The organism is Pantoea sp. E956-1, assembly GCF_982223955.1.
In genome coordinates this window covers 1-57671 of record NZ_CEUYZP010000008.1, presented here as the reverse complement: position 1 = coordinate 57671, position 57671 = coordinate 1, and the positions used below count along the sequence as shown (strand labels likewise).

Below are 57671 nucleotides of genomic sequence, written 5' to 3'. Positions count from 1 at the left end.
GAGAGAAGTGCATGGGGATCCTGAGAGAGTAATGGCCAGCTTGCCAGGGCGCGATAGCGGGTGCGGCCCCGGGCATATTCAGAGGCGAACAGAGAAAAGGTGGAGACGCGAAAACGCCAGTGAAAGCCGCGCGGCGGTAACGTCACCGGCTGGGTGGCGTGGCGTAACAGCGTGATGTGCGGATGAAACGGCTGGGGGCTCTGGTAACAGCCATGCCGGGCGGCCTGCGCCCGCAGCAGGCTGGCGAGCTGCAACAGACCGCGTGGCGCGCGCTGGCAGCCGAGCCAGACCACGCCGGGGCGCGGCCAGTGTCCGGCATCATCAAGGTCGAGATCAAAACCGGGTTGCACAATACGCGAGGCCAGCGTCTGCAGGCGCTGTGAGGTTTCCGGCGCAACTTCACCCAGAAACGCCAGCGTCAGGTGCAGATTCGCCGCGACCACCGGCTGGCCCGCCTCCGCAGGAAAGGTATCGGCCCGCCAGCGCACCAGCTCTTGCTGCATCTCGTCAGGCAGGCTGATGGCAAAAAATAAGCGTTGTGTCGCCATGGCGCTCTCCGGCAAATATCACGGATGGATGCTACAATGCGCGCCATCTTAGCACAGGCAGAAGCGGAGTTTGCTGTGAGCGATTTACCGGTCAGCGCGGTGCTGCCTGACATCCTGGCGGCGCTGCGTGACGCCTCTCAAATCCTGCTGGCCGCGCCCACGGGTGCGGGCAAATCGACCTGGCTGCCGCTGCAGTTGTTACAGCAGGCGGCGCTGCCGGGGCGGATCATCATGCTGGAGCCACGTCGGCTGGCGGCACGTAATGTGGCGCAACGGCTGGCTGAGCAACTCGACGAGCAACCGGGTGGCACGGTGGGATTCCGGATGCGTGGCGAAAGCTGCGTCGGGCCACAGACCCGGCTGGAGGTGGTGACCGAAGGGATGCTCACGCGCATGCTTCAGCACGATCCGATGCTGGAGGGCGTGTCGCTGGTGATCCTTGATGAATTTCACGAGCGCAGCCTGCAGGCCGATCTGGCGCTGGCGCTGCTGCTTGATGTGCAGCAGGGGCTGCGCGACGACCTTAAAATCATGCTGATGTCCGCCACGCTGGACAATGCCCGGCTGGCGGCGCTGCTGCCGGATGCGCCACTTATTGTCTCAGAAGGGCGCAGCTATCCGGTTGAGCGGCGTTACGCGTCACTGAATCAGAATGTGCGCTTTGAAGAGGCGGTCGCGCGTGAAGTCGCCCAGCAGCTGCGGGATGAGAGCGGTTCGCTGCTGCTGTTTCTGCCGGGTGTGGCGGAGATCGAACGGGTGAAGCGCGAGCTGGAATCACGCATCAGTGACGACGTTGATCTGACGCCGCTCTATGGCGCACTGCCGTTAGCGGCGCAGCGCCGGGCAATTCTGCCTGCCGCCGCCGGCCGCCGCAAAGTGGTGCTGGCCACCAATATCGCCGAAACCAGCCTGACGATTGAGGGGATTCGGCTGGTGGTCGACAGTGCGCTGGAACGCAGCGCACTGTTTGACGCCCGCAGCGGTGTGACACGCCTGCAGACCCAGCGAATCAGCCAGGCCTCGATGATCCAGCGTGCAGGTCGCGCCGGGCGACTGATGCCGGGGCTCTGCCTGCATCTGGTGCCGCAGGAGCAGGCATCACGAGCGGCGGCGCAGAGCGAACCGGAAATCGTTAACAGCGATCTCTCGTCGCTGTGGCTGGATCTGCTGCAGTGGGGCTGTACCCAGCCGCAACAGCTGCAGTGGCTGGACCAGCCGCCCGCCAGAAATCTGGATGCGGCGCAGCAGCAGCTGACCCGACTGGGGGCACTGGACAACAACGGCCTGCTCAACACGCTGGGACGGCGTATGGCGCAACTGGGCTGTGATCCCCGACTCGCCGCCATGCTGTGTGCCGCAGGCGATGAGCCGGATGCGGTCGCCAGCGCCGCGCTGCTGGTGGCGATTCTGGAAGATCCTCCCCGCAGCGGCAGCGCCGACCTGCGTGATGCGCTGCATCGGCCGCAGGCACAATGGCTGCGGCGGGCGCAGCAGTGGCAGCAGCGGCTTAAAATTCGTGGCGGGCGGGTCGATGAAGATCGTTTCGCCGGATTGCTGGCGGTGGGCTTTGGCGATCGGCTGGCGCGGCGACGCGATCAGAGCGGTCGCTATCAGCTGGCCAACGGGCTGGGGGCCAGACTCGATGAGCAGGATGGCCTGACGCGCAATGAATGGCTGATTGCGCCTGCTCTGTTGCAGGGCAGTGCTGCGCCGGATGCCCGGATGTTGCTGGCACTGCCGGTCGATATTGCAACGCTGTGCCAGCAGCAGCCCGCCCTGATTGAGCGCCGGACCGAAGTAGAATGGGACGAAGAGAAAGGCACGCTGCGCGCATTCAGGCGTGAGCAGATTGGCGCGCTGATACTGAAAATCCAGCCGATGGCGCGTCCGGAACCGGAGGTGCTGCACGCGGCCATGTTGCGCTGGATCGCCGAAAAAGGTCTGTCGGTACTGGGCTGGACGCCGGAGGCCGAACAGCTGCGCCTGCGTATCCAGTGTGCGGCCCAATGGCTGCCGGAAGAGAGCTGGCCCGCGACCGACGATGAAACCCTGCTTGAGAGCCTGTCGCACTGGCTGTTGCCGCAGATGTCAGCAGTGCGCGATCTCCGCAGCCTGCAGGCAGTGAACCTGACTTCGGCACTCTTACATTTACTCACATGGTCACAGCGTCAGCGGCTGGATACTGTGCTGCCAACTCATTACACTGTGCCCACCGGAAGCCGGCTGCCAATCCGCTATGATGCGGAGAAGCCGCCCGCGCTGGCGGTCAGGATTCAGGAGATGTTTGGCGAAGCGCAGAATCCCACCGTAGCGGAAGGACGTATTCCGCTGGTGCTGGAGCTGTTATCGCCCGCCCAGCGACCGTTGCAGATCACCCGCGATCTGGCGGCGTTCTGGCGCGGTGCCTGGCCGGAGGTCAGGAAAGAGATGAAGGGACGTTATCCAAAACATCCCTGGCCAGAAGACCCGGCCACCGCCTTGCCAACAAGGCGAACCAAAAAAATGTCCCCGCAGGGTTGAATCCGCTGGATCGAATTCAGAGGGTTCTGCCATGCGACACGCGAGAAAGCAGTTAGAGTAGCGGCGCTGCCGTAAGCACTGCCTGGAGAAGAAAAGTAATGTCTGGGAACGATCGCGAACCAATAGGGCGCAAAGGTAAACCGTTGCCGCCGCGCAGCAGTGCGGGCCGGGGACGACGCAGGGATATCGAACAGGATATCGGTCAGGACGATTTTAATGATGACGAGGAGGAAGCGCCGGTGCCACGTAAAGGTAAAGGTGGAAAACCGCCGCGCGGCAAACGCCGTTGGCTGGGATGGGTAATCAAACTGTTCCTGGTGTTTGTGGTGGTCATGGCCGCGTGGGGCATCTACCTCGACTCGGAAATTCGCAGCCGGATTGACGGTAAAGTGTGGCAACTGCCCGCCACCGTCTATGGCCGCATGGTCAGCCTGGAACCCGGCATGGCCTACAACAAAAGTGAAATGGTGGCGCTGCTGGAAGGCACGCAGTATCGCGAAGTCTCCCGGATTACCCGCCCTGGCGAGTTTTCGGTGAAGGGCAACACCATCGATCTGCTGCGTCGCCCGTTTGATTTCCCCGACAGTAAAGAGGGGCAGATCCACGCGCGCATGAGCTTCAGTAAAGATGAGCTGAGCGAGATTAAAAACCTCGAAACCGGCCGTGATTTTGGCTTTTTCCGCCTCGATCCGCGCCTGATCACCATGCTGCAGTCACCGAATGGGGAACAGCGTCTCTTTGTGCCACGCGCCGGTTTCCCGGATCTGCTGGTCGATACGCTGATTGCGACCGAAGATCGCCATTTCTATGAGCATGATGGCATCAGCCCTTATTCCATTGGTCGTGCCTTCCTGGCCAACATTACCGCTGGCCGGGCAGTACAGGGCGGCAGTACGCTGACCCAGCAGCTGGTAAAAAACCTGTTCCTCACCAACGAGCGTTCGCTGTGGCGTAAAGCGCGTGAAGCCTATATGGCGGTGATCATGGATGCGCGCTACAGCAAAGATCGCATCCTGGAGCTCTACCTGAACGAGGTCTATCTCGGTCAGGCTGGCAGCGATCAGATCCGTGGTTTCCCGCTGGCCAGCCTCTACTATTTTGGCCGTCCGGTTGATGAGCTGAGTCTGGATCAGCAGGCGATGCTGGTCGGTATGGTGAAAGGTGCGTCGCTCTATAATCCGTGGCGTAACCCGAAACTGGCGCTGGAACGACGCAACCTCGTGCTGCGCCTGTTGCAGCAGCAGAAAGTGATCGACCAGGAGCTGTATGACATGCTGTCGGCCCGTCCGCTGGGCGTGCAGCCGAAAGGCGGCGTGATTACGCCACAGCCTGCCTTTATGCAGATGGTGCGTAACGAGCTTCAGGCGAAACTGGGCGACAAGGTGAAAGATCTCTCCGGGGTGAAAATCTTCACCACGCTGGATCCGGTGTCGCAGGATGCGGCCGAAAAGGCGGTGATTGATGGCATTCCGACGCTGAAAAAACAGCGTGGCCTCAAGGATCTGGAAACCGCAATGGTGGTGGTTGACCGTTTCAGCGGTGAAGTGCGTGCCATGGTTGGCGGTGCCGATCCGCAGTATGCTGGCTACAACCGTGCGCTGCAGGCGCGCCGCTCGATCGGTTCACTGGCCAAACCGGCGACCTATCTGACTGCACTGAGTCAGCCGAACACCTATCGTCTTAACAGCTGGATCGCCGATGAGCCGATCGCGCTGAAACAGCCGAACGGCAGCGTCTGGAAACCGATGAACGACGACCGTCGCTTCAGCGGCAAAGTGATGCTGGTGGATGCGCTGACCAATTCGATGAACGTGCCGACCGTAAACCTCGGCATGACGCTGGGGCTGGATGCGGTGGTGGATACCTGGAGCAAGCTGGGCGTGCCGAAAGATCAGCTGCATCCGGTGCCAGCGATGCTGCTGGGGGCGTTGAACCTGACGCCTGTTGAAGTGGCTCAGGCGTTCCAGTCGATCGCCAGCGGCGGCAACCGCGCATCGCTGTCAGCGGTGCGTTCGGTAATTGCAGAAGATGGCAGCGTGCTCTATCAGAGCTATCCGCAGGCGCAGCGCGTTGAGCCTGCTCAGGCCGCTTATCTGACGCTCTACACCATGCAGCAGGTGGCGGATCACGGTACCGCCCGTGCGCTGGGCGCGCGTTTCCCGAATGCGCATCTGGCGGGCAAAACCGGTACCACCAATGATCTGGTGGACAGCTGGTTTGCCGGTATTGATGGTAAAGAAGTGGCGATCACCTGGGTGGGACGCGATAACAACCAGCCGACCAAACTCTATGGTGCCAGCGGCGCGATGCAGCTCTACCGTCGCTACCTGGACATTCAGGCCCCGATGCCGTTGCAGCTGACGCCGCCGGAAGATGTGTCGCTGATGAATGTGGATTCTGCCGGTAACTTTGTCTGCGGCACGGGCAGCAGCACCTGGCGTTCTCTGCCAGTGTGGGCGCTGGATCCGAATGCGCTGTGTCAGCAACAGCAGCAGCAGGTTCAGCAGCAACAACAGCTCTTCGATCAGCAGCAGCAACAACAGCAACAGCAGCAGCCGCAACAACCGGCCCAGCAACCGCAGGAGCAGAAAGACAGCGACGGCGTAGCAGGGTGGATAAAAGATATGTTTGGCAAATAAATCAGTCAGACAGGTTAAAAAGGGCGCTTCGGCGCCCTTTTTTTGTTCCTGATCAATACGCGTCAATCGGCCTGCAAACGGCGTCACTGCTGGGATTTCTTCTTGCAGTGCCTGCTGAATTTCGCATATTATCTAAGCGTTATAATAATCATTATCGTTTCGATTCGCCTGCCTGAGCCTATTGTTAAGAGACACTTTTATGAATGCGCGAACGACTTTTTCTGACAACACCAAAAAAACATTTTCCCGACCGCTTCTGGGCATCATGATCTCACTGAGCCTGAGCTCCTCTCTTTACGCGGCGCAGGCGGAGACGATGGTCGTCTCGGCTGATGGCGGTAGCGGCGTCGAGGCGGAAAGCGCCTGGGGGCCGGCACCCACTGTGGCAGCGAAACGCAGCGCCACCGGGACCAAAACCGATACCCCCATTGAAAAAAATCCGCAGTCCATCTCCGTGGTCACCCGTGAAGAGATGGAGATGCGTAACGTGACCAGCGTGAAAGGGGCGTTTAACTACACGCCTGGCGTGCTGACCGGTAACCGGGGCAGCTCAGACGTGATTGATGCGTTGTCGATTCGCGGTTTCAGCGAAACCAACACCAATCAGTATCTGGATGGTCTGAAACTGCAGGGTGATAACTACTCTGAGTTTGCCATCGATCCTTACTTCCTGGAACGCGCCGAACTGCTGCGCGGCCCGGTTTCGGTGCTCTATGGTAAGAGCAATCCCGGGGGCGTGGTTTCGCTGGTGAGTAAGCGTCCGACCCAGGAAACCCTGCGTGAAGTGCAGTTCCAGATGGGCAACGACAACCTCTTCTCGACCGGCTTTGACTTTGGCGGCGCGCTGGACGACGACGGCGTCTACAGTTATCGCCTGACCGGCCAGGCGCGCAGTCAGGATGCGCAGCAGGCGATGAACAAAGAGAAGCGCTACACCATCGCACCGGCTTTCAGCTGGCGTCCCGACGATCGCACCCGCATTGACCTGCTGACCTATTTCCAGAACGAGCCTGAAACCGGTTATTACGGCTGGCTGCCGCGTCAGGGCACGGTAGTACCGATCACCCGCGCTGATGGCAGCCAGTACAAACTGCCGACCAACTTCGATGAAGGCGAGCAGAGCAACAAGATTTCACGCAACACCAAAATGGTCGGTTATAACGCCGAGCACAGCTTTAACGACACCTGGACGCTGCGCCAGAACCTGCGTTATGCCGACCTGCGCACCGATTATCGCAGCATTTACGGCAATGGTTTCCTGCCAGCGACTCAGCAAATCACGCGCGGTTCGGCGGTTTCAGAAGAGAAGCTCAACCAGTTGGCGGTCGATACCCAGGCGCAGGCGAAATTCGCCACCGGCCAGGTTGATCATACGCTGCTGCTGGGCGTGGACTTCCAGCGTACCCGCAATGATATCGACGCACAGTTTGGTTCGGCCTCCAGCCTGAATGCGGTTAATCCGCAATATGGTGATAACAGCGTAACGCCATTTGCCGATCCCTATCAGCACCTCAACAAGCAGCGTCAGACCGGCCTCTATGCTCAGGACCAGATGGAATGGAACCGCTGGGTGCTGACGCTGGGTGGCCGCTACGACTATGCCATGAACTCGGTTTACGATCGGGTGGCAGATAGCGTTGATCGCCAGAACGATCAGGCCTTTACCTGGCGCGGCGGCCTGAACTATGTGTTTGATAACGGCATCGCGCCTTACTTCAGCTACAGCGAAGCCTTTATTCCGAATGCGGGTTCGACCTATGAGGGTCAGGCATTTGATCCGTCACGCGCTAAGCAGTATGAAGCGGGCGTGAAGTATGTGCCGAAAGATCGTCCGGTGGTGCTCACCGCAGCGCTTTATCAGCTGACCAAAACCAAAAACCTGACTGCCGATCCCGATACGAAGAATCACCCAAACTCCAGTGTGCAGAGCGGTGAAATCCGCTCGCGCGGCGTAGAGCTGGAAGCTAAAACGGCGCTGAATGCCAACGTTAACCTGACGGCGTCCTACACCTACACCGATGCGGAATATACCGAAGACACCCAACTCAAAGGCAAAACGCCGGTGCAGGTGCCGAAGCATATGGCCTCACTGTGGAGCGACTACACCTTCCACGAGACAGCCCTTTCGGGCGTAACGCTGGGCGCGGGTGTGCGTTATGTCGGTGAGAGCCAGGGCCTTTACAGCACTGGCACTGAGCAGAACCAGAACTTTAAAGTTGCCGGTTACACCACGGTGGATGCGGCGCTGAAATATGATCTGGGTCGTTTCGGTTTGCCGGGTTCGACCGTGGGCGTCAACGTCAACAATCTGTTTGACCGCGACTACGTCGCCAGCTGCTACCGTGAATACGCCTGCTACTGGGGGGCGGAACGCCAGATTGTCGGCACCGCGACCTTCAGATTCTGATTTAACCGGGCGCTTCGGCGCCCATTCACAGGGATAACCATGCCGCATCCGCACGCAGAAGAGGCGACCTTTACGCTGAAAAACGCCCGTTTTGACGTGCCGGGCCGGACTCTCCTTCAGCCACTGTCGTTGACCTTTCCGCCGGGGAAAGTGACCGGGCTAATCGGTCACAACGGCTCGGGTAAATCAACACTGTTAAAAATGCTGGGTCGTCACCACGCGGCCAGCAGCGGAGAGGTGCTGTTGAATCAGCAGCCCGTCGGGCGCTGGAACAGCAAAGCCTTTGCCCGTCAGGTGGCCTATCTGCCGCAGCAGTTACCGGCAGCCGAAGGGATGACGGTGCGTGAACTGGTGGCGATTGGCCGCTATCCCTGGCACGGCGCGCTGGGGCGCTTTGGTCAGGAAGATCGCGACCGGGTAGAGGATGCGATTGCCCAGGTCGGGCTTAACGCCTTTGCCGGACGGCTGGTAGATAGCCTGTCGGGCGGCGAGCGTCAGCGCGCCTGGCTGGCGATGATGGTGGCGCAGAACAGCCGCTGTCTGCTGCTGGATGAACCGACGTCGGCGCTGGATATTGCCCATCAGGTTGAGGTGCTGGCGCTGATAAAAGCGCTGAGCCAGCAGCGCGGCTTAACCGTGATTGCGGTGCTGCACGATATTAATATGGCAGCACGCTACTGCGATCATCTGGTGGCGCTGCGTCAGGGCGCGATGATTGCCGAAGGTGACGCAGAGGCGATTATGCAGGCTGAGGTGCTCGGTGCGATTTATGGCATTCCGATGGGCATTTTACCGCACCCGCAGGGCGGCGCGCCGGTCAGTTTTGTCTGTTAAGGAGAGGATGATGCCCGATCTTAATCGCCGCCGACTGATGCTGGCGCTGGCGGTCTCTCCGCTGTTTTGTGCGCTTCCCCTGCGTGCCGCCACGCCAAATCCGGGTCGGATTATTGCACTGGAGTGGTTACCCACCGAACTGCTGATAGCACTAGGCGTCACGCCCTGGGGCGTGGCCGATCTGCACAACTACAACATCTGGGTAGGGGAGCCGCCGCTTCCTCAGGGTGTGATCGATGTAGGTCTGCGCACCGAACCCAATCTTGAGCTGATGGCGCAAATGCAGCCGTCACTGATCCTCTGCTCCAACGGCTACGGCCCGCCTAAAGAGAAACTGACGCGCATTGCGCCCATTATGGGCTTCGACCTCCACAGCGGCGACGGGAAACCCCTCACTGCCGCGCGTGCATCGCTGCGTATGCTGGCGGCGCGCCTTGGGTTCAGCGAGCGAGCGGAACAGCATCTGCGCGAAGTTGATGATCAGCTGGCGGCGGCGCGCCAGCGGCTGGCGCCCTATGCCGGACGCATTATCCTGCTGATGTCGCTGCTCGACAGTCGTCACGCCATTACTTTCGGCAAAAACAGTCTGTTTCTGGAAGTGATGACTCTGCTGGGCCTGAAAAATGGCTGGCAGGGCGAAACGAATTTCTGGGGCAGCGCGGTGATCGGCATTGAAAAGCTGGCGCAGGTCGGGGATGTGGATGTCATCTGCTTTGATCATGACAACGAGGCGGAGATGCAGCAACTGATGCGCAGCCCGCTGTGGCAGTCGCTGCCGTTTGTTCGCACCGGACGCTTTCAGCGCGTCCCGGCCGTCTGGTATTACGGTGCGACGCTCTCGGCGCTGCACTTTGTTCGCGTGCTGGAACGCGCGCTGGAGACGCACTGATGCGCCATGCTCTGTTTCCCGCCGGCCTCCTCAGCCTGCTGTTTCTGCTGGCGCTCAGCCTGACGCTGGTCAATCTGCATCAGGCGTTGCCACAGGCTGAATGGTGGCAGGCACTCTGGTCACCGGTAGTCGATAGCCTGCCGCAGATGGTGTTTCACTACAGCCTGCTGCCGCGCACGGTACTGGCGCTGCTGGTGGGTGCCGGGCTGGGCTTAGCCGGTCTGCTGTTTCAGCAGATATTGCGGAATCCGCTGGCGGAGCCAACCACGCTGGGCGTCTCTTCCGGCGCACAGCTGGGCATTACCGTGGCAACGCTGTGGCATCTGCCGGGCGGGGCGCTGACACAGCAGTTTGCCGCGCTTAGCGGTGCGCTGCTGGTGGGGGCGCTGGTGTTTGGTGTAGCCTGGGGCAAACGTCTGTCGCCGGTAACGCTGATTCTGGCCGGGCTGGTGCTGAGCCTTTACAGCGGCGCGGTGAATCAAATCTTCGCGATCTTCAATCACGATCAGCTGCAGAACATGTTTTTGTGGAGCACCGGCGCGCTGAATCAGATGAGCTGGGAAAATGTGCAGCAGCTCTGGCCGCGCCTGCTGCTGGCGTTTGTGCTGGCGCTGGCGCTGCTGCGTCCGCTGACGCTGATGGGGCTGGATGATGGCGTAGCGAAAAACCTTGGTCTGGCGCTCTCCGTGGCGCGGATTGGTGGTCTGGGGCTGGCGATCCTGCTCAGCGCACAGCTGGTCAACGTCGCCGGTATCATCGGCTTTATCGGGCTGTTTGCGCCGCTGCTGGCGAAGCTGCTGGGTGGACGACGGCTCATCACCCGGATGCTGTTGGCTCCACTGACTGGTGCGCTGCTGCTGTGGCTGGCGGACAGTTGCGTGTTGTGGCTCAGCACCCACTGGCGCGATATTCCGACCGGCACCGCCACGGCGCTGCTCGGCGTCCCGATTCTGCTGTGGCTGCTGCCGCGACTGCGCACCGGTTCGGTGCCGCCCGCGCTGAATCAGGGTGATAAGGTGCCCGCCGAGCGACAGAACCTGCTGCGCTGGGTACTGACGGGGCTTGCCATCCTGGCGCTGCTGGGGTGGGGTGGTCTGGCGTTTGGGCGAGATGCGCAGGGCTGGGTCTGGTCAGCGGGTGAGATGCTGCAATCGCTGCTGCCGTGGCGCGCACCGCGCGTGCTGGCCGCGCTGGTGACCGGCCTGATGCTGGGCGTGGCGGGGAGTCTGATTCAGCGACTGACCGGCAACCCCATGGCCAGCCCGGAAGTGCTGGGCATCAGTTCGGGTGCCGCTTTTGGCGTGGTGATGATGATGTTCTTTGTGCCGGGCGATGCGCTGGCCTGGCTGCTGCCCGCCGGTGCGCTGGGCGCGGCGCTGACGCTGCTGGTGATCATGGCGGTAGCCAGTCGGGGCGGCTTCTCGCCGGAACGAATGCTGCTGGCGGGCATGGCGCTGAACAGCGCCTTCGTCACCCTGTTGATGCTACTGCTGGCGAGTGGCGATCCGCGTATGGGCGGGCTGCTAAGCTGGATCTCCGGCTCGACTTATAACATCAGCGGCACTCAGGCGATTCAGAGTGCAGTCTGTGCGCTGGTGCTGGTGTCGCTGGCACCGCTGGCCAGTCGCTGGCTGACGCTGCTGCCGCTGGGAAGCGCGACCGCACGCTCGGCCGGTATGGCGTTGACGCCTGCGCGGCTGAGTCTGCTGCTGCTGGCGGCCGCGCTGACCGCCAGTGCGACACTGACTATTGGTCCGCTGAGTTTTGTCGGATTAATGGCGCCCCATATGGCGCGCATGCTGGGATTCCGGCGGGCGTTGCCGCAACTGCTGCTGTCAGGATTACTGGGGGCGGGATTGATGGTGCTGGCTGACTGGTGCGGACGGATGCTGGCATTCCCGGATCAGATCCCAGCCGGGCTGATGGCGACCTTTTTAGGCGCGCCTTACTTTATCTGGCTGCTGCGGCGTTCAGGTTAAAAAAAGACCGGCGCAAACCGGTCTGAGATTATTAACAAAGTCTGGCCCGATTGGCTGTGAGACTGAGCCTGCGAAGGGAACACGGTCAGATCGGAAAGACGCAAAAGCCGTCATCCCTGACACGCTCGGCCCGCGCCGTCCCTGGCGCGGGACGCTTTCCTCCTCTGCCCGTGTTCCCTGCGCGTTGAGTTATATGTTGCTGTGAGATCCCGGACCGGTTGCTGCTGCCGGTCTTCATCTTTAACGCTGCCGAAATTACAGCTTCGCGAAACAACGACGCGCGGCGTCCACAGTGCGCTGAATATCCTCTTCGCTGTGCGCCAGCGACATAAAGCCCGCTTCATAGGCTGAAGGCGCAAAGTAAACGCCCTCCTCAAGCATCAGGTGGAAGAAGGTTTTAAAGCGTTCCACATCGCAGCGGGTCACATCGGCGTAACAGGTCACACTGTCAGCATCGGTGAAGAAGAGGCCGAACATCCCGCCAACATGGTTAATCACCAGCGGGATATTTTGCTGTTGTGCTGCTTCGCGCAGACCCTCTGCCAGCTTGCGGGTCAGGGCATCCAGCTTCTCATGGGTGCCCGGCTGTGCGATCTGCGTCAGGCAGGCGAAACCCGCCGCCATGGCGATTGGGTTGCCGGAGAGTGTACCTGCCTGATAAACCGGACCGGTCGGAGCCAGCGCCGCCATCACTTCGCGACGGCCACCGAACGCACCGACCGGCATCCCGCCACCAATAATTTTCCCAAGACAGGTCAAATCAGGGCGCACATTGTAATGAGCCTGCGCGCCACCCAGCGCGACACGGAAACCGGTCATCACTTCATCGATAATCAGCAGTGCGCCGAACTCGTCACACAGTGAACGCAGGCCCGGCAGGAACTCCGGCTGCGGTGGGATGCAGTTCATGTTGCCAGCGACCGGCTCAACAATGATGGCAGCAATCGACTCAGGATATTGCTCAAAAGCGCTGCGCACTGAATCGAGATCGTTAAAGGTGCAGGTCAGGGTATGTTTAGCAAAATCGGCCGGTACGCCCGGTGAGTTTGGCTGACCCAGTGTTAACGCACCTGAGCCGGCTTTAACCAGCAGATGGTCGGCGTGGCCGTGGTAGCAGCCTTCAAATTTGATGATTTTATCGCGGCCGGTAAAGCCACGCGCCAGACGGATAGCGCTCATGGTCGCTTCGGTGCCGGAGTTGACCATCCGCACCATCTCCATGCTCGGCACCAGCTCACACACCAGCTGCGCCATGGTCACTTCCATTTCGGTCGGGGCACCAAAACTTAAGCCGCGCTGTGCCGCTTCAATCACGGCATTACGGATCCCCGCGTTGTTATGACCCAGCACCATCGGACCCCATGAGCCGACATAGTCGATATAGGCTTTGCCGTCAGCGTCATAGAGATAAGCGCCATCAGCATGTTCAATAAACAGCGGAACGCCGCCCACACCGGTAAATGCGCGTACTGGCGAGTTTACCCCACCCGGGATCAGGCGTTGTGCCTCGGCAAACAGTTGTTCGGACTTACTCATTTTCGGCTCCAGCGGTTCAGAAAAATATTGCGCCATTCTACGGAAGAGGGGCAGCAGACGAAAGGTGGATTCGCCCACTGTGCCCTTAACAGGCGTGAAAGCGGCACAGAGTGCGAAGGGCAGAGCTTGATTGCGCTGAGGTGCTGGCTGATAATAGCGTAATTAAGGTCGTTTTCTGACCTGGGCGTTAACCGGAGTAAAACATGAGTGATGAAGTAGTAGCACTGCCGTTGCAGTTTACCGACGCCGCAGCCACCAAGGTGAAGAACCTGATTGCCGACGAAGAAAACCCGGCGCTGAAACTTCGCGTCTATATCACCGGTGGCGGTTGCAGTGGTTTCCAGTACGGCTTCACCTTTGACGATCAGATGAATGATGGCGACATGACGATTGAAAAGCAGGGCGTCTCACTGGTGGTTGATCCGATGAGCCTGCAATATCTGGTGGGCGGTTCAGTGGATTACACGGAAGGTCTGGAAGGCTCACGCTTTATCGTGACCAACCCGAATGCCAAAACCACCTGTGGCTGTGGCTCTTCCTTCAGTATCTGATGATGCAGGCCGTCATACAGACGGCCTCGTTTACCATTCTATTGTGACCAGCCGGTTACTTTGCTTCACACTTCCCTGCGATTGAATCTGGCCGTTTGTTACGCGCGGCTGCGCGCTTGCCTGTCTGCCGCAGTTGATCTGCGGTGCGGGCTGACCGTTAGCCGTGTTGATTTCACAGCGTGAATAGATGACAAGCCTGGCGCCAATAGAGCCATTTATCGATCCTGCAAAAGCAGAACCGGCGATCGACAGCCCTATGGCCAGCAGCAGTGCTCTGGTCATATAAGGTTCCTGGTGTTTTAAAAAAGCGCCGGGGCGCTAAAAGGACGGCGAGCATACGTGGCGCGTTCGTCTCTGGTATTGATCAACGGCAAAAATCGCAGCGACTTTAATCAATTCGCCGATTTATTCATCGGGATGCAGGGCCGCACAGAGTTGCTGCGCGGCTAGCAGCAGTCGCGGGCCTGGCCGGCTAAGCCAGTCCTCGTTGATGGCGATCACCGGTACATCCAGCTGCGGTCGCCAGAACACCCGGATGTTTTCCGCCTGCTGCGCACTGCCACCCGTCACAACGGCCTGAGGATGGCGCATCAGCACCTGCTCACGGCTGACCTGCGGCCAGCTGACGCGGCTGTCAGCAAAGATATTCCTGCCACCACATAACGTAATAATGTCATTCTGCAGCGTGGCTCTGGCGGCGGTAAACAGGGGCTGCTGACCAAACTGCAAAAAAAGCGGAACCGCAGTCAGATGAGCATAGCGCTGACGCAGCGCGGCTTCCTGCTGACGTAACTGGTGGGCAGCGCGAGTTGCCTGCTCCGGTCTGGGGCTCCAGTGGCCCAGATCGGCCAGCGCCGTGAACATCTCATCCAGCGTCAGCGGATCAATCCATTTCACCGGCACGCCGAACTGCTGTAGCTGGTCAATCTGCCGCTGCGGATTACCGCCTCGCCAGGCTAATACCAGATCCGGCTTGAGCTGCAGAATACGTTCAGCCTTGATGCCCTGCCAGTTTGCGACCTGCTCAATCTGTTTCGCCTGCGGCGGATAGTCGGACCAGGCGCTGACCGCAATCGGGGTAATCCCGGCAGCAAAGGCGAGTTCGGTAAGGTGAGGGGAGAGGGTAATTACGCGTGGCGGGGAAGCCAGCAGGCTGCCGCTCAACAGCAGCAGCCAGCAGAGGAGTCGCGTTTTAGCCACGCGCCAGATGCGCCAGCAGGTTCTCCACCATCAGCGATGATTGCTTCGCCGCCACGCTTAAGAACTCATCAAAGCTGAGGTGAGATTGCTTATCGGCCACGTCGGAGATGGCGCGGACCACCACAAAAGGCACCTGGAACTGATGACAGACATGGCCGATAGCGGTGGCTTCCATCTCAACGGCAATCGCCTGCGGGAACAGATTACGAATGCGCGCCAGCGGTTCGGCACCATTGATAAAGGCATCACCGCTGACCACCAGACCGCGTACGGCATTCAGATCCAGCTGCTTAATGCAGGCTTCTGCAGCGGCAATAAGTTTGCTGTCTGCCACAAATGCGGCCGGACAACCCGCCATCTGACCCGGCTCATAACCAAAAGCGGTGACGTCAGCATCGTGATAGCGCACTTCATCTGACACCACGATATCGCCGACGCTGAGCGACGGCGCTAAACCGCCAGCCGAACCGGTGTTGATCACCACATCCGGCTTGCAGAGTTGCAGCAGCAGCGTGGTACCCAGCGCGGCAGAAGTTTTACCAATGCCCGATTTCAGCAGAGCCACTTCAACGCCCTGCAGGGTGCCGGTATAAATTTCACAACCCGCCAGTGTCAGCGTTTGACGGTTTTCAATTTTGTCGCGCAGCAGTGTGACTTCCTGCTCCATGGCGCCAATAATGCCTGCTTTCATAGTGAGTTCCGCTAATGTAAAGAATCAAAATTTAGGGCATAGTCTACCATGGCATTCAGGGGATTAATTCACGAAAAAATAAGGGGTAATCCATGTCAGCGATCAATTTCAGGAAGAAGATCAGCTTCTCGCGCCCTTATAACAGCCGCAAGGATCCGGAAGGCGAATATTACATTACGCGCCATTTTGAGAGCGATCGTGGTCGGATTATAAACTCCGCCGCCATCCGGCGTTTGCAGCAAAAAACACAGGTGTTTCCGCTGGAGCGCAACGCTGCTGTTCGTTCCCGCCTGACGCATTCGCTGGAGGTGCAGCAGACCGGGCGTTACATTACCAAAGAGATCCTGCAAACCCTGAAGATGCAGGGCGGGCTGGCGCAGTATGGTCTTGATGAACTGGAAGGCGCGTTTGAAAGTCTGATTGAGATGGCCTGCCTGATGCATGACGTCGGCAATCCACCCTTTGGCCATTTTGGCGAGGCGGCGATTAATGACTGGTTTGAAGAGAACCTCTCAGCCGAGCTGGTAGATCCGCTGGTGGCCGGCGTGGAAGGAGAAGCACAGCGTAAAGCCTTTGATCAACTCAACGCCATGATCCGTCAGGATCTCTGTCACTTTGAGGGCAACGCGCAGGCAATCCGGATGGTGCATACGCTGCTGCAACTGAATCTCAGTTATTCTCAGGTCGCCTGCATCCTGAAATATACCGCGCCTGCCTGGTGGCAGGGGGAAAAGCCCGCCGAATTTAGCGTACTCATGAAGAAGCCTGGGTTTTATCTCTCTGAGCAGGATTATATTGCCGACCTGCGTGCTGCCACCAATATGGAAGAACATCACCGCTTTCCGCTGACTTATATAATGGAAGCTGCGGATGATATCTCCTATTGTATTGCCGATTTGGACGACGCTGTAGAAAAAGATATCTTTAATGTTGAAAGCTTGTATGAGTTCCTGAATAAAGCCTGGGGGCCGGTTAAAAATAATGACGCTTTCAGCCGGACTATTGGCGAAGCCTGGCGTGAAGCCTGCAGTAAAAAACGCCGAAGCCGCAGCGATCAATTTTTTATGTCATTGCGCGTAAATGTTCAGAGCGTACTGGTAAGCTATGCGGTGAAACGTTTTGTTGATAATCTGCCTGCTATATTCGATGGAAGTTTTAACCATGCGCTACTGGAAGATGAGGGTGAAGAGGGGCGCTTACTGCTATTGTTTAAAACCGTTGCGCGCCAGCAGGTCTTTAATCATTCTGAAGTCGAGCAGCTGGAGTTACAGGGTTATCGGGTCATTAAAGGGCTGCTGGAGATCTATCAGCCGCTGATGCGACTTAATTACGAAGCCTTTACCACGCTCATAAATGAAGATTTCCTGCGTCAGCATCCGATTGAAACCCGGCTTTTTCATAAGCTCTCCGGTAAACACCGTAAAGCCTATTTGCATAAGATGCGTAATCTGGTTGTCGAACATAAATATCAGCGTCTGTTGTGGGAGCGTTATTATCGCTGCCGGCTTATTCAGGACTATATCAGTGGCATGACCGATCTCTATGCCTGGGATGAGTACCGGCGACTGATGGCGGTAGAATAAGCCGCCAATTGTAAAGGGCGCGAATAAATTTTTACCTTTGCCTTAAACTTTTAAAGGAACTTCGCGCTAAAACATTTATCTCACCTTTCGACCACAGCAATGGTCTGAACAGTAATCTTATAGAGAAACGAAAAATGAAAAAAAAGACCTTAATGTTAAGTGCGCTGGCGTTGAGCCTGAGCATGGCGCTCGCCCCTGTTACTGTTTCTGCTGCGCAAACGGCCTCTTCCGATAGCCAGCAACAGCCAAGTCTGGCCCCCATGCTGGAGAAGGTGATGCCGTCTGTGGTCAGTATCAGCGTTGAGGGAACCACCACGGTGAAAACCCCGCGTATGCCACAGCAGTTTCAGCAGTTCTTTGGCAACAATTCACCATTCTGCCAGGACGGTTCCCCCTTCCAGGGTTCACCAATGTGCCAGAGCGGCGACGGTTCAGGTGGTAACGGCGGCGCGCCAGCCCCTGATACCCAGCAGGAAAAATTCCGTGCTCTGGGATCGGGCGTTATCATTAACGCTGAAAAAGGCTACGTGGTGACCAATAACCACGTTGTGAATAATGCGACCAAAATTCAGGTACAGCTCAGCGACGGTCGGCGCTATGACGCAAAAGTGATCGGTAAAGATCCCAGCTCTGACATTGCATTGATTCAGCTGCAGGAAGCCAAAAATCTGACCGCAGTGAAAATTGCTGACTCTGACAACCTGCGCGTCGGCGATTATACCGTGGCGATCGGCAACCCTTATGGCCTGGGTGAAACGGTGACCTCAGGTATCGTCTCGGCGCTGGGACGCAGTGGTCTGAACGTGGAAAACTACGAAAACTTTATCCAGACGGATGCGGCGATTAACCGGGGCAACTCCGGTGGTGCGCTGGTTAACCTCAACGGTGAACTCATCGGGATTAACACCGCCATTCTGGCGCCGGACGGCGGCAATATTGGTATCGGCTTTGCTATCCCCAGCAACATGGTGAAAAATCTGACGGCTCAGATGGTCGAGTTTGGTCAGGTAAAACGCGGCGAGCTGGGCGTGCAGGGGACGGAGCTGAACTCAGAACTGGCTAAAGCGATGAAAGTCGACGCACAGCGTGGTGCCTTTGTGAGCCAGGTGTTGCCAGACTCGGCTGCCGCAAAAGCGGGTATTAAAGCGGGTGACGTGATTGTCTCGATGAATGGCAAACCGCTGAGCAGCTTTGCTTCGCTGCGTGCGGAAGTGGGCTCACTGCCGGTTGGCACCACCCTGAAACTGGGACTGCTGCGTGACGGCAAACCGGTCGATGTCTCTGTTCAGTTGCAGCAGAGCAGCCAGTCAAAAGTGCAGTCCGCGACCATCTACACCGGCATCGAAGGCGCCGATCTCAGTAATATCGAAGCAGGTGCTAAAGGTGTTCGGGTTGATAACGTGAAACCGGGCAGTGCCGCGGCGCGTATCGGTCTGAAAAAGGGCGATGTTATCCAGGGCGTTAATCAGCAGGTAGTCACCAACCTGGGTGAACTGCGCAAAGTTCTCGACAGCAAGCCGTCCGTTCTGGCGCTTAATGTGAAACGCGGCGACAGCAACATCTATCTGCTGATGCAGTAAGCGAACAACAATGGATTAAAAGGCGGACTGTGGTCCGCCTTTTTTATGTCCGCTCTGTGCCTCGTCAGAGTGTGATGCTCACCGCAAATTCGGCAAATGACAGCCTGGCTCTGTGCAATTGCACAATGTTCTGCATGCTGTGCATGCGTATTCTGTTTCTCCCCCTCTTTTTCAGGAGTAATGGATGGCTACCTATCACCTTGATGCCCGGCTGGCACAGGATATCGTGGCGCGCACCATGAAAATTATTGACAGCAATGTCAACGTGATGGATGCGCGGGGCCGGATTATCGGCAGCGGTGACCGGGAACGTATTGGGGAGTTGCACGAAGGTGCACTGCTGGTGCTCTCTCAGGGACGCGTTGTCGACATCGATGAAGCCGTGGCTAAACATCTCCATGGCGTGCGGCCTGGCATTAACCTGCCGCTGCGCATTGATGGTGACATCGTCGGGGTGATCGGCCTGACCGGTGAGCCGCTGGCGCTACGGCATTATGGCGAGCTGGTCTGCATGACCGCGGAAATGATGCTGGAGCAGGCCCGGCTGCTGCATATGCTGGCGCAGGACAGCCGTCTGCGTGAAGAGCTGGTGCTGAACCTGATCCGCAGCGATACTCTCTCGCCACAGCTGACCGAATGGGCGCAGCGGCTCGGCATCGATCTCAATCAGCCGCGTGTGGTCGCCGTGGTGGAAGTGGACAGTGGTCAGCTCGGGGTCGACAGCGCGATGTCAGAGTTACAGCAGCTGCAAACGCTGCTGACCACGCCGGAGCGGGACAATCTGATCGCGATTGTGTCACTGACCGAAATGGTGGTGCTGAAACCGGCCCTGAATGGGCATGGGCGTTACGATCAGGAAGATCATCGCCGCCGCGTAGAGCAGTTACTACAGCGGATGAAAGAGAGCGGTCATCTTCGGATGCGTATCGCGCTGGGCAACTTCTTTACCGGACCCGGCAGCATCGCACGCTCCTACCGGACGGCGCGTACCACCATGATGGTGGGTAAACAACGTATGCCTGAGGTGCGCAGCTATTTTTATCAGGATCTGGTGCTCCCGGTGCTGCTCGACAGCCTGCGGGGTGGCTGGCAGGCCAATGAGCTCGCCCGGCCACTGGCGAAGCTTAAGAGCATGGATAACAACGGCTTACTGCGCCGTACGCTGATCGCCTGGTTCACCCACAATGTCCAGCCGAGCGCCACCGCGCGTGCGCTGTTCATTCATCGTAATACGCTGGAATACCGGCTGAACCGGATTTCTGAACTGACCGGGCTGAATCTTGGCCATTTTGATGACAGGCTGTTGCTCTATGTGGCTTTGCAACTGGATGAGCAGGGCTGATGTGCAGATTTGCGGCATAAAAAAGGCCAGCAATGCTGGCCTCTCTCGGCGGGCAGGAAATTAACGACCGTTACGGGTTAATTTTTCCAGATCCGATTCAATTTCAGTAATCTTGTGGGAAACCACGCTTTCCAGGTGACGCAGGTCATCCAGAATTTTGCGTTTAAGATCCACTTCAACCTGATCGCGCTGGCAAATCTGGTCCAGCTCATCGATGACATAACGCAGATTCGGGCTGATTTCCTGAACTTCTTTGTAGCCCTGAGTTGCGTGATCGGCAACAACCGTTTTGCGCTGGCGCGGATATTTGAATTTGACGCTCTTCGCGAAAAACTCACCTTTATCTTTGCGGAAGTAGATTTTCAGAATGTCGTTATTGGCTTCCTGACGCAGGCTGTAGCGGTCAATGTCGTCCGGGTTACTGATACCTAAGCTTTTCAGATTGTCATACATAGCGTTGTTTCCATCAAAAGTGAGAAGCGCGCAGACTTGTTCATGACGTCCGTCAACTGTAGACATAAATAAGCGGGATGAACATTGCGCGACAGGATTTAACTGGCGCGGATTATGACCTGGATAAAAACTAAACGCACCAGTTAATTCGCGACGCGAAGCATGTTATTTGGGAATCACTGTAAAGAAAAGATGACGGGCTGGAAACCAGCCCGTCACTTAAATCAGTCGATGGTGCGCAGCAGTTCGTTGATACCTGTTTTACCCAGCGTTTTCGCATCCACTTTCTTCACGATCACGGCGCAGTAGAGGCTGTAGCTGCCATCTTTAGAGGGCAGGTTACCTGAGACCACCACGGAACCCGCAGGAACACGGCCGTAATGCACTTCGCCAGTCTCACGGTCATAGATTTTGGTGCTCTGACCAATATAAACGCCCATTGAGATCACTGAACCTTCTTCAACAATTACGCCTTCGACGATTTCAGAGCGCGCGCCAATGAAGCAGTTATCCTCGATGATGGTCGGGTTCGCCTGCAGCGGCTCCAGCACGCCACCGATACCCACGCCGCCAGAAAGGTGTACGTTTTTACCAATTTGCGCACAGGAGCCAACGGTTGCCCAGGTGTCCACCATGGTGCCTTCATCCACAAAAGCACCAATGTTGACGTAAGAAGGCATCAGCACTGTGTTGCGGGCGATATAGGCACCCTGACGCACAGCCGCAGGCGGCACGACGCGGAAACCGGCTTCTTTGAAACGCGCGTCATCCCAGCCTGCAAACTTCATCGGCACTTTGTCGTAAAAGCGGGTTTCTGCACCTTCCATCACCTGATTGTCATTGATGCGGAAAGAGAGCAGTACGGCTTTCTTCAGCCACTGATGCGTTACCCACTCGCCGTCGATCTTTTCAGAAACGCGCAGTGCACCGCTATCCAGCTGGGCGATCACCTGGTTGATAGCATCACGGGTTTCATTGTCGACGCTGGCGGGGGTGATGTCAGCGCGACGTTCAAAGGCGGATTCAATAACGCTCTGTAACTGTTGCATATTTTTTTCCTGATCTGTCATGTGCGATGCCGGGCAATACCCCGACACAAGTAAAGAGATGAATGTTTACAAATCGAGTCTGGTCACACTTTATCGTTTGGATTAAGGGCCTCTGTCAACCGTTGTCGCAACGCTTTTCGCATTTCTTCGTCCAGTGCCTGACGTTCACTGTTGGCCAGAATAAACAAATCTTCGACCCGCTCGCCGATGGTGCTGATGCGTGCGCCATGCAGTGAGACACCAAGATCCGCAAAGACTTCACCGACCCGCGCCAGCAGGCCTGGCTGATCCAGCGCCACCAGTTCCAGATAGCTGCGACGATCGGTATGCGTCGGCAGGAAATTGACCTCGGTATCGACGCTGAAATGCCTGAGTTTGGCCGACGGACGGCGGGTACGCGGCGGCGCCCATTCTGACTGGGTTATCGCCTGATCCAGTGCCTGAATGATCATCGGATGACGATCCGGAGAGAGCGGGCTGCCATCCGGCTCCAGCACAATAAAGGTATCCATCGCCATACCATCGCGGCTGGTAAAGATTTGCGCATCGTGCACGCTGAGATTACGGCGATCGAGTTCACCCGCTACGGCGGCAAACAGGTGCGGGCGATCCGGACTCCAGATGAAAATTTCGGTGCCGCCGCGCGTGGCCTGCGGGCTGACCAGCACCAGCGGTTTTTTCAGGTCGTGAACCAGTAAGTGGCGGGCATGCCAGGCGATCTGATTCGGCGTATGGCGCAGGAAGTAGTCAGCGCGGCAGCGATTCCAGATCTGGTGCAGACGCTCTTCATTGATGTTGTCCATCCGCAGCAGCGCCAGCGCCTGCAGACGATGATGACGCACCCGCTCACGCAGATCCGGACTGTTTTCCATGCCGCGTCGCAACTGCTTCTCGGTGGCGAAAAAGAGCTCACGTAACAGGCTCTGCTTCCAGCTGTTCCACAGACTTTCATTGGTGGCGCAGATATCGGCTACGGTCAGGCAAACCAGATAGCGCAGACGGTTCTCATTCTGCATCACTTCGGCGAACTGCTGTATCACCGTCGGATCCTGAATATCGCGCCGCTGGGCTGTCACCGACATCAGCAGATGATGACGCACCAGCCAGGCCACCAGTTGGGTTTCACGCGAGTTAAGGCCATGCATTTCAGCGAAATCGAGCGCATCCTGCGCGCCGAGAATAGAGTGATCGCCGCCGCGCCCTTTGGCAATGTCATGCAGCAGCGCGGCCATCAATAACAGCTCCTGCTGCGGCAGACGCGGCCATAACTCGACGCACAGCGGATGCTGCGGACGGGTGTTTTCATTGGCAAAGCTTTCCAGCTTCTGCAACACCCGAATGGTGTGCTCATCCACGGTGTAGGCGTGAAACAGATCGAACTGCATCTGTCCGACGATATGGCCCCACAGCGGCGTATAAGCCCACAACACGCTGTAGCGATGCATAGGCACCAGCGCCCGGCTGACCGCGCCGGGATGGCGCAGAATCGACATAAAGGTGCGGCGCGCTTCCGGGATCTGACACAGCGGCTGTTTAAGATGACGACGCGCATGGCGCAGGTGACGCAGGGTGGTGGAGTAGATCCCTTTGATGCTGTCGTTACGCACCATGACGTAGAACATGCGCAGAATCGCCTGCGGCTCTCGTCGGAACAGCGTTTCGTCGCGCAGGTCGATCAAATCGCCACGCAGCTGGAAATCGTCATCAATAGGCCTGGGCTTTTCGCTGGTGGAGAGCGCCAGAATCGCCTCATCAAACAGCTGCAGCAGCATCTGATTCAGTTCGCCGATACGCCGCGTGACCCGATAGAAATCTTTCATCATCCGCTCGACCGGCTCATTGCCCTCGCCCTGGTAATTCAGGCGTTGTGCCACGCTGAGCTGGCGATCAAACAGCAGGCGATTATCGTAGCGGGGCAGGGAAAGGTGCAGGGCAAAGCGGATGCGCCAGAGAAACGCCTGACATTCGTTGAGTTCGCTGCGCTCGGCGTCGGTGAGGAAACCAAAGCCGACCATCTCATCCAGCGTGGTGGCGCCAAAATGGCGTCGGGCGACCCACTGCAGCGTATGAATGTCCCGCAGGCCACCGGGGCTGCTTTTAATGTCCGGTTCGAGGTTATAGCTGGTGCCGTGGTAACGCTTGTGGCGCTCCTGCTGCTCTTCAATTTTGGCGGCGAAAAAGCAGGATGAGGGCCAGAAACCGTCGCTGAAGATGTTTTTCTGTAATTCCAGAAACAGCGCCACATCGCCGGTCAGCATCCGTGACTCAATCAGATTGGTGGCAACGGTCAGGTCAGACAACCCTTCCAGCAGGCACTCTTCCAGCGTGCGCACGCTGTGGCCCACTTCCAGCTTAAGATCCCACATCAGCGTCAACAGGTCGCTGGTGCGCTGCGCAGCCTGTTCATCCAGCGGCTGGCGGCTCAGGATCAGGACATCAATATCAGAGAGCGGATGCAGTTCGGCACGGCCATAGCCACCAACGGCGACCAGGGCGATAGCCGGCATCTCATCAAAGCCAAAGAAGCGCCACAGGCGACGCAGCAGCCGATCGATAAACAGCGTGCGGGCATCAATCAGCGGCTCAACGGGTTCACCGGCATCAAACGCGGCGGCCAGATGTTGCTGAAACAGTTCCAGCCGCGGCTTCAGAATGTCACGCGTCAGCTGGTCGTCACCCCATTCGGCTGGCGAATCGACCAGACCGTTTTTCACCTCTTCTGACAGACTCACGCTCATGCAGCTTTTCTCTTTTTTAGCCAAAAAAAAGCCGGCTCAGCGCCGGCTTGATCTGTAATGGGGGAATTACCCTTCGGCGACAAGCACAGCGGGCAGCGTGTCGTCTTTGCGCAGGGTTAAAATCTCACAGCCGTTCTCCGTCACCACAATAGTATGCTCATACTGCGCGGACAAGCTGCGATCTTTGGTTTTTACCGTCCAGCCATCTTTCATAGTGCGGATGCGGTAATCCCCGGCATTGACCATCGGTTCTACCGTAAAGGTCATGCCTGCCTGGAGTACCACGCCGCCATCATCGGCATCGTAATGCAGCACCTGAGGCTCTTCATGGAAACCCTTGCCGATACCGTGGCCACAATATTCGCGCACCACAGAGAAGTCGTTGGCTTCGACATATTTCTGGATGGCGCGGCCCAGTTCGCGCAGGCGGATGCCGGGCTTGATCAGACGCAGTGAGAGGTAGAGGCTCTCCTGCGTGACACGGCACAGGCGTTCGCCCTGAATAGTCTGCTTACCCACGATAAACATCTTTGAGGTATCGCCGTGGTATTCATCTTTAATCACGGTGACATCGATATTCACCACATCGCCATCTTTTAACGGACGATCATCGCTGGGGATCCCGTGGCACACCACTTCATTCACCGAGATGCAGACCGACTTCGGAAAGCCGTGATAGCCGAGGCAGGCGGAAACAGCCTGCTGCTTTTGAGTAATGTGATCGTGGCAGATGCGGTCCAGTTCACCGGTGGTCACACCCGGTTTTACGTAAGGCTCGATCATCTCCAGCACTTCGGCGGCCAGTCGGCCCGCGACGCGCATTTTTTCGATTTCTTCAGGGGTTTTAATTGAAATTGCCATTAAATTAATCCGCAGTTGTCGAAATTTTCGACAATAATAAGTTCTGTGCTGTCATGTTAGCAGCCAGCAAATGGGCTGCCAAATAGAGAACGCGCTGAGCTCCGTCAGCGATCATTTATTGGCGTCCCTGGGCTGGTTGTGGTATAAAGCGCGCCGACGATTCTCTGTATGGCCGTTTCGGTCAGCAGGAAACGCATAACTCTCATTATGTGTAATAAAACACACATGTATCGACACATACGCCGGGGTGCCTTGAAAGAGGTCGGTCGTATGGGATACATGGAGGCCCAACCCCAATCAAACTTTAGAGGTTTTATCATGGCAACTGTTTCCATGCGCGACATGCTCCAGGCTGGTGTTCACTTTGGTCACCAGACCCGTTACTGGAACCCAAAAATGAAGCCATTCATCTTTGGTGCTCGTAACAAGGTTCACATCATCAACCTGGAAAAAACTGTACCTATGTTCAACGAAGCTCTGGCTGAACTGAACAAGATCTCTTCCCGTAAAGGTAAGATCCTGATCGTAGGTACTAAGCGTGCTGCTGCTCAGGCGGTAAAAGAGTCTGCACTGAGCTGCGACCAGTTCTTCGTAAACCACCGCTGGTTGGGTGGCATGCTGACTAACTGGAAAACCGTGCGTCAGTCAATCAAGCGTCTGAAAGATCTGGAGATTCAGTCTCAGGATGGTACTTTCGACAAACTGACCAAAAAAGAAGCGCTGATGCGTGCGCGTGAGCTGGCCAAGCTGGAAAACAGCCTGGGCGGTATCAAAGATATGGGCGGTCTGCCAGACGCGCTGTTTGTTGTCGATGCTGACCACGAACACATCGCAATCAAAGAAGCAAACAACCTGGGTATCCCGGTATTTGCTATCGTTGATACCAACTCAGATCCAGATGGCGTTGATTTCGTTATCCCAGGTAACGACGATGCGATCCGTGCTGTAAACCTGTACCTGACTGCCGTTGCGACCACCGTTCGCGAAGGCCGCTCTCAGGACCTGGCTGAGCAAGCTGAAGAAGCGTCTTTAGAAAACGCTTAATAAGGTTTGCTCTGCATAAGAGCCCTTAGCATTCAGATGTGATCTGTAAGGGGCCTATACTGGCCCCTTTATTTTATCTAAGTCTGTCACGCCCCCAACCGGACGGCGGGACAGAGTAAATTTTCCGCAAATAAGTGTCTGCTGGTGCAAACGTACACAGGCACGAACCGAGGATTCTGGAATGGCTGACATTACCGCTGCATTGGTAAAAGAACTGCGTGAGCGTACTGGCGCTGGCATGATGGATTGCAAAAAAGCGCTGACTGAAGCGAACGGCGACATTGAGCTGGCGATTGAGAACATGCGTAAGTCTGGCGCAATCAAAGCAGCGAAAAAAGCAGGCAACGTTGCTGCTGATGGCGTAATCAAAACCAAGATCGTTGGCGACTACGGCGTGATTCTGGAAGTAAACTGCCAGACTGACTTCGTTGCAAAAGATGGCGGTTTCCAGGCGTTCGCAGACAAAGTTCTGGATGCGGCTGCAGCTGATCGCGTTACCGACGTTGAAGTTCTGAAAGCGCAGTTCGAAGAAGAGCGCGTTGCACTGGTTGCTAAAATCGGTGAGAACATCAACATCCGTCGCGTTGCTATCCTGGAAGGCGCAGAGCTGGGCAGCTACCTGCACGGCGCACGTATCGGCGTTCTGGTTTCAACCAAAGGCGCTAACGAAGATCTGATCAAACAGGTCGCGATGCACGTTGCGGCAAGCAAGCCTGAATTCGTTAAGCCAGAAGACGTTTCTGCTGACGTGGTTGATAAAGAGTACCAGGTTCAGCTGGACATCGCGATGCAGTCTGGCAAGCCAAAAGAGATCGCAGAGAAGATGGTTGAAGGCCGTATGAAGAAATTCACCGGCGAAGTCTCTCTGACGGGGCAGGCTTTCGTTATCGACCCAAGCAAAACTGTTGGCCAGGCTCTGAAAGAGCAGGGCGCTGACGTTATCAACTTCATCCGCTTCGAAGTAGGTGAAGGCATCGAGAAAGTTGAGTCTGACTTCGCTGCAGAAGTTGCAGCAATGTCCAAACAGTCTTAATGCTCTGAAAGAACCGCCAGATGGCGGTTCTTTTTTGTCTGTGAATCGCAACAGATACGTTTTCAGTTTCATCCCAATAGCAATTTCATTGCGGTAAGCGGATGATCGATCAGAATTTACTTCTCCTTTACACCCAATCTTCCAGGAAGAACTGACCATGGCGACCAACGCAAAACCTGTTTATCAACGTATCCTGCTTAAACTCAGCGGCGAAGCCCTGCAAGGCGCTGAAGGTTTTGGTATCGACGCGAGTGTGCTTGACCGTATGGCACAAGAGGTAAAAGAGCTGGTTGAACTGGGCATTCAGGTTGGCGTGGTGATTGGCGGAGGGAACCTGTTCCGTGGAGCGAGCCTGCAGCAGGCCGGCATGAACCGCGTTGTGGGTGACCACATGGGTATGCTGGCAACCGTGATGAACGGCCTGGCGATGCGTGATGCACTGCACCGCGCCTATGTGAATGCACGCCTGATGTCCGCGATTCCACTGAATGGCGTCTGTGACAACTACAGCTGGGCAGAAGCGATCAGCCTGCTGCGTAACAACCGCGTGGTGATCTTCTCCGCCGGTACCGGTAACCCGTTCTTCACCACCGACTCTGCAGCGTGCCTGCGCGGCATTGAGATTGAAGCGGACGTGGTGCTGAAAGCGACCAAAGTTGACGGCGTCTACTCTGCCGATCCGGTGAAAAGCCCGGACGCGACGCTGTATGAGCAACTGACCTATGCTGAAGTGCTGGATCAGGAGCTGAAAGTGATGGATCTGGCGGCCTTTACTCTGGCGCGTGACCACAAATTACCTATCCGTGTTTTCAACATGAATAAGCCTGGCGCACTGCGTCGCGTAGTGATGGGTGAAAAAGAAGGCACCCTGATTACGCATTAATACCCGAGGCGAGATAAAATAAGGTATATTCTGTCAGCGCGATGATAATGCATCGCGCACCAGTCAGGATTATCGATGATTATCGATCCCGCTTCCGGTTACGCCGGAACTGGCCAGGTCAAACCGAATCCAAGGGTTTCAACGTGATTAACGACATCAAAAAAGATGCTGACACGCGCATGGAAAAATGCGTTGAAGCATTTAAAACTACCATCAGCAAAGTGCGCACCGGTCGTGCTTCACCTTCGCTGCTCGACGGCATCGTCGTCGAATATTACGGCACGCCGACGCCACTGCGTCAGCTGGCTTCTGTCACTGTGGAAGATTCACGCACGCTGAAAATTAACGTGTTTGATCGTTCACTGAGTCCGGCAGTCGAAAAGGCGATCATGAAGTCCGATCTCGGTCTGAACCCAAGTTCAGCCGGTACCGACATCCGTGTTCCGCTGCCTGCGCTGACAGAAGAGCGTCGTAAAGATCTGATTAAAATCGTGCGCGGCGAAGCCGAGCAGGGCCGTGTGTCGGTACGTAACGTCCGTCGCGATGCCAACGATAAAATCAAAGCGCTGCTGAAAGATAAAGAGATCAGCGAAGACGATGAACGTCGTGCGCAGGATGAAGTGCAAAAAATGACCGATGCGTACATCAAGAAAGTTGATGCTGCACTGTCAGAAAAAGAGACGGAGCTGATGGATTTCTAATCCCATCACTGCCGGACAAAACGCCGTACAGAGAGGTATTCGTATGAATGCGACATCTGGCGGCGTTTTACATTGTGCCTGTGGGCACGCTGACTTCACACGGATAGCTCATGAAGCGATTAACTCTGCTGGGATCCACCGGCTCGATCGGCACCAGTACGCTGGCGGTAGTGCGCGCCAATCCGGCGCTTTATCAGATTACGGCGCTGGTTGCCGGCTATAACGTGGCGCTGATGGCCGAGCAGTGTGCGGCCTTTACACCGCGCTACGCCTGCATGGCAGACGAGGCATCCGCCGCTGCGTTGCGTGAGCGACTGAGAGCAATCAGGGTCAATACTGAAGTGCTCTCCGGCGTTCAGGCTGCGTGCGAGCTGGCCGCGCTGGATGAAGTGGATCAGGTGATGGCGGCGATCGTTGGCGCATCGGGTTTGCTGCCGACGCTGGCGGCCATTCGCGCCGGAAAAACGGTGCTGCTGGCCAACAAAGAATCGCTTGTCACCTGCGGCCGTTTGTTTATGGAGGCCGTGCGTCATCATAACGCACAGTTACTACCGGTCGACAGCGAGCATAACGCCATTTTTCAGAGTTTACCGGCTACCATCCAGCATCAGTTAGGTTACGCTGACCTGCGGGATAATGGCATTGAGTCGATTATCCTTACGGGATCGGGTGGTCCTTTTCGTGACACAGATTTAGCGGATCTGAGCGCCATGTCGCCAGATCAGGCCTGTGCACATCCGAACTGGTCGATGGGGAGAAAAATCTCTGTCGATTCGGCCACCATGATGAATAAAGGTCTTGAGTACATTGAAGCCCGTTGGTTGTTTAATGCCAGCGCAGCGCAGATGGAAGTGATACTCCACCCACAGTCGGTGATTCACTCCATGGTGCGATACTGCGATGGCAGCGTGCTGGCTCAATTAGGTTCTCCTGATATGCGTACGCCGATTGCCCACAGCATGGCCTGGCCTTCGCGCATTAATGCAGGCGTGACGCCGCTGGATTTTACCCGCATGTCGGCGCTGACCTTTGCAGAACCTGATTTTAGCCGCTACCCCTGTCTGAAACTGGCCATTGATGCCTGTGATGCAGGGCAGGCGGCGACCACCACGCTGAATGCAGCCAACGAGGTTGCCGTCGCGGCTTTCCTGAATAACCAGATCCGCTTCACCGACATTGCCGCGCTTAATAGTGAGGTGATGGCGGCACAAGTGTGTCCGGAGCCGGATTCGGTGGACGCTGTCCTTGAAATCGATCGCACTGCGCGCGCGCTGGTGACAGAAATGTTGCCGCGTTTCACGTCGTGATGCCGATCGTTATGAGGCCATTTGTTCGCTTCAGGTGAAAATGATATAGTCGCTGGCTCGCGTTTCACGGTCTGTCACCGAATTCGGTGTGGCCCGGCACTGAGAGTGTGTCGGGATTTGAATCGGGCGCAATGTATTCAGAAACCACAGCATTTCTGATGAAAGGAATTGGTTAAGCGTTATGTCGTCTAACAATCACAACAACACTGATGACCAGCAGGGAAACGGTCCGCGTCACGTCGCTATCATCATGGATGGCAATGGTCGCTGGGCCAAAAATCAGGGAAAATTGCGTATTTCAGGCCATAAAGCTGGCGTTAAATCGGTACGCCGTGCCGTCAGCTTTGCGGTCAGTAACAATCTTGAAGCCCTGACGCTTTACGCCTTCAGCAGTGAAAACTGGAGTCGTCCGCCGCAGGAAGTCACCGCGTTAATGGAACTCTTTGTCTGGGCGCTTGATAGTGAAGTGAAGAGCCTGCACAAACACAATGTTCGCTTACGCGTCATTGGCGATACCAGCCGTTTCAGCCCGCGTATTCAGGAACGTATTCGCCGTTCTGAGACGCTGACCGCAAATAATAGTGGCCTGACGCTCAACATTGCTGCCAACTATGGCGGCCGTTGGGATATTATCGAAGGCGTGAAAAAACTGGCTGAACAGGTTCAGGAAGGATTACTGCGACCTGACCAGATTACCGAAGAGAGCCTGACGTCGCAGCTTTGTATGCAGGAGCTGGCGCCAGTGGATTTAGTGATAAGGACCGGGGGAGAGCATCGGATTAGCAACTTCCTGCTGTGGCAGATTGCCTATGCTGAATTCTATTTTACCGATGTGCTCTGGCCGGATTTCGATGAACACGTTTTTGAAGGTGCACTGAATGCATTCTCTCTGCGGGAGCGTCGTTTTGGCGGCGCTGCACCAGGCGGCGCCTGAGCAATCTGGGGGTAACCTTTGCTGAAGTCTCGTCTGATTACCGCGTTGATATTAATTCCGCTGGTAATAGCTGCACTGTTCTGGTTACCGCCTGTTGGCTTCGCCCTGACAACCATCGTTATCTGCATGCTGGCAGCCTGGGAATGGGGTCAGTTTGCAGGGATGGCATCACGGCAACAGCGCGTCTGGCTGGCTGTACTTTGTGGTCTGCTGCTGGCGCTGATGCAGTTTACGCTGCCACCCTATCAACACACGGTGCATCTGCCACAGATCGCGACCTCGCTTTGGGCGTCGCTGGTGTGGTGGGTCGTTGCACTGCTGCTGGTGCTCTCTTATCCCGCTTCTGCGGCCTTCTGGCGCCATTCGCGTCCACTTCGCTTAGTGTTTGGCGTATTAACGCTGGTGCCCTTTTTCTGGGGCATGGTGGCGCTGCGCCAGTATCACTATGACACCGACCACTTCGCCGGTGCCTGGTGGCTGCTGTTTGTGTTGCTGCTGGTGTGGGGAGCGGATTCAGGTGCCTATATGTTTGGCAAGATGTTCGGCAAGCACAAGCTAGCGCCAAAGGTCTCACCAGGCAAAACCTGGGAAGGCTTCCTGGGCGGTCTGGTCACCTCGGCGCTGATTGCAGTGCTGTTTGCGACGCTGGCGCCACTGACGGTTTCCACCGGTACGCTGGTGATTTGCGCGATTATCGCGACGCTGGCCTCCGTGCTGGGCGACCTCACTGAGAGCATGTTCAAACGTGAAGCGGGCATCAAAGACAGTGGTAATCTGATTCCTGGTCACGGCGGCATTCTTGATCGTATTGATAGTCTGACTGCGGCGGTGCCGGTGTTTGCCTGTTTATTGCTGCTGGTGTTTCGCACCCTTTAAGGACAGGCAAAGATGTTGAGCATACTCTGGAGTTTCGTCGCCTTTATCGTTGCGCTGGGCGTATTAATTACCGTTCATGAGTTTGGCCATTTCTGGGTCGCTCGTCGCTGTGGCGTCAAAGTTGAGCGCTTTTCCATTGGTTTTGGTAAGTCGCTCTGGCAGCGCCGCGATCGCCACGGCACCGAATTTGTCATCGCGCTGATTCCCCTCGGCGGCTACGTTAAAATGCTCGACGAGCGTGTTGAAAGCGTGCCAGCCGAATTCCGTCATCAGGCTTTTAACAACAAAGCCGTCTGGCAACGCGCCTCCATCATTGCGGCAGGTCCTGTCGCTAATTTCATCTTTGCCATCTTTGCCTACTGGGTTGTGTTTATCCACGGCGTACCGGGTGTGCGCCCGGTAATCGGTGAAATTTTAAACGGTTCGGTGGCTGCGGAAGCGCAAATTACGCCCGGCATGGAACTTAAGGCTGTTGACGGTATCGAAACGCCTGACTGGGATGCTGTGCGTATGGCGCTGGTGGGTAAAATCGGCGACAGCAGCACCACCTTAACAGTGGCTCGATTTGGCGAGGACGCGACCCAGCAGAAACAGCTGGATTTGCGTAACTGGCAGTTTGAGCCTGATAAGCAGGATCCGGTCGTCGCGTTAGGGATTCAGCCACGTGGTCCGCAGATTGAGACCACGCTGGCAGAAGTGCAGGCGAACTCGCCAGCCAGTGAAGCCGGTTTGCAAGCAGGCGACAGGATCGTTAAAGTCGATGGTCAGCCATTATCGCAGTGGCAGACTTTTGTCACGCAGGTCCGGGATAATCCCGGCAAAAGCATGGCGCTTGAGGTGGATCGCGGCGGTGAGTCTATTGCGCTGACGATGACGCCAGAAGCGAAATCTGGCAGTAAAGCGGGATTTGCGGGTGTCATTCCGCGCATTGTTCCTCTGCCAGAAGAGTACAAGACGGTAAGACAGTATGGCGCGTTTGCGGCTATCGGTGAGGCCAGTGTAAAAACCTGGCAACTGATGAAGCTCACCGTCTCCATGCTGGGCAAGTTAATAACCGGTGATGTGAAGCTGAACAACCTGAGCGGGCCAATTTCCATTGCGCAGGGTGCAGGGTTGTCAGCAGAGTATGGGTTGATTTACTACCTGATGTTCCTGGCGTTGATTAGCGTCAACCTGGGCATCATCAACCTGTTCCCTCTGCCGGTTTTAGATGGTGGGCACTTGCTCTTCCTGGCGATCGAAAAGATCAAGGGTGGACCGGTGTCCGAGCGAGTTCAGGACTTTAGTTATCGCATCGGTTCAATTTTACTGGTGCTGTTAATGGGGCTTGCACTTTTCAATGATTTCTCACGTTTGTAACCGCTGGAACGCGAACATTCGAGGGATGTGTTAGGAAAACGCATAACAACGATGGCGATGAAAAAGTTGCTCATAGCGTCGCTGCTGTTTAGCAGCGCCACCGTTTACGGTGCAGACGATTTCGTAGTGAAGGATATTCATTTCGAAGGGCTGCAGCGAGTCGCCGTCGGCGCGGCTCTGCTGAGCATGCCAGTACGGGTTGGCGATACGGTGAATGACGATGATGTCAGAAATACCATTCGCTCGCTGTTCGCTACTGGCAACTTTGAGGATGTTCAGGTCCTGCGAGACGGTACAACGCTGATTGTCCAGGTCAAAGAACGTCCTACCATTGCCAGCATTACCTTCACCGGTAACAAAGCGGTGAAAGAGGATCAGCTCAAACAAAATCTGGAAGCCTCAGGTGTTCGTGTCGGCGAAGCGCTGGACCGGACTACCATCTCCTCTATCGAGAAGGGGCTTGAGGATTTCTACTACAGCGTAGGTAAATATACCGCCAACGTAAAAGCCGTGGTCACGCCACTGCCGCGTAACCGTGTAGATCTGAAGCTGGTCTTTACTGAAGGTGTCTCTGCAAAAATTCAGCAGATCAACATCGTCGGTAATAAAGCCTTTAGCTCCGATGAGCTGATTTCCCGCTTCCAGCTGCGCGATGAAGTGCCATGGTGGAACGTGGTCGGCGATCGTAAATATCAGAAGCAGAAACTGGCGGGTGACCTTGAAACCCTGCGCAGCTTCTATCTGGATCGTGGCTATGCACGCTTTAACATCGATTCGACGCAGGTCAGCCTGACGCCTGATAAAAAAGGCATCTACATCACGGTGAACATCACCGAAGGTGACCAGTACAAAATCGCAGGCGTGATCGTCAATGGCAGCATGGCGGGCCATTCAGCAGAAATTGAACATCTGACCAAGATTCCGGCAGGCGAGCTTTATAACGGCGCCAAAGTCACGAAAATGGAAGATGACATCAAGAAACTGCTGGGCCGCTACGGCTATGCCTATCCGCGCGTGGCAACACAGCCAGAAATCAACGACGCCGACAAAACCGTAAAACTGCATATCAATGTGGATGCCGGTAACCGTTACTATGTCCGTAACGTCCGTTTCGAAGGCAATGACACGTCGAAAGACTCCGTGTTACGTCGCGAAATGCGTCAGATGGAAGGCGCGTGGCTGGGCAGCGATCTGGTTGAACAGGGTAAAGAGCGTCTGAACCGTACCGGTTACTTTGAAACCGTTGATGTGGATACTCAGCGTGTGCCAGGTTCGCCGGACCAGGTCGACGTGGTCTACAAGGTTAAAGAGCGTAACACCGGTACCTTTAACTTCGGCGTCGGCTACGGCACCGAAAGTGGTGTGAGCTTCCAGGTCGGCGTAACGCAGGATAACTGGCTGGGCACCGGTAACACCGTGGGCATCAGCGGGACCAAGAACGATTACCAGACCTATGCTGAATTCTCGCTGACTGACCCTTACTTTACCGTTGATGGTGTCAGTCTGGGTGGTCGTCTGTTCTACAACGACTTTAAAGCAGATAATGCGGACCTTTCTGACTATACCAACAAAAGTTATGGTCTGGATGGCACGCTTGGCTTCCCGATTAACGAAAACAACACCCTGCGTGTCGGTCTGGGCTATGTCCACAATGACTTGTCAAACATGCAGCCGCAGGTGGCGATGTGGCGTTATCTTGACTCGGTCGGCAAGCCGCAGCAGCTCAATGATGAAGGTGATTTCTCAGCAGATGACTTCACCTTTAACTACGGCTGGACTTATAACACCCTGGACCGCGGTTTCTTCCCGACGTCCGGTAACCGTACCAACCTGAACGGTAAGGTGACGATTCCAGGCTCGGATAACAGCTTCTATAAGGCCACGCTGGATACTCAGCAGTATGTGCCGATTAACCAGGATCGTACCTGGGTGCTGTTAGGCCGTGGTCGCGTAGGTTATGGCGATGGTCTCGACGGCAAAGAGATGCCGTTCTATGAGAACTTCTACGCCGGTGGTTCAAGCACCGTGCGCGGCTTCCAGTCCAACACCATTGGACCGAAAGCAGCCTACTTAAATAACAACTCGTCGAACTGCCGAATCGCCGATCCAAATGGCGTCTGTAAGTCTGACGATGCGGTGGGCGGTAACGCCATGGCGATTGCCAGCCTTGAGCTGATTACGCCAACGCCGTTCCTGAGCGAGAAGTATGCTAACTCGGTTCGTACCTCGGTGTTTGTCGATGCCGGTACAGCGTGGGACACCCATTGGGAAAATACCGCAGAAACGCGTGCGGCCGGCATTCCTGACTACAGCGATCCAAACAATATCCGTGTATCCAGCGGTGTTGCGCTGCAGTGGATGTCACCGCTCGGCCCGCTGGTGTTCTCTTACGCCCAGCCGATGAAGAAAGTCGATGGAGACAAGTCAGAGCAGTTCCAGTTTAACATTGGTAAAACCTGGTAATGATCTGAGCATGGATGCATAGCTGAAGTATTGCTGCCGGACAGCACCTGTTGCTGTTCCGGGGCAAACACTGTGTCGCTGACACAAACGTTGATGGTAAGGAGTTTATAGTGAAAAAGTTGTTGTGTGCCGCAGGTCTGGGTCTTGCTTTAGCGGTCTCCGCTGGTGTTCAGGCTGCCGACAAAATTGCAGTGGTAAACGTGTCCAGCATTTTCCAACAGTTACCGCAACGTGCGACTGTTGCTAAACAGCTGGAAAACGAGTTCAAAGGCCGTGCAACTGAGTTGCAGAGCCAGGAGCGCGATCTGCAAACCAAAATGCAGCGTCTGCAGCGTGACGGTTCTACCATGAAGGCGAGCGAACGCAGCCGTATGGAAAAAGATGTCATGTCTCAGCGTGAAGCTTTCTCTACAAAAGCTCAGTCTTTTGAACAGGATAATCGCCGTCGTCAGATGGAAGAGCGTAACAAGCTGCTGAGCCGTATTCAGGATGCCGTGAAGAAAGTCGCTGACAGCGATGGTTACGACGTCGTGATCGACGCTAACGCGGTGGCTTATGCGTCAAACGCAAAAGACATCACTGCTGACGTGCTGAAACAGGTTAAATAATTCATGTCATCTATTCGACTGGCTGATTTAGCCCAGCAGTTGGATGCAGAATTGCACGGAGATGGCGATATCGTCATCTCCGGCATTGCTTCTATGCAATCCGCCACAACTGGCCAAATCACTTTTCTTGCAAACAGCCGTTACCGCGAGCAACTCGCCCTGATTAAGGCCTCAGCCGTGGTGCTGACGGAAGCGGATCTGGAGTGGTGCAATACCGCAGCGCTGGTGGTGAAAGATCCCTACCTGACCTATGCGCGTATGGCACAAATACTCGATACCACGCCACAGCCAGCGCAAAATATCGCTCCCAGTGCAGTGATCGATCCCTCAGCCCGACTCGGTAGCAACGTCGCTATTGGCGCCAATGCGGTGATCGAAGCGGATGTTGAGCTGGGCGATAACGTGGTCATTGGTGCAGGATGTTTTGTTGGCAAAAAAACCCGTATCGGCAGCGGTACCCGTCTCTGGGCCAACGTCTCTGTTTATCACGAAATTGAAATCGGTCAGGATTGCCTGATTCAGTCAGGTACCGTCATCGGTTCTGATGGTTTCGGTTATGCCAACGATCGCGGTAACTGGGTGAAAATCCCGCAGTTAGGCGCGGTGATAATCGGCGATCGCGTAGAAATAGGTGCCTGCACCACTATCGATCGCGGTGCGCTGGATAACACTCTGATCGGCAATGGTGTTATCATAGACAACCAGTGCCAGATCGCTCACAACGTAGTTATTGGCGACAATACTGCGGTTGCAGGCGGTGTGATCATGGCGGGTAGTTTGAAAATTGGGCGTTACTGTATGATTGGCGGTGCCAGCGTCATTAACGGCCATATGGAAATCTGTGACAAAGTAACGGTGACCGGTATGGGTATGGTCATGCGTCCTATCACAGAGCCTGGTGTCTATTCATCAGGCATTCCGCTGCAACCCAACAAAACCTGGCGCAAAACTGCAGCGCTGGTGATGAACATCGATGACATGAGCAAACGCTTAAAAGCCATCGAGCGCAAGGTCGGCAAAGACGACTAACCGCCATCCCAAAACTGACCGGCTTTCATAATAAAAATGTTAAGCAGGGAAGCCCGGCGCCACAGAACCTATTTGCGGCCTGCGGAAGATCATTTTGATCTGTGCAGGCCGTGTTATTGATGTCATCAGATTTTTAGGACAGGAAGAGTATTTTGACTACTGAAACTCATACTCTGAAAATTGAAGAGATTTTAGAGCTGCTGCCGCACCGCTATCCGTTTCTGCTGGTAGACCGCGTGCTGGAATTTGAAGAGCACAAATACCTGCGTGCAGTGAAGAACGTTTCTGTTAATGAACCGTTTTTCCAGGGGCATTTCCCTGGTAAACCGATTTTTCCTGGCGTTCTGATCCTGGAAGCGATGGCGCAGGCTACCGGTATTCTGGCGTTTAAAAGCGTAGGTAAACTGGAGCCAGGCGAACTCTACTACTTTGCCGGTATCGACAGTGCCCGTTTCAAGCGCCCTGTGGTACCTGGCGACCAAATGATCATGGAAGTCACTTTCGAGAAAACCCGCCGTGGTCTGACCCGCTTTAAAGGCGTGGCGACTGTCGACGGTAAAATCGTTTGTGAAGCGACCATGATGTGTGCCCGCAGCCGGGAGGCATAATTCGTGATTGATCCAACAGCCACTATCCATCCCAGTTCAGTCATCGAAGAGGGCGCTATTATTGGCGCCCGCGTTCACATTGGCCCGTTTTGCTTTATTGGTGCGAATGTTGAGATCGGTGAAGGAACGGTACTGAAGTCACATGTTGTGGTGAACGGCCACACGCGCATTGGCAAAGATAATCAGATTTATCAGTTCGCCTCAATTGGCGAAGTGAATCAGGATCTGAAATATGCCGGTGAGCCAACACGGGTTGAGATCGGTGATCGTAACCGCATCCGTGAAAGTGTGACGATTCATCGCGGCACCACGCAGGGTGGCCAGGTCACCACGGTGGGCAGCGATAATCTGCTGATGGTGAATGCTCACATCGCGCATGACTGCGTGATTGGCAACCGCTGTATCTTCGCCAACAACGCCACCCTGGGTGGTCACGTGACGGTCGATGATTTCGCCATTATTGGCGGCATGACAGCGGTACATCAGTGGTGCATCATCGGTGCTCACGTGATGGTTGGCGGCTGTTCCGGCGTGGCGCAGGATGTGCCGCCTTACGTTATTGCGCAGGGCAACCACGCTACGCCGTTCGGGATTAATATCGAAGGTCTCAAGCGTCGTGGCTTCAGCAAAGAGTCGTTGCACGCTATCCGCAACGCCTACAAGTTGCTCTATCGCAGCGGCAGAACGCTGGAGGAAGTGAAGCCGGAGATCGAAGCCATCGCACAGCAGCACAGCGAAGTGCAGCCTTTCTACGATTTCTTCACCCGTTCAACCCGTGGATTAATTCGTTAATCCATGTCAGCGCGTCCCTTAACGATTGCCCTGGTCGCCGGAGAAACCTCCGGCGATATTCTTGGTGCAGGTCTGATCCGTGCCCTTAAAGCCCGTCATCCGGATGCACGCTTTGTCGGCGTAGCGGGTCCCCTGATGCAGGCAGAAGGGTGTGAGGCCTGGTATGAGATGGAAGAGCTGGCGGTGATGGGCATTGTCGAAGTGCTCGGTCGCCTGCGACGCCTGCTGACAATCCGTCGCGATCTCACCCGGCGTTTTACCGGACTCCGACCCGATGTCTTTGTCGGGATTGATGCGCCCGATTTCAATATCACGCTGGAAGGCAATCTTAAACGCACTGGCATTCGCACTATCCACTATGTCAGCCCCTCGGTGTGGGCATGGCGGCAAAAGCGTGTCTTTAAGATTGGTCGTAACACCAATCTGGTGCTGGCGTTCCTGCCGTTTGAAAAAGCTTTCTACGATCGCTATAACGTTCCCTGTCGTTTTATCGGGCACACCATGGCGGATGCCATGCCGCTGCAACCCGATAAGCTGGCTGCACGCCGTCATCTGGGCATTGCCGATGATGCGCTCTGTCTGGCCTTGCTGCCCGGCAGCCGGGGTGCGGAAGTGGAAATGCTCAGCGCCGATTTTCTGAAAACCGCTCAGTTGTTGCGTCGTCACTATCCGGCGCTGGAAATCGTGGTGCCGCTGGTCAACGCCCGTCGCCGCGAACAGTTTGAGAAGATTAAAGCCGAAACCGCCCCCGAACTGCCGATGCATCTGCTTGATGGTCAGGGACGTGAGGCGATGATTGCGAGCGATGCCGCACTCCTGGCGTCAGGCACTGCCGCACTGGAGTGCATGCTGGCAAAATGCCCAATGGTCGTCGGTTATCGCATGAAGCCGGCTACCTTCTGGCTGGCGAAACGGCTGGTCAAGACCCCTTACGTCTCGCTGCCAAACCTGCTGGCAGGACGTGAGCTGGTCAAAGAGTTACTGCAGGATGAGTGTCAGCCTGAAGCCCTGGCCGCAGCGTTAGATCCGCTACTGCATGCCGGACCTGAGCGTGAAACACTCCTGCAGACGTTCCATGAATTACATCAACAGATCCGCTGGAACGCCGATGAGCAGGCAGCGGATGCGGTACTGGAGCTGGTGAATGCCTGATTTTATCTATCCTGTCGCCAGACTGATTGCCGGTGTGGACGAAGTGGGGCGCGGTCCGCTGGTTGGCGCGGTCGTTACTGCTGCGGTGATCCTCGATCCGGCAAACCCGATTACCGGTCTGGCTGACTCTAAGAAACTGTCTGAAAAGCGCCGCCTGGCGTTGTACGACGAAATTAAAGAGAAGGCGCTGGCATGGAGTCTGGGACGCGCAGAGCCTGAAGAGATCGATCAGCTCAATATTCTGCATGCCACCATGCTGGCAATGCAGCGCGCCGTAGCTGGCCTCGGCATTCAGCCCGATTATGTGTTGATTGATGGCAATCGCTGCCCGGCACTGCCAATGCCTTCACAGGCGGTGGTCAAAGGGGATAGTCTGGTTGCCGAAATCAGTGCGGCATCGATCATCGCCAAAGTGTCGCGTGATCAGGAGATGACCGAACTCGATCTGCTGTTCCCGCAGTATGGTTTTGCGCAGCACAAAGGTTATCCGACGGCGCTGCATATGGAAAAACTGACGCAGTATGGCGTCACGCCGCACCACCGTCGCAGTTTTGCGCCCGTACGCAATGCGCTGCTCGATGCTGAAGTACTGGCTGCCCGCCAGACCCTTACGCTTTAATAGCCTGACGCTGTTTTAACCGGAAACTGATATGGCTGAACCCCGTTTTATACATCTGCGTGTCCACAGTGATTATTCGATGGTTGATGGCCTGGCGAAAACCGGGCCGCTGATCAAGAAGGCGGCTGCCCTTGGCATGCCGGCTATCGCGATTACCGACTTCACTAACCTCTGTGGTCTGGTGAAATTTTACGGTGGCGCACACAGCGCAGGGATAAAGCCGGTCATTGGTGCCGATTTCAACGTTGCCAGTGAGCTGATGGGGGATGAACTGACACAGCTTACCGTGCTGGCGTCCAGTAATACCGGATACCAGAACCTGACGCTGCTGATCTCCCGCGCCTATCAGCGTGGTTATGGCGTAGACGGACCGATTATCGATCGCGACTGGCTGATTGAATTGCAGGAAGGATTAATCCTGCTGTCGGGCGGACGGCGCGGCGATGTGGGTCGCAGCCTGTTGCGCGGCAACAATGCCCTGGTTTCGCAATGCCTGTCGTTTTATCAGCAACATTTCCCCGATCGCTACTACCTGGAGCTGATTCGTACCGGCCGTCAGGATGAAGAGAGCTATCTGCATGCGGCAGTTGAACTGGCGATTGCAGAGGGAATACCGGTGGTTGCCACCAATGAAGTCTGCTTTATTAATGCAGAAGATTTCGATGCGCACGAAATTCGCGTTGCCATTCATGACGGCTATACGCTGGATGATCCCAAGCGTCCGCGCAACTACAGTCCTCAGCAATATATGCGCAGCGAAGAGGAGATGTGCGAGCTCTTCTCGGACATCCCGGAAGCGCTGGAAAACAGCGTAGAGATTGCTAAGCGTTGTAACGTCACGGTCCGGCTGGGCGAGTACTTCCTGCCGCAGTTCCCGACCGGTGACATGACCACCGAAGATTATCTGGTGGTGAAATCCCGTGAGGGTCTGGAAGAGCGTCTCGAGTTTCTGTTCCCGGACGAAGCCGAACGCCTGGAAAAACGTCCGGAATATGATGAGCGTCTGGAGATTGAACTCACCGTTATTAACCAGATGGGCTTCCCCGGCTACTTCCTGATCGTAATGGAGTTCATCCAGTGGTCCAAGGACAACGGCGTGCCGGTCGGGCCGGGTCGTGGCTCCGGTGCCGGTTCGCTGGTGGCCTATGCGCTGAAAATCACCGATATCGATCCGCTGGAATTTGACCTGCTGTTTGAACGCTTCCTGAACCCGGAACGTGTCTCAATGCCCGACTTCGACGTCGACTTCTGCATGGAGAAGCGCGATCAGGTGATCGAACACGTTGCAGATATGTACGGACGTGAAGCGGTTTCCCAGATTATTACCTTCGGCACCATGGCGGCGAAAGCGGTCATTCGCGATGTGGGCCGCGTGCTGGGACATCCTTACGGCTTCGTTGACCGCATTTCAAAACTGATCCCGCCGGATCCCGGCATGACGCTGGAAAAAGCCTTTATTGCTGAACCGCAGCTTCCCGCCATGTATGACGCGGACGAAGAGGTTAAAGCGCTGATCGACATGGCGCGCAAACTGGAAGGGGTCACGCGTAACGCCGGTAAACATGCGGGCGGCGTAGTCATTGCGCCAACGAAGATCACCGATTTTGCGCCGCTCTATTGCGATGAGCATGGGCAGTTCCCGGTGACCCAGTTCGATAAAAATGATGTGGAATATGCCGGCCTGGTGAAGTTCGACTTCCTGGGTCTGCGTACGCTGACCATCATCGACTGGGCGCTGAAGATGATCAACCCGCGCCGGGAAAAGCAGGGGCTGGAGCCGATCGATATCGCCTCTATCCCGCTGGATGATAAGAAAAGCTTCGATATGCTGCAGCGCTCGGAAACCACCGCGGTGTTCCAGCTTGAATCGCGCGGCATGAAAGATCTGATTAAGCGTCTGAAGCCCGACTGCTTCGAAGATATGATCGCACTGGTGGCGCTGTTCCGTCCTGGCCCATTGCAGTCAGGCATGGTGGATAACTTCATTGACCGTAAGCATGGCCGTGAAGCGATCTCCTATCCCGACATTCAGTGGCAGCACGAAAGCCTGAAACCGGTGCTGGAACCAACCTACGGCATCATCCTCTATCAGGAACAGGTGATGCAGATCGCCCAGGTTCTCTCCGGTTACACGCTGGGCGGTGCAGATATGCTGCGTCGCGCCATGGGTAAAAAGAAACCTGAGGAGATGGCCAAACAGCGTTCTGTATTCCGCGACGGTGCCGAAAGCATGGGTATCGACGGGGAACTGTCGATGAAGATCTTCGATCTGGTAGAAAAATTTGCAGGTTATGGCTTTAACAAGTCACACTCCGCGGCTTACGCACTCGTCTCCTACCAGACGCTGTGGCTGAAGGCGCACTATCCGGCTGAGTTTATGGCTGCGGTCATGACCGCCGATATGGACAACACCGAAAAAGTGGTGGGCCTGGTCGATGAGTGCTGGCGTATGGGGCTGAAAGTCCTGCCGCCCGATATTAACTCCGGTCTCTATCCGTTCCACGTCAATGAAGCGGGCGAGATCGTCTACGGTATTGGCGCGATCAAAGGCGTGGGTGAAGGCCCAATCGAAGCGATCATCGACGCCCGTAACGAAGGCGGTTATTTCCGCGAGTTGTTTGATCTCTGCGCCCGTACCGACACCAAAAAGATCAACCGTCGGGTGATGGAAAAATTGATCATGTCCGGGGCCTTTGATCGCCTTGGACCACATCGCGCTGCGCTGATGAGTTCACTCAGTGATGCGTTAAAAGCGGCCGACCAGCACGCGAAAGCGGAAGCGATTGGTCAGGCTGATATGTTTGGCGTGCTGGCGGAAGAGCCGGAACAGGTTGAAAAATCGTATGCCAGCGTCACGCCGTGGCCTGAGCAGGTGCAGCTGGATGGCGAACGGGAAACGCTGGGGCTTTACCTTACCGGCCACCCGATTAATCAGTATCTGAAAGAAATTGAGCGTTACGTTGGCGGGGTGCGGCTGAAAGATATGCATCCTACCGATAGGGGTAAAATTACCGTGGCGGCCGGTCTGGTGATCGCGGCACGGGTAATGGTCACCAAACGCGGCAACCGAATTGGTATCTGTACTCTGGACGATCGCTCCGGTCGTCTTGAGGTGATGTTATTTACCGATGCGTTAGATAAATACCAGCAGTTGCTGGAGAAAGACCGAATTCTGATCGTCAGCGGACAGGTCAGCTTTGATGACTTCAGTGGTGGCCTTAAAATGACCGCTCGTGAAGTCATGGACATCGACGAAGCTCGCGAAAAATACGCGCGCGGACTTGCTATCTCGCTGACGGACAGGCAAATTGATGACCAGCTATTAAACCGACTCCGTCAGTCTCTGGAACCTCATCGATCAGGGACTATTCCGGTGCATCTCTACTATCAGAGAGCCGACGCGCGAGCGAAGCTGCGCTTTGGTGCAGCATGGCGAATTTCGCCCAGCGATCGTTTACTTAACGATCTGCGCTCGTTGATTGGATCGGAGCAGGTGGAACTGGAGTTTGACTAGAACAGGAACATTATGAGTCTTAATTACCTGGATTTTGAACAGCCAATTGCAGAACTGGAAGCGAAGATCGATTCGCTGACCTCAATTGGTCGTCAGGATGATAAACACGTTAATCTGGATGAAGAAGTTCAGCGTCTGCGTGAGAAAAGCGTTGAGCTGACCCGTAAGATCTTCGCCGATTTGGGCGCATGGCAAATCGCTCAGCTGGCGCGTCATCCTTTGCGTCCTTATACCTTTGACTATGTGCGCAACGCCTTCGACGATTTCGATGAGCTGGCGGGCGACCGTGCTTATGCCGATGACAAAGCGATTGTGGGCGGGATTGCACGTCTTGATGGACGTCCGGTGATGATCATCGGGCACCAGAAAGGCCGTGAAACCAAAGAGAAAATTCGCCGTAACTTCGGCATGCCAGCACCGGAAGGCTATCGCAAAGCGCTGCGCCTGATGGAGATGGCTGAGCGTTTCAAAATGCCAATCATCACCTTCATCGACACACCGGGTGCCTATCCGGGTGTGGGCGCGGAAGAACGTGGGCAGTCTGAAGCGATTGCCCGCAACCTGCGTGAAATGTCTGGCCTGAAAGTGCCGGTGATCTGTACTGTCATCGGTGAGGGCGGTTCAGGTGGTGCGCTGGCGATTGGCGTGGGCGACAAAGTGAATATGCTGCAGTACAGCACCTATTCAGTGATCTCGCCGGAAGGCTGTGCATCTATTCTGTGGAAAAGCGCTGATAAAGCGCCGCTGGCCGCTGAAGCCATGGGTATTACTGCTCACCGCCTGAAAGAGCTTAAGCTGATTGACTCTGTCATCCCTGAGCCGCTGGGTGGCGCGCATCGCCGTCCGGTCGATATGGCGCAGTCACTGAAGCAGCAACTGCTGGCTGATCTGGCCGATCTCGATGGATTAAGCACTGAAGAGCTGCTGGACCGTCGTTATCAACGCCTGATGAGCTACGGCTACGCCTGATCTCATCCCATCCATAAAAGCGGACTCCGGTCCGCTTTTTTTATGCCGCCGGTTTATCTCCGCACACTGTTCCCCCCTTCTTTCAGCGCCTTCTGATAGCCGCCTTGCTACACCTGCCGTGGGTTAGCGGTTATGCTTGTCCGGTTCCACAATAATCAGGGAGAGGGGCAGTGAATATTCTGGCGATCATGGGCGCGCACGGCGTGTTTTATAAAGATGAACCGTTACGCGAACTCGACGCGGCGTTAAATCTGCAAGGCTTCAGGCTGCTTTACCCGAAAAACAGTGACGATCTGCTGAAACTGATCGAGCACAATCCGCGTATCAGCGGCGTCATCTTCGACTGGGACGCGCACAACAGTCCGGAACTGTGCGGTGAGATTAATCAGCTCAACGAATACCTGCCGCTGTACGCCTTTATCAATACCCACTCGCAGATGGACATCAGCGTCAATGAGATGCGCATGCCGCTGCACTTTTTTGAGTACGCGCTGAATGCCGCCGACGATATCGCGCTGCACATCCGGCAATATACCGATGACTATCTCGACCACATTACGCCGCCGCTGACTAAAGCGCTGTTCACCTATGTGAAAGAGGGCAAGTACACTTTCTGCACGCCGGGCCATATGGCGGGCACCGCGTTTCAGAAGAGCCCGGTGGGCTGCCTGTTCTACGATTTCTTCGGGGCCAATACCCTGAAATCGGACATCTCAATTTCCGTTACCGAACTGGGTTCGCTGCTTGATCACACCGGTCCGCACCTTGAAGCGGAGGAGTACATTGCACGCACTTTTGGCGCCGAGCAGAGTTACATGGTGACCAACGGTACTTCAACGTCGAACAAAATTGTCGGCATGTATGCCGCACCGGCGGGCAGTACCGTGCTGATCGATCGCAACTGCCACAAGTCACTGACCCATCTGCTGATGATGAGCGATCTTATCCCCATCTGGCTGAAGCCGACCCGCAATGCGTTGGGTATTCTCGGCGGTATCCCGAAGCAGGAGTTCACCCGCGAGAGCATTTCGCTCAAGGTGGCTGCCACCGACCGTGCCACGTGGCCGGTTCATGCGGTGATCACCAACTCCACCTATGATGGGCTGCTCTACAATACCCAGTACATCAAAGAGACCCTGGATGTACCGTCGATTCATTTCGATTCAGCCTGGGTGCCTTACACTAATTTCCATCCGATCTATGCCGGTAAAAGTGGCATGAGTGGCGACCGCATCCCAGGAAAAGTGGTGTATGAGACGCAATCAACCCACAAACTGCTGGCGGCGTTTTCGCAGGCATCAATGATTCACATTAAGGGCGACTACGACGAACAGACGTTTAACGAAGCCTACATGATGCACACCACCACCTCGCCCAATTACGCCATCGTCTCCTCTATTGAAACTGCTGCTGCCATGCTGCGTGGCAATCCCGGTAAACGACTGATCAATCGCTCGGTGGAGCGCGCGCTGCACTTCCGCCGGGAGATTCAGCGCCTGCGCGAAGAGTCCGACAGCTGGTTCTTTGATATCTGGCAGCCGGAAGAGGTTGACGAAGCGCAATGCTGGCCGATCCAGCCCGGCGACGAAAAGTGGCACGGATTTACTCAGGCCGATCGCGATCATATGTATCTCGATCCGATCAAAGTCACCATTCTGACGCCGGGCATGAGCGAGCTGGGAGAGATGGCAGAAGAGGGGATTCCGGCGGCGCTGGTGGCGAAGTTTCTTGATGAGCGCGGCATCGTGGTGGAGAAAACCGGCCCCTATAACCTGCTGTTCCTGTTCAGCATTGGCATCGACAAAACCAAAGCGATGAGCGTGCTGCGCGGGCTGACTGAGTTCAAACGCGCCTACGATCTCAATCTACGGGTGAAAAACATGCTGCCGGATCTCTATGCCGAAGATCCTGACTTTTATCGCAATATGCGCATTCAGACACTGGCGCAGGGGATCCATCAGCTGATCCGCCATCACGATCTGCCGCGTCTGATGCTGCAGGCATTTGATGTCCTGCCCGAAATGAAGATGACGCCGCACCAGGCGTTTCAGCAGCAGGTGAAGGGCAACATCGAAACGGTGGATCTCAGCGAACTGGTCGGGCGGGTGTCGGCCAATATGATTCTGCCTTATCCGCCAGGCGTTCCACTGGTGATGCCTGGCGAGATGATTACTGAGAAGAGCCGCGCGGTGCTCGATTTTCTGCTGATGCTGTGCAGCATTGGCCGACATTATCCGGGCTTCGAAACGGATATTCACGGCGCCAGCCTGACCGAAGAGGGCGAGTATCGCGTCCGCGTGCTGAAAAACGACCTCGCATAAACTTTTAAACAACTATCAGCGGCAGGGTGTCTGTGGACAGCCTGCCTGAATCAGGGAATTGAACATGTTGCAGTTAACCGTTATTCACCACATCGCCATCATCGCCTCTGACTATCAGCGCAGCAAAGCATTCTATTGTGATGTACTGGGTTTCCGTCTGACGGGCGAGTATTACCGCGAAGCGCGGGACTCCTGGAAAGGCGACCTTGCCCTACAGGATCGCTATACCATTGAGCTGTTCTCTTTTCCTGAGCCGCCGGCGCGGGTCAGTCATCCTGAAGCGTGTGGCCTGCGTCATCTGGCCTTTACCGTGCCGGATGTTGCCGCTGCCGTCGCGACGCTGGCCGATAAAGGCGTGATCTGCGAGCCGATTCGCATCGATGACCTGACCGGTAAACAATGCACTTTCTTTGCCGATCCGGATGGTTTGCCGCTGGAGCTTTATCAGGCGTAAAATAGCGCGCTCAGCGGGCGACATTCAGTGGCCCGACCTTCTGGATTCTGCCATGTCTTTGCCCGCTTTTGACACCCTGTTGCAACCTGATGCCGCCCTGGTGGTTGCATTCAGCGGTGGACTGGATTCAACCGTGCTGCTGCATCAGCTTCGCGGCTGGCAGCAGCAGCATCCTCAGTTGCGCCTGCGGGCACTGCATGTTCACCATGGGCTTAGCCCGAATGCCGATCGCTGGGCAGCCCATTGCCTGTCGGTTTGCGCGCAGTGGCATCTGCCCTGTGAAGTGCTCCGCGTCACTGTAGATGGCAGGGAAAACGGCATTGAAGCGGCCGCCCGCACCGCCCGTTATCAGGCGCTGCGTGCCGCACTGCAGCCGGGCGAAGTGTTACTCACTGCGCAGCACCTCGACGATCAGTGCGAAACATTCCTGCTGGCGCTGAAGCGCGGCAGTGGTCCCGCCGGGCTGGCAGCGATGCCAGCTACACGCACGCTGGACTCTCATCAGCTGGTGCGTCCGCTGCTGCATCAGACGCGACAGTCGCTTGAAGCCTATGCCGACGCGCATCAGCTGGTATGGATTGAAGATGAGAGCAATCAGGACCTTCGCTACGACCGCAACTTTCTGCGTCAGCGGCTGCTGCCTGAGCTTTACCAGCGCTGGCCCCATTTTGCCGAGGCAACGGCCCGAAGTGCGGCGTTGTGCAGTGAGCAGGAGCAGTTGCTGGATGAACTGCTCGCCGGACAACTGGCAGAGCTGATCCAGCCTGATGGCAGCCTGAACTTTCCGCCCTTAATGGCCATGAGTGAGCTGCGTGCTAATGCTTTATTACGGCGCTGGATCGCCGGACAGGGTGGGGCGATGCCGTCCCGAGAAGCGCTGAAACGTATTCACGACGAAGTGATGGCGAGCCGGGAGGATGCGCAGCCCCGGCTGCGATTCGGTCAGGCTGAACTCCGTCGTTACCGTCAGCAGCTCTACTGGCTACCGTTGTTCAGTTCACTGCGCGACACCGTGCTGGCATGGCCCGATCTTTGCCAGCCGCTGGCGTTACCGCAGAACCTTGGCATACTGCGTGCCAGCCAGTCAGAGAGCCTGTTGCGCTATCCTGCACCGGATGAGCAGGTCAGCGTGCGGTTTCACGCACAGGGTCATCACCATCTGGTGGGCCGTCGTGGCGGAAGGGAAATGAAAAAACTGTGGCAGGATTTGCATATACCGCCGTGGCAGCGTGAACGGCTGCCGTTAATTTTTTATAACCAGACGCTGGTCTGCGTTCCGACTCTCTTTGTCACCCGTGATGGCGCGGCACCTGATCAGCAGGGCTGGCAGATAGTCTGGGATGGGGCATCCGGCGCAGGAGAACAATAATGAAACAGTGGCTTATCGCCTGTTTAGCGGTCACCGTGTTACCGGCATGGGCAGCGGGTGATGCACAGCGCGGCGCACAGAAAGCGGGCAGTTGCATGGCCTGTCATGGCGCAGCGGGAAAAGCGGCGGTGCCGCTCTATCCTGACCTGGCCGGGCAGCATGCACCTTATCTGGAACATGCTCTGCAGGCCTATAAAAAGGGCGAACGCAGTGGCGGTCAGGCTGAAGTCATGAAGGCGTTTGTGGCGGGATTGAGTGACAGCGATATGGCGGATTTAGCGGCGTACTATGGGTCGTTGCAGCCCTGAATTTTTACAGGGCGGAAAGGTCCCGCCCTGAATGCGTAGGTTACTCTGCGCTGACAACCACCGTACCCAACTCGGGATGGGTGAAGCTGGCGATATGGTCGAGACGTAATTCGCGATGTTCACCGGAAAGATCGATAGCCAGATATTCAACGTTCTTACGTGAAAAGATCTCTTTGGCCTTAGCCTTAAGCTGCTCGCCATCTTTCATTTCCAGCGACAGCATCCAGTTGTTCTGGCAGGCGAGCTCCAGATTATCGTAATCATCGCAATTGATAGGTTGGTACGCTTCATTTATCAACATAGTCGCTCACCAATAAGTTAGCAGCGGCGTAGGCCGCCTGTTCCCTGACAGAAGAGTTTAGCTCAGTATTTGCGGCAACATCATTAAGTGCCTTCAATGCGCAGCCAATCGCATCCGGTATGTAACCTAAATCCCCGCTGCCGATTTCGGCATACTTCCGGCGAACTAACTCACAATAATTTTGCACGTGGCCCTCCTCGGCAGAGCGTAAATACTCTGGTTAACTGGCGACTATATCATAGCCATTTAGAGGAAATCAGCCTGTGTAAAGCAGGAACAGTGCGCGAATCACTGCTAAAGTGACAGATTCCGCTGTCTGAGGCGGAATGAATCGGAGCACAAAAGGTTAATTTGATGAACAGCTTATCGGAGGTCAACGTGGTTAAGGTGTGGGGAGCGAGCTTATGATTATGCTATCCCGTTCGGTTGAGATTCCGGAGAGTGAGATCGAGCTGACGGCGATTCGTGCTCAGGGCGCAGGCGGACAACACGTCAATAAAGCCAGCACCGCTATTCATCTGCGCTTCGATATTGCTGCCTCTTCACTCCCCGCGTTTTATAAAGAGCGGCTGCTCACCGCCACTCATCATTTGATTACCGGTGATGGCGTTGTGGTGATCAAGGCGCAGGAGTATCGCAGTCAGGAGATGAATCGTGAAGCGGCGCTGCAACGTCTGGTTAATCTGATCCAGGAACTGAGTACCGTTGAAAAAGCCCGGCGCGCCACGCGGCCGACCCGCGCTTCAAAAGAGCGCCGTCTGGAAGGAAAAGCCCGCCGCAGTTCAACGAAATCGATGCGCGGCAAGGTGCAATAAAAAACGCCCCGCAGGCGGGGCGTTTGAGTACTTACAACGTCAGGGGCTAGCCGCGAAGAGATCGAGCCTGCTCAGGGAACGGGGTCAGATCGGAAAGTCGCTAAAGCCATCCATGGCCGCTCGGCCCGCACCGTCCCTGGCGCGGGACGCTTTCCTCTCCTGACCCGGTTCCCTTCGCGTTGACATTATCTGTTGCGGCCAGATTCAGCCCGCTTTGATTAACGCTAAGAACTTACTTATCCAGAGCCTTCAGCAGGAATTCAACAATTTCATCCTGCTTAATCATCTGCTTCTCACCGGCACGACGTGATTTGTACTCAATCTCCTGATTATCGAGATTGCGGTCGCCAATGACGATGGTGTGTGGCACACCGATCAGTTCCATATCCGCGAACATCACGCCCGGACGCTCTTTACGGTCATCCAGAATAACCTCAACGCCTTTGGCACGCAGGGTGGCATACAGCTCTTCCGCCAGCTCTTTAACCCGGAACGATTTCTGCATGTTCATTGGCAGGATCGCAACTTCGAAAGGTGCCAGTGCGGCTGGCCAGATGATACCGCGATCGTCATGGTTCTGCTCAATGGCTGCCGCAACAACGCGCGTGATGCCGATGCCGTAGCAGCCCATGCTCATCACCTGATTGCGGCCATCTTCGCCCTGAACCGATGCTTTCAGCGCGTCAGAATATTTGGTGCCGAGCTGGAAAATATGACCGACTTCGATGCCGCGTTTAATCTGCAGCGTGCCTTTGCCATCCGGGCTTAAATCGCCTTCGACCACGTTACGGATATCCGCAACGCTGGCCAGCGGCAGATCGCGCTCCCAGTTAATGCCGAAGTAGTGCTTACCATCGACGTTGGCACCGGCGCTGAAGTCGCTCATCTTCGCCACGGTACGGTCAGCAATGACAGGCATCTGCAGACCAACCGGGCCGATTGAACCCGGTCCGGCACCGACTGCGGCGCGAATCTCTTCTTCGGTCGCGAACACCAGCGGTGACGCCACGATCTCTGACTTCTCCGCTTTGATTTCATTAAGCTGATGATCGCCGCGTACCAGCAGGGCAACCAGCGCGTGGCCGCTCTCTTCCGCACCTTTAACAATCAGCGTTTTCACTGTTTTTTCAACAGGCACACTGAATTGCTCAACCAGCTCCGCGATGGTTTTTGCGTCTGGTGTCTCGACCAGGTGCATCTCCTGCGACGGCGCTGCGCGCTCACCGGCGGGTGCGACGGCTTCGGCCAGCTCAATATTGGCCGCGTAATCAGAATCGGTAGAGAAGATCACATCATCTTCACCGCTCTGCGCCAGAACCTGGAACTCATGGGAGGCGCTGCCGCCAATCGAGCCGGTGTCGGCCTGCACGGCGCGGAAATCCAGGCCCATACGGCTGAAGATCTGGCTATAGGCGCGGTACATCGCGTCATACGTTTCCTGCAGCGACTCCTGCGAAACGTGGAACGAGTAAGCATCTTTCATGATGAATTCACGTGAACGCATCACGCCAAAGCGCGGACGGACTTCATCACGGAATTTGGTCTGGATCTGATAGAGGTTGAGCGGCAGTTGCTTATATGAGCTCAGCTCATTGCGGATCAGGTCAGTGACCACCTCTTCATGCGTCGGACCCAGCACGAACGGACGCTCGTGGCGATCTGCAATACGTAACAGTTCCGGGCCATACTCCTCCCAGCGACCGCTCTCCTGCCACAGGTCGGCGGGCTGCACAACCGGCATTAAAATCTCAACCGCGCCCGCGTTGTTCATCTCTTCGCGCACGATGTTTTCGACTTTTTTCAGCACGCGAACCCCGGTCGGTAACCAGGTGTACAAGCCAGAAGCCAGTTTGCGGATCATACCGGCGCGCAGCATCAGCTGATGGCTGATCACTTCAGCGTCGGAAGGCGTCTCTTTCTGAGTAGAGAGCAGATATTGAGTAGTACGCATTGATTACGGTTCCAGTTGATCGGAAAGTCACAGACAGAATTTTGCTGGCGGCTAGTGTACCAGTGAGATCACCGGCTCAAAAGCGGGTTTTAACGCGGGTCGATAGCGATCACTTCAGTACCGGCATCGTCAATGCGCCAGCGTACATTAAAATCCATCAGCCAGGCCGCATATTCCCGCGCCTGCGTCTCGCCCTGACGGTAAGCGGGACGGGGATCCTGTGCCAGCACTTCACTGATAAAGCGAGCCAGATTGGGGTAGCGCGACTGCTGGTGGAGCTGCTGTTGTGCCAGCGCGGAGAAGCGAACCGGCATATCAGCCGCAGGTGCCGCCTGAGCAAAACCCGCCTGGGCATGGGGCAATGCTTCGGCAAAGGGCAGATAAGGTTTGATATCCACCACCGGGGTGCCATCAACCAGATCCAGACTGCCAAGCTGCAGGATCACCTGCTGTTTTTCAATCCTGATACCTTTTAGTTCAACCAGCGACATGCCAATGGGATTGGGACGGAACGTTGAACGTGTCGCAAATACACCCATGCGCGCATTGCCGCCCAGCCGGGGAGGGCGAACCGTGGGACGCCAGCCGCCTTCCATCGTCTGATGGAAGACAAACAGCAGCCAGAGGTGGCTGAACGCTTCCAGTCCACGCACCGCTTCCGGCTGATTGTAAGGTGGCTGCAGGTGCAGTTCGCCGCCGCCATCCTGCACCAGCCCTGGCTGGCGCGGCACGGCAAACTTCTCCTTCCACGGTGAGCGGATTACCCCAATTTGCGCAAAGGCGAATTCACTCATTGATTGCTGACTTTCAGTGCCGAACCCTGACACACCGCCTGACGATAGCAGCCTGGCGTGCCGGTAACGATTTCACACTGATGCAGCAGCACCGCATTGGCTTTCATCTGTGACGCTTTGATCTGCAGGCGTTTACGTGCAGTAGCGATGTTGGCTGGGGAGTTCTGATTACTGATCTGGCAATCTTCAGCGGAGACTTCACCCAGATCGCGGAACGGCTTGCTGACCAGATCGGCGGCATCGGTATAGAGCTTAACCGGTGCCGGTCGTGACACAGGCTTGCGGGTGGGTTCACTGGATTGCTGCGGCCGGGACGGTGCGCTGCTTATCGGGTGATACTCATGAACACACCCTGTCAGCATCAATGCTAACAAGCAGAGCGGTAAAAAACGCATGGCAACATCCTCAGGTTTCAAAAAGTGGCGTTATTGAAACAAGGACAAGAATAAATAACAAGTCGGGCAGGGCACCCAATAACAGAAAGGGCGGCATAGCGCCGCCCTTAAGGAGATGAACAGCTGAATTACCAGCCTTTAACCGCGCCGCCGTTAAAGACTTTGTTAGCGGCATCGTAGACTTCGTCAGACTGGTAAGCCTTGACGAATTTCTTCACGTTTTCCGCATCTTTATTATCTTCGCGCGCGACAATCAGGTTTACGTAAGGTGAATCTTTATCTTCGACGAAAATGCCATCTTTGGCTGGTGTCAGGCCAATCTGGCTGGCGTAAGTGGTGTTGATCACCGCCAGCGCGATCTGCTGATCGTCCAGTGAGCGAGGCAGTTGCGGTGCTTCCAGCTCAACAATTTTCAGATGCTTAGGGTTTTCAGTGATATCCAGTGAGGTTGGCAACAGGCCCACGCCATCTTTCAGTTTGATCAGACCTACTTTCTGCAGCAGCAGCAGCGTACGGCCCAGGTTGGTCGGGTCGTTTGGAATGGCAACCTGAGCGCCATCCTGCAGCTCATCCAGTGACTTGATCTTTTTCGAATAGCCCGCGATCGGGTAGACGAAGGAATTACCCACTGAAACCAGCTTGTAGCCACGATCTTTGATTTGCTGATCCAGATACGGTTTGTGCTGGAAGGCGTTGACGTCGATATCGCCTTTGCTCAGCGCTTCATTCGGCAGTACGTAATCGTTGAAGGTGACCAGCTCAACGTCCAGACCATATTTCTCTTTGGCAACTTTCTGTGCTGCTTCAGCAACCTGCTGCTCAGCACCGACAATCACGCCCACTTTGATGTGGTTAGGGTCTTTCTCTTTTTGATCGCATCCTGCCAGCGCAATCGCGCCAATCAGTGCACCCACAGCGGCAATTTTCTTGAATCTGAAAGACATATCCTTTCCTTCTTAATAATGTGATATTGCTGGCTTATTTATGGGACACCGCACGCACGATGCGGTCGCCACAGAATTGAATGAGATACACCAAAACCACTAACAACACCAATACCGTATTCATCACAGTGGCGTTGTATCCGATATAACCATACTGATAACCGATCTGGCCCAGACCACCGGCGCCCACCGCGCCACCCATGGCGGAGTAACCAACCAGGGTAATCAGGGTGATGGTCGCAGCATTCACCAGGCCAGGCATCGCTTCCGGCAGCAGAACCTTACGGATGATCTGCATTGGCGTGGCGCCCATGGCACGTGACGCTTCAATCAGTCCGGTAGGCAGTTCCAGCAAGGCATTTTCAACCATACGCGCGATAAATGGCGCCGCGCCTACGGTCAACGGCACGATGGCCGCCTGCAGTCCGATTGAGGTGCCGACGATGACGCGAGTAAAAGGAATCATCCAGACCAGTAAGATAATGAAAGGAATGGAGCGGAAGATATTCACCAGCGCGGAGAGCACGCGATAAAGTCCCTGATTCTGCAGAATCTGGCCTGGACGGGTGACATAGAGTAAAACGCCGACCGGCAGACCCAGCACAAAACCGAAAAAGCCCGAGACGAAGGTCATCATCAGCGTTTCCCACACGCCCCGTCCCAGCAACCACATCATCGCTTCAGACATAACCTAACACCTCTACTTTCACATGATTCTCCTTCAGCCAGGCAATCGCCTCGCGGGTATCGCTTTCTGTGCCGTGCATTTCGGCCAGCATAATGCCGAACTTCACGCCACCGGCGTAATCCATCTGGGCACTGATAATGTTGTTATTCACGTTGTAACGGCGCGCGGCTTCAGACAGCAGCGGCGCATCAACCGATTTACCGGTGAATTCCAGTCGCAGCAGGGGCACGGTGCCTTCAGTGGCGGTGGCAGAAAGACGCTGCTGGTAATCATCCGGAATATCCAGATGCAGCGTAGACTGAATAAACTGCTGCGCCAGAGGTGTCTTAGGATGAGAGAAGACCTCACTGACGCTATCTTTCTCAATCAGCTCACCGTGACTGATGACCGCAACCTGATCGCAGATGCGTTTTACTACATCCATTTCATGGGTGATCAGCAGAATCGTCAGCCCAAGCCGGCGGTTAATGTCTTTAAGCAATTCCAGAATAGAGCGGGTCGTCGCGGGATCCAGTGCGCTGGTGGCTTCATCACACAGCAGAACCTTGGGATTGCTGGCCAGGGCACGGGCAATCGCGACACGCTGCTTCTGTCCGCCCGACAGATTCGCGGGCCACGCATCATGCTTGTCTGATAATCCCACCAGTTCCAGCAGCTCATTTACGCGAGCAGTGATCTGAGCGCGGGAGAGATTACCGAGTTCAAGTGGAAGAGAGACGTTGCCCGCGACGGTACGGGAATTCATCAGATTGAAGTGCTGGAAGATCATGCCGATCTGGCGGCGCGCCTGGGTTAACTGACGTTCGTTGAGTGCGGTTAAATCAGCCCCGTCTACCAGAACGCGGCCCGAAGTCGGGCGCTCCAGCAGGTTAACGCAACGAATCAACGTACTTTTACCGGCACCGGAAGCGCCGATAACGCCATAAATCTGTCCGGCAGGCACGTGCAGACTGACATCCGTTAACGCCGGAACAGACCGCGTGCCTTGCTGAAACACCTTGGTGATATTTTCTAGTTTAATCATTATGTTATTTATTATCGTGTTGCGTTGTCCGTGGTGTGGGAAGCCTCGTCGCTTTTATTCGGTATAAAAGCTGGATGGATGTTAAGGCATCCAGACGTCTAAATCAATGGAAGTGATTCAATCTGACATTCTCCCTTTTATAGCAATCATGCGATACTGATCGGCAATTTTTACAGCAGGAGTTTCTACGTGGCGAATAAAGTCCCCGCTATTTTTCTTGATCGTGATGGCACCCTTAATGTCGACAATGGCTATGTCCATGAGATCGATGACTTCCAGTTTATTGACGGCACGATTGAAGCGCTGCAACAACTAAAGGCAATGGGTTTTGCGCTGGTGGTCGTGACCAATCAGTCTGGCATCGCGCGCGGTATGTTTACTGAAGATACCTTTATGCGGCTGACAGAATGGATGGACTGGTCGCTGGCCGATCGTGATGTTGACCTTGATGGCATCTATTTCTGTCCTCACCATCCTGAAGCAACAGTAGCAGAGTTCCGTCAGGCCTGTGACTGCCGTAAGCCTCAGCCGGGTATGCTGCTGACGGCAAAGGAAGAACTGAATATTGATATGGCCGCTTCTTATATGGTGGGTGACAAGCTGGAAGATATGCTGGCAGGGCAGGCTGCCGGTGTCGGCATGAAAGTACTGGTGCGCAGCGGCAAACCGGTCACCGCTGAAGGTGAAGCAGCAGCAGATTGGGTAATTAATAGCCTGGCAGAGCTCCCGGCGCGCATTAAAAAGGGGTAAAACGGCGCTTTTGTGCAAATTTCAGACGAACAGAAAAAAAGTCTCAATTTGCACTTGCGCTATCTGAGCCGTTCCCTATAATGCGCCTCCACTGACACGGTAAACCGGAAACGGAAAACGGGTCAGGAGGCACAGGAGACTGCGCCGCCGGAGAAAAACTTCTGAAATAGAGGTTGACTCTGCAGGAGGAAAGCGTAATATACGCCACCTCGCGACAGGACGCTAACGCACTGTTCGCACTGCTCTTTAACAATTTATCAGACAAT

The 57671-nt window shown here is 55.8% G+C and carries 51 protein-coding genes (2 of these 51 only partly in view); 33 read left to right on the top strand and 18 right to left on the bottom strand.

From position 1 onward, the window contains the following. Positions 1–13, bottom strand: partial view of a DNA/RNA nuclease SfsA gene (gene sfsA / locus AC0T7J_RS18055; protein ID WP_473795652.1) — the 5' end (the start) only. It extends 692 nt beyond the left edge of the window; only the first 13 of its 705 coding nucleotides appear in the window; the start codon lies at positions 11–13; its stop codon lies off the left edge, out of view. After that, positions 1–548 carry the 5' portion of an RNA 2',3'-cyclic phosphodiesterase gene (thpR, locus tag AC0T7J_RS18050; protein ID WP_473795651.1) on the bottom strand. It extends 10 nt beyond the left edge of the window, so only the first 548 of its 558 coding nucleotides appear in the window; it begins with the start codon at positions 546–548; the stop codon falls past the left edge of the window. Before thpR ends, sfsA begins: the two co-directional genes overlap by 23 nt. A gap of 36 nt (positions 549–584) precedes the next feature. Here thpR and hrpB point away from each other — a divergent pair, with 36 nt between their 5' ends. The 6 genes from hrpB (at position 585) to fhuB (ending at position 11816) form a co-directional block, all read left to right on the top strand. Further along, entirely contained in the window at positions 585–3068 is a 2484-nt protein-coding gene (hrpB, locus tag AC0T7J_RS18045) for an ATP-dependent helicase HrpB (RefSeq protein WP_473795650.1), read from the top strand. A 98-nt stretch (positions 3069–3166) separates the two neighbouring features. Next, positions 3167–5707 carry a bifunctional glycosyl transferase/transpeptidase gene (gene mrcB, locus AC0T7J_RS18040; protein ID WP_473795649.1) on the top strand — a complete coding sequence of 847 codons (2541 nt, stop codon included), beginning with the start codon at positions 3167–3169 and terminating at the stop codon, positions 5705–5707. Between the two features lie 199 nt (positions 5708–5906). After that, a complete protein-coding gene (gene fhuA / locus AC0T7J_RS18035; RefSeq protein ID WP_473795648.1) occupies positions 5907–8114 on the top strand; it encodes a ferrichrome porin FhuA in 2208 nt (735 codons plus the stop codon). Positions 8115–8153: 39 nt separating this feature from the next. Further along, complete coding sequence (fhuC, locus tag AC0T7J_RS18030; RefSeq protein ID WP_473795647.1) at positions 8154–8948, top strand: Fe3+-hydroxamate ABC transporter ATP-binding protein FhuC; 795 nt, start codon at positions 8154–8156, stop codon at positions 8946–8948. A 10-nt stretch (positions 8949–8958) separates the two neighbouring features. Continuing rightward, on the top strand, positions 8959–9837 hold the full coding sequence (gene fhuD / locus AC0T7J_RS18025) for a Fe(3+)-hydroxamate ABC transporter substrate-binding protein FhuD (protein ID WP_473795646.1): 879 nt from the start codon (positions 8959–8961) through the stop codon (positions 9835–9837). Then, positions 9837–11816: a Fe(3+)-hydroxamate ABC transporter permease FhuB gene (gene fhuB / locus AC0T7J_RS18020; RefSeq protein ID WP_473795645.1), complete on the top strand. Its 1980-nt coding sequence runs from the start codon at positions 9837–9839 to the stop codon at positions 11814–11816. Before fhuD ends, fhuB begins: the two co-directional genes overlap by 1 nt. A gap of 255 nt (positions 11817–12071) precedes the next feature. On the opposite strand, the gene hemL is transcribed toward fhuB, so the two are convergent. Next, positions 12072–13352, bottom strand: coding sequence for a glutamate-1-semialdehyde 2,1-aminomutase (gene hemL / locus AC0T7J_RS18015; RefSeq protein WP_473795644.1), 1281 nt, complete (start codon positions 13350–13352; stop codon positions 12072–12074). Positions 13353–13555: 203 nt separating this feature from the next. On the opposite strand from hemL, the gene erpA reads away from it, so the two are divergent. Continuing rightward, positions 13556–13903: an iron-sulfur cluster insertion protein ErpA gene (gene erpA, locus AC0T7J_RS18010; RefSeq protein ID WP_010254064.1), complete on the top strand. Its 348-nt coding sequence runs from the start codon at positions 13556–13558 to the stop codon at positions 13901–13903. 30 nt (positions 13904–13933) lie between these two features. On the opposite strand, the gene AC0T7J_RS18005 is transcribed toward erpA, so the two are convergent. From AC0T7J_RS18005 to mtnN, 3 genes are all read right to left on the bottom strand, one after another. After that, positions 13934–14185, bottom strand: coding sequence for a hypothetical protein (locus tag AC0T7J_RS18005; RefSeq protein ID WP_010254068.1), 252 nt, complete (start codon positions 14183–14185; stop codon positions 13934–13936). 123 nt (positions 14186–14308) lie between these two features. Then, positions 14309–15103: a vitamin B12 ABC transporter substrate-binding protein BtuF gene (btuF, locus tag AC0T7J_RS18000; protein WP_473795643.1), complete on the bottom strand. Its 795-nt coding sequence runs from the start codon at positions 15101–15103 to the stop codon at positions 14309–14311. Continuing rightward, positions 15096–15794: a 5'-methylthioadenosine/S-adenosylhomocysteine nucleosidase gene (gene mtnN, locus AC0T7J_RS17995; RefSeq protein WP_473795642.1), complete on the bottom strand. Its 699-nt coding sequence runs from the start codon at positions 15792–15794 to the stop codon at positions 15096–15098. Before mtnN ends, btuF begins: the two co-directional genes overlap by 8 nt. A gap of 92 nt (positions 15795–15886) precedes the next feature. Between mtnN and dgt the strand changes: the two genes are divergently transcribed. The 3 genes from dgt (at position 15887) to AC0T7J_RS17980 (ending at position 20299) form a co-directional block, all read left to right on the top strand. Then, positions 15887–17377 (top strand): dGTPase, encoded by a 1491-nt coding sequence (dgt, locus tag AC0T7J_RS17990; protein ID WP_473795641.1) that lies wholly within the window; start codon positions 15887–15889, stop codon positions 17375–17377. A gap of 134 nt (positions 17378–17511) precedes the next feature. Then, complete coding sequence (gene degP, locus AC0T7J_RS17985) at positions 17512–18957, top strand: serine endoprotease DegP (protein WP_473795640.1); 1446 nt, start codon at positions 17512–17514, stop codon at positions 18955–18957. 184 nt (positions 18958–19141) lie between these two features. Next, positions 19142–20299: a CdaR family transcriptional regulator gene (locus AC0T7J_RS17980; protein ID WP_031591218.1), complete on the top strand. Its 1158-nt coding sequence runs from the start codon at positions 19142–19144 to the stop codon at positions 20297–20299. A 60-nt stretch (positions 20300–20359) separates the two neighbouring features. On the opposite strand, the gene AC0T7J_RS17975 is transcribed toward AC0T7J_RS17980, so the two are convergent. The 4 genes from AC0T7J_RS17975 to map form a co-directional block, all read right to left on the bottom strand. Further along, on the bottom strand, positions 20360–20752 hold the full coding sequence (locus AC0T7J_RS17975; RefSeq protein ID WP_010254085.1) for a DUF3461 family protein: 393 nt from the start codon (positions 20750–20752) through the stop codon (positions 20360–20362). 224 nt (positions 20753–20976) lie between these two features. Then, a complete protein-coding gene (dapD, locus tag AC0T7J_RS17970; RefSeq protein WP_473795639.1) occupies positions 20977–21801 on the bottom strand; it encodes a 2,3,4,5-tetrahydropyridine-2,6-dicarboxylate N-succinyltransferase in 825 nt (274 codons plus the stop codon). A gap of 83 nt (positions 21802–21884) precedes the next feature. Then, positions 21885–24539 carry a bifunctional uridylyltransferase/uridylyl-removing protein GlnD gene (glnD, locus tag AC0T7J_RS17965; RefSeq protein WP_473795638.1) on the bottom strand — a complete coding sequence of 885 codons (2655 nt, stop codon included), beginning with the start codon at positions 24537–24539 and terminating at the stop codon, positions 21885–21887. A 66-nt stretch (positions 24540–24605) separates the two neighbouring features. Further along, positions 24606–25400 carry a type I methionyl aminopeptidase gene (gene map / locus AC0T7J_RS17960; RefSeq protein WP_473795637.1) on the bottom strand — a complete coding sequence of 265 codons (795 nt, stop codon included), beginning with the start codon at positions 25398–25400 and terminating at the stop codon, positions 24606–24608. Positions 25401–25718: 318 nt separating this feature from the next. Here map and rpsB point away from each other — a divergent pair, with 318 nt between their 5' ends. The 21 genes from rpsB to AC0T7J_RS17855 all read left to right on the top strand — a co-directional run bounded on the left by rpsB (position 25719) and on the right by AC0T7J_RS17855 (position 49743). Further along, positions 25719–26444 carry a 30S ribosomal protein S2 gene (gene rpsB / locus AC0T7J_RS17955; RefSeq protein ID WP_008925636.1) on the top strand — a complete coding sequence of 242 codons (726 nt, stop codon included), beginning with the start codon at positions 25719–25721 and terminating at the stop codon, positions 26442–26444. A gap of 181 nt (positions 26445–26625) precedes the next feature. Next, positions 26626–27477 (top strand): translation elongation factor Ts, encoded by an 852-nt coding sequence (gene tsf, locus AC0T7J_RS17950; RefSeq protein ID WP_031591214.1) that lies wholly within the window; start codon positions 26626–26628, stop codon positions 27475–27477. 157 nt (positions 27478–27634) lie between these two features. Next, positions 27635–28360, top strand: coding sequence for a UMP kinase (gene pyrH, locus AC0T7J_RS17945; RefSeq protein ID WP_010254099.1), 726 nt, complete (start codon positions 27635–27637; stop codon positions 28358–28360). A 143-nt stretch (positions 28361–28503) separates the two neighbouring features. After that, positions 28504–29061 carry a ribosome recycling factor gene (gene frr / locus AC0T7J_RS17940; RefSeq protein WP_010254103.1) on the top strand — a complete coding sequence of 186 codons (558 nt, stop codon included), beginning with the start codon at positions 28504–28506 and terminating at the stop codon, positions 29059–29061. Positions 29062–29171: 110 nt separating this feature from the next. Beyond that, positions 29172–30368: a 1-deoxy-D-xylulose-5-phosphate reductoisomerase gene (gene ispC / locus AC0T7J_RS17935; RefSeq protein ID WP_473795636.1), complete on the top strand. Its 1197-nt coding sequence runs from the start codon at positions 29172–29174 to the stop codon at positions 30366–30368. Between the two features lie 181 nt (positions 30369–30549). Next, positions 30550–31302, top strand: coding sequence for a (2E,6E)-farnesyl-diphosphate-specific ditrans,polycis-undecaprenyl-diphosphate synthase (gene ispU, locus AC0T7J_RS17930; RefSeq protein ID WP_010254107.1), 753 nt, complete (start codon positions 30550–30552; stop codon positions 31300–31302). An 18-nt stretch (positions 31303–31320) separates the two neighbouring features. Next, on the top strand, positions 31321–32178 hold the full coding sequence (cdsA, locus tag AC0T7J_RS17925) for a phosphatidate cytidylyltransferase (protein WP_473795635.1): 858 nt from the start codon (positions 31321–31323) through the stop codon (positions 32176–32178). 12 nt (positions 32179–32190) lie between these two features. Further along, positions 32191–33537, top strand: a complete 1347-nt coding sequence (gene rseP, locus AC0T7J_RS17920; RefSeq protein WP_010671861.1) for a sigma E protease regulator RseP — start codon at positions 32191–32193, stop codon at positions 33535–33537. 51 nt (positions 33538–33588) lie between these two features. Continuing rightward, positions 33589–36000: an outer membrane protein assembly factor BamA gene (bamA, locus tag AC0T7J_RS17915; RefSeq protein ID WP_031591211.1), complete on the top strand. Its 2412-nt coding sequence runs from the start codon at positions 33589–33591 to the stop codon at positions 35998–36000. Positions 36001–36110: 110 nt separating this feature from the next. Beyond that, entirely contained in the window at positions 36111–36608 is a 498-nt protein-coding gene (gene skp, locus AC0T7J_RS17910; protein ID WP_010254125.1) for a molecular chaperone Skp, read from the top strand. 3 nt (positions 36609–36611) lie between these two features. Beyond that, positions 36612–37637, top strand: a complete 1026-nt coding sequence (gene lpxD / locus AC0T7J_RS17905) for a UDP-3-O-(3-hydroxymyristoyl)glucosamine N-acyltransferase (RefSeq protein WP_010254128.1) — start codon at positions 36612–36614, stop codon at positions 37635–37637. A gap of 152 nt (positions 37638–37789) precedes the next feature. Continuing rightward, entirely contained in the window at positions 37790–38245 is a 456-nt protein-coding gene (fabZ, locus tag AC0T7J_RS17900) for a 3-hydroxyacyl-ACP dehydratase FabZ (protein ID WP_003852639.1), read from the top strand. Between the two features lie 3 nt (positions 38246–38248). Continuing rightward, the gene (gene lpxA, locus AC0T7J_RS17895; RefSeq protein WP_010254134.1) at positions 38249–39037 is read left to right on the top strand and encodes an acyl-ACP--UDP-N-acetylglucosamine O-acyltransferase; all 789 of its coding nucleotides are present in this window, start codon (positions 38249–38251) and stop codon (positions 39035–39037) included. 3 nt (positions 39038–39040) lie between these two features. Then, entirely contained in the window at positions 39041–40189 is a 1149-nt protein-coding gene (gene lpxB, locus AC0T7J_RS17890; protein WP_473795634.1) for a lipid-A-disaccharide synthase, read from the top strand. Then, positions 40182–40808 carry a ribonuclease HII gene (rnhB, locus tag AC0T7J_RS17885; protein ID WP_022625455.1) on the top strand — a complete coding sequence of 209 codons (627 nt, stop codon included), beginning with the start codon at positions 40182–40184 and terminating at the stop codon, positions 40806–40808. The genes lpxB and rnhB overlap by 8 nt, the downstream gene beginning before the upstream one ends. A 31-nt stretch (positions 40809–40839) precedes the next feature. Continuing rightward, positions 40840–44322 (top strand): DNA polymerase III subunit alpha, encoded by a 3483-nt coding sequence (gene dnaE / locus AC0T7J_RS17880; protein ID WP_473795633.1) that lies wholly within the window; start codon positions 40840–40842, stop codon positions 44320–44322. 12 nt (positions 44323–44334) lie between these two features. Then, positions 44335–45291, top strand: coding sequence for an acetyl-CoA carboxylase carboxyl transferase subunit alpha (accA, locus tag AC0T7J_RS17875; protein WP_003852630.1), 957 nt, complete (start codon positions 44335–44337; stop codon positions 45289–45291). A 170-nt stretch (positions 45292–45461) separates the two neighbouring features. After that, a complete protein-coding gene (locus tag AC0T7J_RS17870) occupies positions 45462–47612 on the top strand; it encodes a lysine decarboxylase LdcC (protein WP_473795632.1) in 2151 nt (716 codons plus the stop codon). 64 nt (positions 47613–47676) lie between these two features. After that, positions 47677–48066, top strand: a complete 390-nt coding sequence (locus tag AC0T7J_RS17865) for a VOC family protein (RefSeq protein WP_473795631.1) — start codon at positions 47677–47679, stop codon at positions 48064–48066. A 52-nt stretch (positions 48067–48118) separates the two neighbouring features. Beyond that, positions 48119–49435, top strand: a complete 1317-nt coding sequence (gene tilS / locus AC0T7J_RS17860) for a tRNA lysidine(34) synthetase TilS (protein WP_473795630.1) — start codon at positions 48119–48121, stop codon at positions 49433–49435. Continuing rightward, positions 49435–49743, top strand: a complete 309-nt coding sequence (locus AC0T7J_RS17855) for a c-type cytochrome (RefSeq protein WP_039391386.1) — start codon at positions 49435–49437, stop codon at positions 49741–49743. The genes tilS and AC0T7J_RS17855 overlap by 1 nt, the downstream gene beginning before the upstream one ends. A gap of 40 nt (positions 49744–49783) precedes the next feature. Here the strand turns inward: AC0T7J_RS17855 and rof are convergent, their stop codons facing one another. Together rof and AC0T7J_RS17845 are read right to left on the bottom strand one after the other, a co-directional pair. Then, the gene (rof, locus tag AC0T7J_RS17850) at positions 49784–50044 is read right to left on the bottom strand and encodes a Rho-binding antiterminator (RefSeq protein WP_010254167.1); all 261 of its coding nucleotides are present in this window, start codon (positions 50042–50044) and stop codon (positions 49784–49786) included. Continuing rightward, positions 50031–50231 (bottom strand): YaeP family protein, encoded by a 201-nt coding sequence (locus AC0T7J_RS17845; protein WP_010254172.1) that lies wholly within the window; start codon positions 50229–50231, stop codon positions 50031–50033. Before AC0T7J_RS17845 ends, rof begins: the two co-directional genes overlap by 14 nt. 217 nt (positions 50232–50448) lie before the next feature. On the opposite strand from AC0T7J_RS17845, the gene arfB reads away from it, so the two are divergent. Next, entirely contained in the window at positions 50449–50859 is a 411-nt protein-coding gene (gene arfB / locus AC0T7J_RS17840; protein ID WP_010254175.1) for an alternative ribosome rescue aminoacyl-tRNA hydrolase ArfB, read from the top strand. Between the two features lie 232 nt (positions 50860–51091). On the opposite strand, the gene proS is transcribed toward arfB, so the two are convergent. The 6 genes from proS to metN all read right to left on the bottom strand — a co-directional run bounded on the left by proS (position 51092) and on the right by metN (position 56655). Next, a complete protein-coding gene (gene proS / locus AC0T7J_RS17835; RefSeq protein ID WP_473795629.1) occupies positions 51092–52810 on the bottom strand; it encodes a proline--tRNA ligase in 1719 nt (572 codons plus the stop codon). A gap of 89 nt (positions 52811–52899) precedes the next feature. Next, the gene (gene tsaA / locus AC0T7J_RS17830) at positions 52900–53604 is read right to left on the bottom strand and encodes a tRNA (N6-threonylcarbamoyladenosine(37)-N6)-methyltransferase TrmO (RefSeq protein WP_010254180.1); all 705 of its coding nucleotides are present in this window, start codon (positions 53602–53604) and stop codon (positions 52900–52902) included. Further along, positions 53601–53999, bottom strand: a complete 399-nt coding sequence (gene rcsF / locus AC0T7J_RS17825; RefSeq protein ID WP_031591195.1) for an Rcs stress response system protein RcsF — start codon at positions 53997–53999, stop codon at positions 53601–53603. The genes tsaA and rcsF overlap by 4 nt, the downstream gene beginning before the upstream one ends. Before the next feature lie 128 nt (positions 54000–54127). Then, positions 54128–54943 carry a MetQ/NlpA family lipoprotein gene (locus AC0T7J_RS17820; RefSeq protein WP_010254184.1) on the bottom strand — a complete coding sequence of 272 codons (816 nt, stop codon included), beginning with the start codon at positions 54941–54943 and terminating at the stop codon, positions 54128–54130. Between the two features lie 34 nt (positions 54944–54977). Then, on the bottom strand, positions 54978–55631 hold the full coding sequence (locus tag AC0T7J_RS17815) for a methionine ABC transporter permease MetI (protein ID WP_031375299.1): 654 nt from the start codon (positions 55629–55631) through the stop codon (positions 54978–54980). Further along, a complete protein-coding gene (gene metN, locus AC0T7J_RS17810) occupies positions 55624–56655 on the bottom strand; it encodes a methionine ABC transporter ATP-binding protein MetN (RefSeq protein WP_473795628.1) in 1032 nt (343 codons plus the stop codon). The genes AC0T7J_RS17815 and metN overlap by 8 nt, the downstream gene beginning before the upstream one ends. Before the next feature lie 189 nt (positions 56656–56844). On the opposite strand from metN, the gene gmhB reads away from it, so the two are divergent. Continuing rightward, positions 56845–57405 carry a D-glycero-beta-D-manno-heptose 1,7-bisphosphate 7-phosphatase gene (gmhB, locus tag AC0T7J_RS17805; protein WP_473795627.1) on the top strand — a complete coding sequence of 187 codons (561 nt, stop codon included), beginning with the start codon at positions 56845–56847 and terminating at the stop codon, positions 57403–57405. Positions 57406–57671 lie beyond the last annotated feature (266 nt).

Excerpts from the sequence above, each read along its gene's own strand:
- hrpB (WP_473795650.1), top strand. The coding sequence starts at position 585 with ATGCGCGCCATCTTAGCACAGGCAGAAGCGGAGTTTGCTGTGAGCGAT.
- mrcB (WP_473795649.1), top strand. The coding sequence starts at position 3,167 with ATGTCTGGGAACGATCGCGAACCAATAGGGCGCAAAGGTAAACCGTTG.
- fhuA (WP_473795648.1), top strand. The coding sequence starts at position 5,907 with ATGAATGCGCGAACGACTTTTTCTGACAACACCAAAAAAACATTTTCC.
- fhuC (WP_473795647.1), top strand. The coding sequence starts at position 8,154 with ATGCCGCATCCGCACGCAGAAGAGGCGACCTTTACGCTGAAAAACGCC.
- fhuD (WP_473795646.1), top strand. The coding sequence starts at position 8,959 with ATGCCCGATCTTAATCGCCGCCGACTGATGCTGGCGCTGGCGGTCTCT.
- fhuB (WP_473795645.1), top strand. The coding sequence starts at position 9,837 with ATGCGCCATGCTCTGTTTCCCGCCGGCCTCCTCAGCCTGCTGTTTCTG.
- hemL (WP_473795644.1), bottom strand. The coding sequence starts at position 13,352 with ATGAGTAAGTCCGAACAACTGTTTGCCGAGGCACAACGCCTGATCCCG.
- erpA (WP_010254064.1), top strand. The coding sequence starts at position 13,556 with ATGAGTGATGAAGTAGTAGCACTGCCGTTGCAGTTTACCGACGCCGCA.
- AC0T7J_RS18005 (WP_010254068.1), bottom strand. The coding sequence starts at position 14,185 with ATGACCAGAGCACTGCTGCTGGCCATAGGGCTGTCGATCGCCGGTTCT.
- mtnN (WP_473795642.1), bottom strand. The coding sequence starts at position 15,794 with ATGAAAGCAGGCATTATTGGCGCCATGGAGCAGGAAGTCACACTGCTG.
- dgt (WP_473795641.1), top strand. The coding sequence starts at position 15,887 with ATGTCAGCGATCAATTTCAGGAAGAAGATCAGCTTCTCGCGCCCTTAT.
- degP (WP_473795640.1), top strand. The coding sequence starts at position 17,512 with ATGAAAAAAAAGACCTTAATGTTAAGTGCGCTGGCGTTGAGCCTGAGC.
- AC0T7J_RS17980 (WP_031591218.1), top strand. The coding sequence starts at position 19,142 with ATGGCTACCTATCACCTTGATGCCCGGCTGGCACAGGATATCGTGGCG.
- AC0T7J_RS17975 (WP_010254085.1), bottom strand. The coding sequence starts at position 20,752 with ATGTATGACAATCTGAAAAGCTTAGGTATCAGTAACCCGGACGACATT.
- dapD (WP_473795639.1), bottom strand. The coding sequence starts at position 21,801 with ATGCAACAGTTACAGAGCGTTATTGAATCCGCCTTTGAACGTCGCGCT.
- glnD (WP_473795638.1), bottom strand. The coding sequence starts at position 24,539 with ATGAGCGTGAGTCTGTCAGAAGAGGTGAAAAACGGTCTGGTCGATTCG.
- map (WP_473795637.1), bottom strand. The coding sequence starts at position 25,400 with ATGGCAATTTCAATTAAAACCCCTGAAGAAATCGAAAAAATGCGCGTC.
- rpsB (WP_008925636.1), top strand. The coding sequence starts at position 25,719 with ATGGCAACTGTTTCCATGCGCGACATGCTCCAGGCTGGTGTTCACTTT.
- tsf (WP_031591214.1), top strand. The coding sequence starts at position 26,626 with ATGGCTGACATTACCGCTGCATTGGTAAAAGAACTGCGTGAGCGTACT.
- pyrH (WP_010254099.1), top strand. The coding sequence starts at position 27,635 with ATGGCGACCAACGCAAAACCTGTTTATCAACGTATCCTGCTTAAACTC.
- ispC (WP_473795636.1), top strand. The coding sequence starts at position 29,172 with ATGAAGCGATTAACTCTGCTGGGATCCACCGGCTCGATCGGCACCAGT.
- ispU (WP_010254107.1), top strand. The coding sequence starts at position 30,550 with ATGTCGTCTAACAATCACAACAACACTGATGACCAGCAGGGAAACGGT.
- rseP (WP_010671861.1), top strand. The coding sequence starts at position 32,191 with ATGTTGAGCATACTCTGGAGTTTCGTCGCCTTTATCGTTGCGCTGGGC.
- bamA (WP_031591211.1), top strand. The coding sequence starts at position 33,589 with ATGGCGATGAAAAAGTTGCTCATAGCGTCGCTGCTGTTTAGCAGCGCC.
- lpxD (WP_010254128.1), top strand. The coding sequence starts at position 36,612 with ATGTCATCTATTCGACTGGCTGATTTAGCCCAGCAGTTGGATGCAGAA.
- lpxB (WP_473795634.1), top strand. The coding sequence starts at position 39,041 with ATGTCAGCGCGTCCCTTAACGATTGCCCTGGTCGCCGGAGAAACCTCC.
- rnhB (WP_022625455.1), top strand. The coding sequence starts at position 40,182 with ATGCCTGATTTTATCTATCCTGTCGCCAGACTGATTGCCGGTGTGGAC.
- dnaE (WP_473795633.1), top strand. The coding sequence starts at position 40,840 with ATGGCTGAACCCCGTTTTATACATCTGCGTGTCCACAGTGATTATTCG.
- accA (WP_003852630.1), top strand. The coding sequence starts at position 44,335 with ATGAGTCTTAATTACCTGGATTTTGAACAGCCAATTGCAGAACTGGAA.
- AC0T7J_RS17865 (WP_473795631.1), top strand. The coding sequence starts at position 47,677 with ATGTTGCAGTTAACCGTTATTCACCACATCGCCATCATCGCCTCTGAC.
- tilS (WP_473795630.1), top strand. The coding sequence starts at position 48,119 with ATGTCTTTGCCCGCTTTTGACACCCTGTTGCAACCTGATGCCGCCCTG.
- AC0T7J_RS17855 (WP_039391386.1), top strand. The coding sequence starts at position 49,435 with ATGAAACAGTGGCTTATCGCCTGTTTAGCGGTCACCGTGTTACCGGCA.
- rof (WP_010254167.1), bottom strand. The coding sequence starts at position 50,044 with ATGTTGATAAATGAAGCGTACCAACCTATCAATTGCGATGATTACGAT.
- arfB (WP_010254175.1), top strand. The coding sequence starts at position 50,449 with ATGATTATGCTATCCCGTTCGGTTGAGATTCCGGAGAGTGAGATCGAG.
- proS (WP_473795629.1), bottom strand. The coding sequence starts at position 52,810 with ATGCGTACTACTCAATATCTGCTCTCTACTCAGAAAGAGACGCCTTCC.
- tsaA (WP_010254180.1), bottom strand. The coding sequence starts at position 53,604 with ATGAGTGAATTCGCCTTTGCGCAAATTGGGGTAATCCGCTCACCGTGG.
- rcsF (WP_031591195.1), bottom strand. The coding sequence starts at position 53,999 with ATGCGTTTTTTACCGCTCTGCTTGTTAGCATTGATGCTGACAGGGTGT.
- AC0T7J_RS17820 (WP_010254184.1), bottom strand. The coding sequence starts at position 54,943 with ATGTCTTTCAGATTCAAGAAAATTGCCGCTGTGGGTGCACTGATTGGC.
- AC0T7J_RS17815 (WP_031375299.1), bottom strand. The coding sequence starts at position 55,631 with ATGTCTGAAGCGATGATGTGGTTGCTGGGACGGGGCGTGTGGGAAACG.
- metN (WP_473795628.1), bottom strand. The coding sequence starts at position 56,655 with ATGATTAAACTAGAAAATATCACCAAGGTGTTTCAGCAAGGCACGCGG.